Below are 57,671 nucleotides of genomic sequence, written 5' to 3' on the forward strand. Positions count from 1 at the left end.
TGGCGTTGGCGATGCGCGACGACCGCTCGGACCCTGGCATCGACCGCGCCTACGAGATGCTGATCGCCACGCGGCCGACGGCGATCAACCTGAAATGGGCGCTCGACACCATGAGCACGATGCTCCGCAGGCTGGCGCCATCGGAGCGGCGGGACGCGGCCTATGCGCGTGCGGTCGACATCGCTGGCGAGGACGTCACCATCAATCAGGGCATCGCGGCGCATGGTCTCGCGCTGATCGAGGCCGCAGCCGCGCGCAAGAAGCCGGGTGAAGTCGTCAACGTGCTGACCCATTGCAACGCGGGTTGGCTGGCGACGGTCGATTGGGGCACGGCGACGGCGCCGATCTATCTGGCCCACGATCGCGGCATCCCGATCCATGTCTGGGTCGACGAGACGCGGCCCCGCAACCAGGGCGCCTCGCTCACCGCCTGGGAGCTTGGCCATCACGGCGTGTCGCACACCGTGATCCCGGACAACACCGGCGGCCATCTGATGCAGCATGGCATGGTGGATCTCGCGATCGTCGGCACCGACCGCGTCGCCGCCAATGGCGATGTCTGCAACAAGATCGGCACCTATCTGAAGGCGCTGGCGGCGCATGACAACGGCGTGCCGTTCTACGTTGCGCTGCCGTCGCCGACGATCGACTTTGCCGTCGCCGACGGACGGCAGATCCCGATCGAGCAGCGCAGCGCGCAGGAAGTGACGGAGATGACCGGCCGCACCGCCGACGGCCGCATCGAGACCGTGCGCATCGTGCCGCCGGGATCACCGGTCGCGAATTACGGATTTGACGTCACGCCGGCGCGGCTGGTGAGCGGACTGATCACCGAACGCGGCGTGCTGCAGGCCGATGGCGCGGCGTTGTCGGCCGCGTTTCCCGAGCGGGCAAAACAGACCAACTATTAGCCGCTGTCGCCAAGCCCGCGGCACGACAGTCATCGCAAGGAAAGCCCGGTCGCGGCTTCCAGCTCGGCAATCGCCTGCGACGCGCTGACGACCTTGATCGTCGTCATGCCCATCTCGCGCGCCGGCTTCAGGTTGACGCCGAGATCGTCGAGATAGACGCAGTCCGCCGGACTGACGCCGAGGGCTTCGGTCATCATCTGGTAGATGCGCGGATCGGGCTTGCGCAGGCCGATCTTGGCGGACTCGATGACATGATCGAACAGCGCCATCACCTCGGCGACGTAGAACGAGCGGCCGCCCTGGCTGCCGATCGCATTGGCCGGCAGGTTGTTGGTGATGCAGCCGGTCTTGCACTCCGTCTTGATCCGACGCAGCGCCTCGACCATGTCGGGGCGGAGATCGCCGGCCAGCAACGGCAGCACCTCGCGGCCGCGGACCTCGGCGCCGCCGAGCGCCAGCGATTCCTCGGCGAACAGCCGGTCGAACGTGTCCAGGTCGATCTCGGCGCGCTCGAACTTGGCCCAGGCGTTTTCAAGGTGGTTCGCGGCATTGGTGTTGCGAATGATATCGACGGGATAGCCGCGCTCCTTCTCGAACCGCGCGAACGCCTCGAACGGCGAGGTCGTCATCACGCCACCGAAATCAAAGATCACCGCCTCGACCATCTCTTGTCTTGTCCTTCGTTCGCTTCCCCAGATGGATCGCTAACACGGCACGCCGCATTTTGCGATTCGCTTGGCGACGGGGCTTGCAGCCGCTATTGCTGCAGCGATGAAGCTGCTCCTCACGATCTCCATCGCCGCATGGCTGGCCGCTTCGCCGGCGCTCGCGATCGTCGGCAATGCGCCCGCCTCGAACGACGGTATCGGGCGCTCCGTGGTCACGATCGTCGGCTCGCGTGGCAATTTCTGCAGCGGCGCGTTGATCGCCCCGAAGCTTGTCCTGACCGCCGGACATTGCGTGCAGCCGGGCGTCGATTACCGCATCGTGGAATACGATCGCGACCGCAAGCCGCTGCTCAAGACGGTGCGGCGCGTCGCCGTCCATCCGAGTTTCAGCATGCAATCGATCCTTGCTCATCGCGCCACAGCCGATGTCGCACTGCTGGAGTTGGAGGCGCCGGCGAGAGAGCGCGCACCAGCCACGCTGGGCGTGCCGCAGCCGCCGTTGGCGGCCGGCAATGCGTTCACTGTGGTGGGGATCGGCGTGGCCATTCCCGGCGACGGCAGGAGCGGCGGCGTCGTGCGCGCGGCTCCTCTGGTCGCGACCGGCAAGCCTGGCACATTGCAGATACGGCTCGTCGATCCGGCGACGCAAGGAGCCAAGCCCGGCCTCGGCGGCTGTACCGGCGATTCCGGCGGCCCTGCTTTCGAGACACAGGCGCAGGGCGAGTTGCTGATCGGTGTGATCTCGTGGTCGACCGGACCCAACCTGACGGATGGTTGCGGCGGCATGACGGGCGTTACGCCGCTCACGCTGTATCGCGACTGGATCGTGCAGACCGCGCGGCAATGGGGCATGCCGCTCGGCGGAAATTGACATCGTTCGAAGCTGGGTTGCGGCTCGCCGTCGCGGGTTGACCATCGTCGTGATCAGGTTCAGCCTGTCAGACGAGGAAACAACACCAAAAGCAAAAACCCAGGGATCCCCATGAACGTCATCGCGCCCATCCGGGAGGCTGCGTCCTCTCACGCGACCGAACATTTCGACGTACTGATCGTCGGCGCCGGCATCTCCGGCATCGGCAGCGCCTATCAGTTGACCAAGCAGATGCCGGACACGCGCTTCGTGATCCTGGAAAGCCAGGACAGTTTCGGCGGCACCTGGCGGACGCATCGCTATCCCGGTATCCGCTCCGACAGTGACCTGCATACGTTCGGCTACAGCTTCAAGCCGTGGGTCGGACCGCCGATCGCGACCGCGGAAGAAATTCTCAAATACATGGGCGATGTGATCGAGGAGAACGATCTCGGCCGCCACATCCGCTATGGCCATCGCATCGTTTCGGCAAGCTGGTCGAGCGCGACCAATCTCTGGACGGTTCACGCCGTGAAGGGCCGGGATCAAGAGCCCGTCACCATCACCGCAAACTTTCTCTGGATGTGCCAGGGCTACTATCGGCATTCCAAGGGCTATACGCCCGAGTGGCCGGACATGGCGACATTCAAGGGCCGTATCGTGCATCCGCAGGTGTGGCCGGAGGATCTCGACCTCACCGGCAAGCAGGTCGTCGTCATCGGTTCGGGCGCGACCGCGGCGACGATCCTGCCGTCGATTGCCGGAAAATGCGCGCATGTCACGATGCTGCAGCGTTCGCCGACCTATTTCCGCATTGGCCGTAACGCAATCGAGCTGGCCGAGGAGCTGCGCCGGCTGCAGGTGAAGGAAGAATGGATTCACGAGATCGTCAGGCGCAAGATCCTGTTCGAGCAGGACTGGTTCACAAAACGCTGCCTGAGCGAGCCCGAGCAGGTGAAGAAGGAGTTGATCGGCCAGATCAGCGCCATCATCGGACCGGACTACGCCGCCAAGCACTTCACGCCGAGCTATCGTCCGTGGCGTCAGCGCATCGCCTTCGTGCCGGATGCCGATCTGTTCGAGGGCATCAAGAGCGGCAAGGCGTCCGTCGTCACCGATGAGATCGAACGCTTCACGGAAGGCGGGATCAAGCTGAAGTCCGGCGATGAGCTCAAGGCCGGCATCATCATCACCGCGACAGGCTTCGATCTCTGCGTGCTCGGCGACATCGCGTTCACCGTCGACGGCAAGCCGCTGGATTTCGGCGATACCGTGACCTATCGCGGCATGATGTTCACGGGCGTGCCGAACCTCGCCTGGGTGTTCGGCTATTTCCGGGCCAGCTGGACGTTGCGGACGGATCTGGTCGCGGAGTTCGTCTGCCGCCTGCTCGCGCATATGAAGGCGAAGGGCGTGCAGAAGGTGACGCCGGCCTTGCGGCCCGAAGATCACAACATGCCGCTCTTGCCCTGGATCGACCCGGAGAACTTCAATCCGGGCTACATGATGCGCAACATGCATCTGCTGCCCAAGCGGGGCGATAAGCCGGAATGGCAGCACAGCCAGGACTACTGGAGCGAGAAGGACCAGATCCCGGCGATCGATCTGGATGATCCGGCGTTTATGTATGGGTAAGCGCTGACTGCTTGAGCCCGGGCTCCTCCTCCACTGACGGTGTCATCCCCGCGAAAGCGGGGATCCATAGCCATAGGCAGGTGTGTAGGGCGGAATGACAATTTCCGTCCTGCTCCCCCAAGACAGATCACGGAGGATGGGCGCCAACCCGGCACGACAGCGGAGGATCAACTCTCCCGCCGTGTCACGCCGGTAGCAATGGCAGCCGCTGCCGTGCGGTTCTCGACGCCGAGCTTGGCGTAGATCTGCTCCAGATGCTTGTCGACGGTCCGGGGGCTCAATCCGAGAATCTGCGCGATGTCGCGGTTGGTCTTGCCCTTCGACAGCCAGGACAGCACCTCGCCTTCGCGAGTGGTGAGGCCGAACTCGCTGGAAAACTGCTTGGGCAGTTCGCCTGTGGCCTCCTTTGCGAGCCGCAGCAGGAACTCGTTCGGGCCGGCGCCGCCCATGTAGTACAGGCGCAGCTCGGGATGATCGGGAATGGTGGCCGCAGCCTTGGTGCCGGCTTTGCCGTTCTGTGCCTGGTCCAGCCAGTGCCGCAGGGCGTCCGGCAGCACGAGTTCCTCGGTCGCCCCAAAACTGTCCGACAGCAGCTTCTGCGCTTGCGGGGTGGCCCACATCAGTCGGCCCTCGCGGTTGACCGCGAGCAGGAAGCGGCCGGAGACGTCCAGCGCGGCGCGCGCGCTTTGCGTCATCCGCGCGTTGGCGAGGTGCACGCGGATGCGCGCCAGCATCTCCGAGACCGCGATCGGCTTGGTGACGTAGTCGACGCCGCCAGCTTCCAGCCCCTGCACGATGTGCTCGGTGTCGGCGAGGCCGGTCATGAAGATCACGGGGACATTGGACAGTCCCGCCTCGCGCTTCAGCTTGCGGCAGGTCTCGAAACCGTCCATGCCGGGCATGACGGCGTCGAGCAGGATGATGTCAGGCGTGATCTGATCGACGATGCGCATCGCGGCCGCGCCGTCGAGCGCGACCATCACGGTCATGCCGGCGCCATCGAGTGCGTCGGTGAGCAGCCGGAGCGTCTCCGGCGAGTCGTCGACGACCAGCGCCACATCGCGCTTTTTGCTGTCAATGTTCATAGGCGTGCAAGGTCTTTAGAGTGGCCATGTACTGATCGAGGTCGAACCGGTCGATCAGCGTCCGCATCTGGGCGACGAATTCGGCATGCTCGGGATGGGCGCTGCCGATCTCGTCGAGCTTCAACTGGATGGCCCTGATGTAGCCGATCTGCCCGAGGCTCATCAGCTCCTCGACATATTTCAGCGGCGGGCGCGAGCCGCCTTCGGGGCGCCAGCGTGGTTGGACGACGGCATGCTCGCTCTGATAGCTCCATTCGACCTTGAGTAACTGGCGGATGGCCTCCAGCAGCCGGGGAATGTCGATCGGCTTCATCAGATAGCTGTCATGGAATGGCTGCGCCAATGGTCGGCCGTGCGCTTCGAGCGCGCTCGCTGACGTCATCAGGATGCGCGCCTGATGGTGGCCGCTGCTGCGCAGCGTCTCGGCGACGGTCCAGCCGTCCATGCCCGGCATCGAGATGTCCAGGATGAACAGATCCGGCTGGCAGTGCTGCGCCAGCGCCAGGCACGCCGGGCCGTCCGGTGCGCTCAAGAGGATAAAGCCCAGCGGCGTCAGCACCTCACGCAGAAGGTCGCGATGCACCGGATCATCGTCGGTGACGAGGATGGTCTTGCGCGGGCCGAGATAGCCGGCGACCGGCGCCTTGACCGGCGGGTGCCGCGTCGGGTTGGTCACCTCGGACAGCAGGATCTTGACCTTGAACGTGCTGCCGATTCCGACCTTGCTTTCGACCTTGATGTCGCCGCCCATCACGCCTGCCAGCAGCCGGCTGATCGTCAGGCCGAGGCCCGTGCCGGTCTGGGGCTGCGCTGCACCGAGCGCGCCACGCTCAAACGGCGCAAAGATTCGCTCGAGATCGTCGGGCTGGATGCCCGGGCCGGTATCGATCACCTCGAATTCGGCGACGGGGCTGCGATAGTGCACGACGAACTGGACGCTGCCTTTCTGGGTGAACTTGATCGCGTTGGACAACAGGTTGATCAGGATCTGGCGCAGCCGCTTCTCATCGGCATAGACGACGAGCGGCAACACGGCTGGGCGCTTGAACACGAAGTCGACGCCCTTTGCCGCCGCCTGCAGGCGGAACATGCCGACGAGCTGGTCGAGGAACTCGCTCAGGCGAACCTCGTCGCGTGACAGATACAGACGGCCGGCTTCGATCTTGGAGATATCGAGGATGCCGTCGATCAGCCCCGACAGGTGGTCGGCGCTACGGCGAACCACCCGTACTTGATCCTTCGGCTTCGGCGCCAGCGTCGTATCCTGCTCGAGCAGCTGCGCATAGCCGGAGATCGCGTTCAACGGCGAGCGCAGCTCGTGGCTCAGGCCGACGACGTAGCGGCTCTTGGCGAGGTTGGCGGACTCCGCGACCTCCTTGGCTCGCTGCAACTCGGCGTCGGTGCGCTTATGGGCCTCGATCTCCTGGATCAGGAGCTGCGTCTGCCGCCGCGTCTCGGCCTCGGCCGCGCGGCGACTCTGCTGCGCCAGCACGAACAGCCATGTCACCACGCCGATAATGATGGAGAGCGCGAAGAACACCTTCCACAGAACATCGGAAATGATGCCCCGATAGCCGGGCAACGCGGCGGAGGTCTCCAGATAGATCATGCCGAGCGTCAGTGCGACGAGCCCGGCCGAGGTCAGGAAGACGCCAACGTAATGTCCGAACTGAGAGTTGATCTTCGCCAGCACCGATTGCGGCAACATGCCGCTGAGCGCAGCCGACACTTGGGCCTGGGCCCGCGCATGCGGCTTGCAGAGATCGTGGCAGCGGGCGTCGAGCGAGCAGCACAGCGAGCAGATCGGTCCGGCATAGGCAGGGCAGGAGGCCGTATCCTCCGGCTCGAAATGATGCTCGCAGATGCAGCACTGGATCTGCTCGATGTTCTGCCAGCTGCGCTTCGGCTTGCGGGCGAGATAGTATTTGCCGTCGGTGAGATAGGCGATCGCCGGCGCCGTCACGAGCGCAACCCCGAGCGCGACGAAGGTCGACAGCGCCTTGCCGGTCGGTCCGAACAGCCCATAGAACGCGCTGATCGAGACGATGGTGGCGATGGTCATCGCGCCTACGCCCACCGGGTTGATGTCGTAGAGATGCGCGCGCTTGAACTCCATCTGCGGCGGACGCAGGCCCAGCGGCTTGTTGATCACGAGGTCGGCGACGAGCGCGCCGACCCAGGAGATTGCGATGTTGGAGTACAGCGCCAAGGTCTGCTCCAGCGCCTTGTAGACGCCGATCTCCATCAAGAGCAGCGCGACCACGACGTTGAACACCAGCCAGACCACCCGGCCAGGGTGGCTGTGCGTCAGTCGTGAGAAGAAGTTCGACCAGGCGATCGAGCCTGCATAGGCGTTGGTGACGTTGATCTTGATCTGCGACAGGATCACGAAGGTCCCGGTCAGAGCCAGCGCCAGATCCGGCCGCGCCAGCACATAGCGGAACGCCTCGAGATACATGTGCGCGGGCTCGGCCGCATGGTCGGCGGAGACTCCGTGGCTCAAGGCGAAGAAGGCGAGGAACGATCCGGCCATCAGCTTGAGCGCGCCGAGCACGATCCAGCCGGGACCCGCGGACAGCAGCGCAATCCACCAGGAGAGCTTCGATGTCCGGCGATCGCGCGGCAGGAAGCGCAGGAAGTCGACTTGTTCGCCGATCTGGGCGACCAGCGAGAACACCACGGCCGCCGCTGTCCCGAACAGGGCAAGGTCGAGATGCCCCATGGGATCGCCATGCTCGCCGGGAAACTGCTGCCAGTCGGCGAAGGAATGCGGGCTGGCATAGGCGATCGCGGCAAAGGGCAGGATGTGCAGCACCACCCAGAGCGGCTGCGTCCACAGTTGGAAGCGGCTGATCAGAGTGATGCCGTAGGTCACGAGCGGGATGATGACGACGGCGCTGATCAGATAGCCGATCGGGCGCGGGATGCCGAAACACATCTCCAGCGCGGAGGCGAGGATGACGGCCTCGATGGCGAAGAAGATGAAGGTGAAGGAGGCATAGATCAACGAGGTGATGGTCGAGCCGATATAGCCGAAGCCGGCGCCGCGGGTCAGCAGGTCGATGTCGATGCCGCATTTGGCCGCATAATAGGCGATCGGCAGGCCGCAGCAGAAGATGATGACGCTGGCAACCAGGATCGCGGCGGTGGCGTTGGTGACGCCATAGTTCAGCGTGATGGTGCCGCCGATCGCCTCCAGCGCCAGGAACGAGATCGCGCCGAGCGCGGTGTTGGCGACGCGGGCCGCGGACCAGCGCCGGGCGCTTTTGGCAGTGAAACGGAGTGCGTAGTCCTCCAACGTCTGGTTGGCGACCCACTGGTTGTATTGGCGCCTGACGCGGTCGATCCGCTGCCGCCCTGCCACTCTCAAAACTCCTCACGCGAAGCGCCTGCGCGCTTCGTCCTACCCCTCGCGAGATCTGCGGTGAGCCTACGTCGCGCTTTTGCGGTGCAGTATACGCAATCTTGCGTATCCGTGCAGTGCACGAAGCGCGCCATCCTTGGTCCGACCTAACGCGTGTCCTCGAACCAAGGAATGGGGTGCTCATGTCGGACGAAACGAAAAAAGGCCTGAAGTCGCCACTTCGGCGCCAATTGATGATGGGAATGGCCGCGATCCCGGCGCTCGCCATGCTGCCGCGCCCGTCGTTTGGTGCTGGTCCCGCAACCTCTGCTGTCAACACCACCGGCCTTGCAGTCACCGATAGCGAAGTGACCGTCGGCATTCTGCATTCGGTCACCGGCACCATGGCGATCTCGGAGACCGGCTCGGTGCAGGCCGAGAAGCTCGCGATCGAGCAGATCAACGCCTCGGGCGGCGTGCTCGGCCGCAAGATCAAGTTCATCCAGGAGGATGGCGCCTCGGACTGGCCGACCTTTGCGGAGAAGGCCAAGAAGCTGCTCGTCAACGACAAGTGCGCGGCCGTCATGGGCTGCTGGACGTCGGCCTCGCGCAAGGCGGTGCTGCCGGTGTTCGAGCAGTACAACGGCATGCTGTACTACCCGACCTTCTACGAAGGCTTGGAGCAGTCGAAAAACGTCATCTACACCGGCCAGGAAGCCACGCAGCAGATCATCGCCGGCCTCGACTGGGTCAACAAGACCAAGGGCGCGAAGACCTTCTATTTGCTCGGCTCGGACTACATCTGGCCGCGCACCTCGAACAAGATCGCCCGCAAGCACATCGAGGGCCATCTGCAGGGCGCCAAGGTCGTCGGCGAGGAGTACTTCCCGCTCGGCCACACCCAGTTCAACTCGGTCATCAACAAGATCAAGCTGACCAAGCCGGACGTGATCTACGCGATCATCGTCGGCGGCTCCAACGTCGCCTTCTACAAGCAGCTCAAGGCGGCCGGCATCGACATGTCGAAGCAGACGCTGCTGACCATCTCCGTGACCGAGGACGAGATCGACGGCATCGGTGGTGAGAACATCGCGGGCGCCTATGCCTGCATGAAGTACTTCCAGTCGCTCGACAACCCGAACAACAAGGCCTTCGTCTCCGCCTTCAAGAAGATGTGGGGCGAGAAGACCGTCATCGGCGACGTTACCCAGGCTGCGTATCTCGGCCCGTGGCTGTGGAAGTTGACCGTCGAGAAGGCCGGCAGCTTCGACATCGACAAGATCGCCGCCGCCTCGCCCGGCATCGAGTTCAAGGGCGCGCCGGAAGGCTACGTCCGGATCCACGAGAACCACCATCTCTGGTCCAAGACCCGCGTCGGCCGCGCCAAGGCGGACGGTCAGTACGAGCTGATCTACGAGACCGCCGATCTGGTCGAGCCCGATCCGTTCCCGAAGGGCTACCAGTAAGGGCGGGTCTGACGCCTCATCTTGATGGGCTGATGAGGCGATCGCGCCGCTGCACAGCAAGTGCGCTCCCTCCCCCCTTGTGGGGGAGGGTTGGGGAGGGGGGTACCCCACCCACAACTCGTCGTGTGGACCCCCCTCCCTAGCCCTCCCCCACAAGGGGGGAGGGAACGATCTCGCCCGGGGCAATGCCCCGGGCGCGAATGCGAATCGCAAGTCAGTGCGCACCGACACCACGCATCACAAGAGGACGGATCATGTTCGGCGACTATTCCATCGGCGACCTCGGGGCGATCTTCGCGATGCAGGGCTTCGCGGGCCTCATCCTGTTTTCGGTCTACGTGTTGATGGCGCTGGGGCTTGCCATCATCTTCGGCCAGATGGGCGTCATCAACATGGCCCATGGCGAGTTCATGATCCTCGGCGCCTACGTCACCTGGATGACGTCGAACGCCTTCCAGAGTTTCCTGCCGTCGCTGTTTCCAGGCTACTTCTTCGTCGCGATGGCACTGGCCTTCGTCGCCTCCGGATCGCTCGGCATGCTGGTCGAGTGGGCGATGATCAGTCGCCTCTACAAGCGTCCCCTCGACACGCTGCTCGCCACCTGGGGCCTCAGCCTGATCCTGCAGCAGGCCTATCGCTCGGTGTTCGGGGCCCGCGAGGTCGGTGTCGAATTGCCCGAATGGATGATGGGCTCCTGGCAGGCCACCGACGCGATCCAGATCCCGATCAACGGCATGTTCGTGATGTGCCTGACCATCCTGATCACCATCGTCGTCGCCTACGTTCTGTTCCTGTCGCGCTGGGGCAAGCAGGTCCGCGCGGTCGTGCAGAATCGCGTGATGGCCGGCGCCGTCGGCATCAACACCGAGAAGGTCGACCGCTACACCTTCGGTCTCGGCTGCGGCATCGCCGGCGTCGCCGGTTCGGCCTTCACCATGATCGGCTCGACCGGTCCGACCGCCGGCCAGCTCTACATCGTCGACACCTTCCTGGTCGTCGTGTTCGGCGGCGCCGCCAGCCTGATCGGCACCATCGCCTCGGCCTTCACCATCTCCCAGGCGCAGTCGACCATGGAGTTCTTCATGTCCGGCTCGATGGCCAAAGTCCTCACGCTGCTTGCGATCGTCGCCATCCTGATGCTGCGGCCGCAGGGCCTGTTCGCCCTCAAGGTCCGCAAATGAGCCAGCTTCGTCAGTCCAACAAGAAAGCACGGCCATGATCAACTCGCGCTTTTTCAACCGCTCGGAGCTCATCGGCTTCGTCTCCCTGCTGCTGCTGCTCGTCGTCATCCTGCCGCTGGCGCTCGACATCTTCCGCCTCAACCTCGTCGCGAAATACCTGACGTACTCCTTCGTCGCCATCGGCCTGGTGCTGTGCTGGGGCTATGGCGGCATTCTCAGCCTGGGGCAGGGCGTGTTCTTCGGCCTGGGCGGCTACTGCATGGCGATGTTCCTGAAGCTGGAGGCGTCCAGCGTCGAGAACACCAAGATCCAGTCGACGCCGGGAATTCCCGACTTCATGGACTGGAATCAGCTGACCGCGCTGCCGTTCTTCTGGAAGCCGTTCCAGAGTTTCCCGTTCGCACTGGCTGCGATCATCCTGGTGCCGGCGATCTTCGCCTTCATCATCGGCGCCGCGATGTTCAAGCGCCGTGTCGGCGGCGTCTACTTCGCGATCATCACCCAGGCGATCGCGGCGATCATGACCATCCTGATCGTCGGCCAGCAGGGCTACACCGGCGGCATCAACGGCATCACTGACCTGCGTACGCTGCACGGCTGGGACATCCGGACCGATCACGCCAAATACATCCTCTACTTCGTCGAGGTATTCTTTCTGTTCGCCGCCATCCTGGTCGCGCAGTTCATCCGCCTGACCAAGCTCGGCCGCATCCTGGTGGCGATGCGTGAACAGGAGGATCGCGTCCGCTTCTCCGGCTACAGCGTCGCCAACTTCAAGATCTTCGCCTTCTGCGCGGCCGCGGTGTTCGCCGCGGTCGGCGGCGCGCTGTTCACGCTCGAGGTCGGGTTCATGTCGCCGTCCTTCGTCGGCATCGTGCCGTCGATCGAGATGGTGATCTACACCGCCGTTGGCGGCCGGCTGTCGATCTTCGGGGCGGTCTATGGCTCGCTCCTCGTCAACTTCGCCAAGACCAGCCTGTCGGAGACCTTCCCGCAGCTCTGGCTGTTCGGCCTGGGTGCTCTCTTCATCGCCGTCGTGCTCGCCTTCCCGAACGGCCTCGCCGGCATCTGGGGCGACTACGTGCAGCCGCGCATCGACCGGCTGTTGGCATCGCGCAGCAAGAAAACCAATGGCGGCCTGGTCGCCGACGGCGCCCCCGCAGAGTGAGGACACAGCGATGCTCATCGGTCATCAGCCCAAGGAATTCCTGCTTGCGGTCGAAGCGCTGACGGTCTCGTTCGACGGCTTCAAGGCGGTCAACGATCTCTCCTTCTATGTCGAGGAGAACGAGATCCGCGTCATCATCGGCCCGAACGGCGCCGGCAAGACCACGGTGCTCGATCTGATCTGCGGCAAGACCAAAGCGACCTCCGGCTCGATCCAGTTCCGCGGCAAGGAGCTGACCAAGCTGCGCGAGAACGAGATCGTCAAGGCGGGCGTGGGACGCAAATTCCAGACGCCGTCGGTGTTCGAGGATCTCAGCGTGTTCGAGAATCTCGAGATCTCGTTCCCGCGCGGCCGCACCGTGTTCGGCTCGCTCGCCTTCAAGCGCGACGCCGCGGTCAAGGACCGCGTCGAGGAGGTCGCCGAGATGATCTTCCTGAAGGATCGTCTGAAGACCTCGGCGGCCGAGCTCAGCCACGGCCAGAAGCAGTGGCTCGAGATCGGCATGCTGCTGATCCAGAACCCGGACCTGCTGATGCTCGACGAGCCCGTCGCCGGCATGAGCGTCAGCGAGCGCGCCAAGACCGCCGAATTGCTCAACCGCATCATCAAGGACCGCTCGGTGCTGGTGATCGAGCACGACATGAAGTTCGTCGAGGACATCGCGCACAAGGTGACGGTGCTGCACCAGGGGCAAATCCTGTCGGAGGGCACGATGGAGCGGGTCAAGAACGATCCGAAGGTCGTCGAAGTCTATCTGGGGCATTGAGCGAATGTTCGGGACATCACTCCATCCACGCCCCCGCTGCGCCCCCCTCCCCCTTGCGGGGAGGGGTCGGGGGTGGGGGTCCACAACGGCGGTTTCGCTTCGGAGCACCCCCACCCCCTACCCCTCCCCGCAAGGGGGAGGGGAGCTGACTGCCGATGCCGCTCGATCGATCGTCTCACTCCATCTTGCATAGGAAGACATCCGATGCTCGCAATCTCCGATCTCCATGTCGCCTATGGCCAGAGCGAGGTGCTGCATGGCCTGAACGTCAAGGTCGCGCCCAACGAGATCGTCGCGATCATGGGTCGCAACGGCATGGGCAAGACCACCTTGATGAAGTCGCTGATGGGCATCCTGCCCGCCAAGAGCGGCTCGATCGCGATGGACGGCTCCGAGCTCTCCGGCATGAAGAGCTACGAGCGCGTCGCCAAGGGCCTCGCTTATGTGCCGCAGGGCCGCATGATCTTCTCGACCATGACGGTCAAGGAGAACATCGAGACCGGCCTCGTCGTGTCCGGCGAGTCCGAAGTGCCCGGCGACATCTATGAGCTGTTTCCGGTGCTGCTGGAGATGAAGGGCCGCCGCGGCGGCAATCTGTCCGGCGGCCAGCAGCAGCAGCTCGCGATCGCGCGCGCGCTCGCCACCAAGCCCAAGGTGCTGCTGCTCGATGAGCCGACCGAAGGCATTCAGCCGTCGATCATCAAGGAGATGGCGCGCACCCTGAAGCGCATCCGCGACGAGAAGGGGCTGTCGATCGTTGTCTCCGAGCAGGTGCTCAGCTTCGCTCTCGACATCGCCGACCGCGTGCTGGTGATCGAGAACGGCGAGATCGTCCGCGACGATCCGCGCGACTCCGTCGATGCCGCTCAGGTGTCCAAATATCTGTCCGTCTAACCACTCCGTCCAAGCAAAGGTAAAGGGGAGCTCTTGATGCCTGACACACTGATCAAGGTCGATCTGACCAAGTCGGCCTACGAGAACGACAAGGTGCACAATCGCTGGCACCCTGACATTCCGATGGTGGAGTGGGTCAATCCCGGCGATGACTTCATCATCGAGACCTATGACTGGACCGGCGGCTTCATCAAGAACAACGACTCGGCCGACGACGTGCGCGACATCGACCTGTCGATCGTGCACTTCCTCTCGGGCCCGATCGGCGTCAAGGGCGCCGAGCCCGGCGACCTGCTGGTGGTCGACCTGCTCGATGTCGGCCCACTCAAGGAGAGCCTGTGGGGCTTCAATGGCTTCTTCTCCAAGCAGAACGGCGGCGGCTTCCTGACCGACCATTTCCCGCTGGCGCAGAAGTCGATCTGGGACATCAAGGGCCTCTACACCTCGTCGCGCCACGTGCCGGGCGTGAACTTCGCCGGCCTGATCCATCCCGGCCTGATCGGCTGTCTGCCGGATCCGAAGCTGCTCGCGACCTGGAATGAGCGCGAGACCGCGCTGATCGCGACCAATCCGACCCGCGTGCCCGGCCTCGCAAACCCGCCGTTCGCGCCGACCGCCCATGCCGGCCAGGCCAAGGGCGACGTCAAGGCCAAGATCGGCGCCGAGGGCGCCCGCACCGTGCCGCCGCGCGAGCATGGCGGCAATTGCGACATCAAGGACCTGTCGCGCGGCTCGAAGATCTACTTCCCGGTCTACGTACCCGGCGGCGGTCTCTCGATGGGCGATCTGCACTTCAGCCAGGGCGACGGCGAGATCACCTTCTGCGGCGCCATCGAGATGGCGGGCTGGTTGCACATCAAGGTCGACGTCATCAAGGACGGCGTGGCCAAGTACGGCATCAAGAACCCGATCTTCAAGCCGTCGCCGATCACGCCGAACTATCGCGACTACCTGATCTTCGAGGGCATCTCGGTCGACGAGGCCGGCAAGCAGCACTATCTCGACGTTCACATCGCCTATCGGCAGGCCTGTCTCAACGCCATCGAGTATCTGAAGAAGTTCGGCTACTCCGGCGCCCAGGCCTATTCGATCCTCGGCACCGCGCCGGTGCAGGGCCACATCTCCGGCGTCGTCGACGTGCCCAATGCCTGCGCCACCCTGTGGCTGCCGACCGAGATCTTCGACTTCGATGTGATGCCGTCGGCGGCGGGGCCGATCAAGCACGTCAAGGGCGATATCCAGATGCCGATCTCGCCGGACAAGTAATTCTCCTCCCTGCGCGATGGGTGCGGGACGGCAGCGTTTTTCGCCGCCCCGCACCCGCCGCGCGGACCTTGGAGACGACGTTGCGCAGGAGACGAGACAATGCCGGTCTATGAATATCTCTGTGATGAGTGCGGGCCGTTCACGGACATGCGCCCGATGTCGGAATGTGATGATCCGCAGGCCTGCCCGCAATGCCGGGACATGGCGCCGCGCGTGATCCTCACCGCGCCCGCCTTTGCCTGCATGCCGGCGGAGCGGCGCACCGCGCATGCCACCAACGAGCGCAGCCGCCACGCGCCGCAGACGCTCGCGGAATACAAGGCGAAGCATGGGCCGGGCTGCGGCTGCTGCTCGCCGAAGAAGTCGCCGCGGCTGATGACCAAATCCAAAAGCGGCGCCAAGGGATTTCCGACGGCGCGGCCCTGGATGATCAGCCACTGAGCGCCAGGGGCGGCGCGAAGCGCCGTCCCCTAGCGGGACGCCGGGACCCGGCGTGGCCCTGGTGCGGGCGCCTGGCCGCCGAACTTGACGGTCATGGCGTTGGCACTGTCGCTGATATCGACCAGCGTCTTGCGGCTCTCGTCGATCACCTTGGCGGACTTGCGCTTGAAGCTGTCGACCAGCTCGCGCATCGATTTGATCTGATCGAACAACTGCCCCGGGTTGCCATCGGCGAAGCCGGGAATGGCGCCGTCGATCTTGGTCACCAGCGTATCGAAGCCCTTGAAGATGTCCTCGGCCTTGTCGATCGCGGAATCGAACGCCGCGGTCTTGGCCTGGAGCGAGGCGGTCTCCGTCTCGAAGGTCTGCAGCGCGTCCTTGATCGCCGGCGCATTGCTGACGACGTATTTGTCGATGTTGTGCACCGTCTCGACCATGGTCTCCTGGTCCTTGAGATCGGCCGTGAGCACCGGCATGCCGTCGCGGTCGAGCGGAACGGGAGGCGCGGTCGGCGCGCCGCCGACCAGGGAGATCGCGGCGATGCCGGTCAGTCCCTGGAACTCGATGCCGGCGGTGGTGTCCTTGCGGATCGGGGCGGACTTGTCGAGCGTGATCATGGCGACGATCTTGCGCGGGCTTTCGAGATTGATCGACAGGATCTGCCCGGCCTGCACGCCGTCGAAATTCACCGGGCCGCCCTTGCGCAGGCCCGCCGCCGAGCCGCCGTCGAACACGACGCGCATGGTGCTGCGCTGCTCGGCGATGCGGCGCTTCTGCTTGATCAGGACACCGCTGATCCCGGCCGCGACGATCGCGATCGTCAGGGTTCCGACAGTAAGATTGATCGCGCGCATTCCGGGTCCGTGGCTGCCTCTGCTCGATTTTAGCCGCTAATGCCGCTGGTTGAAAGCTCAGCGCGCCAGGCCCGGGCGGGAGGGGGCGGCAAGGCCGGCCAGCAGCACCGCGAGGATGCCGGTCAGAAACACGCCGTCGAAGGTCCCGGCGCCGCCGATCGAGGCCACGGGCGCCCCCAAGCTGCCGATCTTGTCGAGGTTCATCAGGTCGGCGCCGACCAGCGTGCCCATCGAGCCGCCGATATAGGCCAGCGGCGCGGCATATTCGCGCGACAGCAGGAAGGCGAGGATGGCAGTGACGACCACGGGCGCGAATACCGGAACGGCGATGCCGACACCCTGCACCGGCGTCGCCATCGCATGGATGATCACCGCGATCACCAGCACCGCGATGGTGGCGCGCAGCCAGAGCTGGTAGCGCAGCACGAGATAGGTCGACATGACAGTCGGGATCACGGCGCCGCCGACATTCACCGCCAGCAGGGTCCCCGGCCATTGATGCACCAGCGGCACGACATATTGTATGCCGAAGAAGTCGATGATCTCGCCGGAGCGTGCCACCTGTCCGGGCAGCATCGTGATGGGGATGTTGAAATAGCTGCCGACCAGCGATCCCAACAGCAGCAGCATCGCCGTGCCCGAGCTGACGCCGAGCTTCATGTAGGCGTAGCGCAGGACGCCGAGCTGGATCAGGATGAGCACGACGCCGAACGCCAGCACCAGGATGGCGAAGAAGGCTGGTGTGATCGGCAGGTAATGAAATTGGGAATGCATGTCGAAAGCGCTGCGCAGTTGAGCCGTGTCGTCCGGGCGGGATCATCCCATCAGGGCGGCACCGTGACAAATGGGCATTCGGCGCCTGGTTCCCAAGGTCGGCCACGCTTGCTCCACTCATCGATCGCCGATCAGCCTGGCGTGCAGCAGGTAGCGCTCGGGTCCCTGCGTGAGCGCGTCGAATGGCCAGCAGGTCGACAGTACCAGCTCGGCCTCGTCGGCCTGCGGATCGATGCCGAACTCGTCGAAGCGGACGACGCGGGCCGCATCGGCACGGTAGCGAAAGCTTCGTCCATCGCGCCTGACGATGTCGATCTCGTCGCCAACCTTGACGTCGCGCAGGAAGCGGAAATGCGTGTCGCGATGCGCGGAGTAGACGGCGATGCCGGTCTCGCCCGGCTCGGGTGTGCCCTCGACATGACCGGCGCCGAAGGCCAGCGCCTGGCCGCTGGAGCCGGCCAACGCGAGGGTGGAGACGCCCAGACGCTTCACCTCGATGCGCGCCACCGGGACGGTGTCGGCCCAGGACCACGGCTTGACCGGCTGGCCGGTCGCGATGGTCTGGCTGAAGGCGAGATCGAGCAGCACTTGGGCGACGATGGCCTTGGCATGGATGAATGCGCCGTGGCCGAACAGGGCAGCGCCGACAAGCGCGACCGCGATCGGGACGATGAAGCGAGCCATTCTCTCTCCTCTCGTCATTGCGAGGAGCGAAGCGACGAAGCAATCCAGAGTCGCGTCCTCGGCTCCTGGATTGCTTCGCTTCGCTCGCAATGACGATCCTCCTTAGTTGGCAGCCCGTCGCCGGATGGCGACGAGCCAGATCAGTTCGAGCATCAGCAGACCCAGGCCGAGCAGCATGCTGAGCTCGGCATCGGTCGCCGTCTTCGGCAGCGTGATCGTCCCGGGCCCGGCTGGCACCACGGGTCGCTTCAGTGCGGCGAGCTGCACGTTGCCATCTGCCTCGGCGCGGCGGTCCTTCTGCATTGCCGGCATCCGGCCGCGTTCGCCGAATACCTTCTCGAAGTCCCAGCCCGCCGGCAGGTTGATCGGCAGCTCGGCAAGTCGCAGCGGCTCGCCGTCAGGGCGGCGCGGGGTCTTGTCGACGGCGACCAGGCTGGTCAGGCGGGTCACCAGCTGATGCTCCATGGCCAGCTTGAGGATGGCGCCGTCGGCTTCCTCCGGCGTCATCTGCCGCATCGTCTTCGCCACCTCGGCGTCGCCGATCTTGCGCCGCGCCCACAGCTTGGACAGGCCCTTGCCTTCGGCGGCGCTGGACAGCGGCAGCGTGATCGTCCAGGGCTGGTCGCCGATGCGGCCCTTGAGCTGCAGCGAGCCGGCGAGGCGATCGATTTTGGCCGCGAGCACCAGCGGCTCGTTGCGATAGACGTCGGGCAGCACGGCGGGCGTCAGATCGGCCGAGGCTTCCGAGAACGTCGCGGTCAGCCCCGTCACGACCGGGTTCTCCAGCTTGGCGAACAGATCGCGCATGCGCTCCTCGACCTGCTCGACCGAGCCGATATGGGTGAAGGCGCCGCGGCCGAGCTCGGCGGCACGGCTCATCAGATAGGTGTTCGGCGCCGAGCCGATGCCGACCATGAAGATGCGCGAGCGGCCGCGCATCGCGGTGATGGTCTCGAACAGCTGCTGCTCGTTGCCGATGGCGCCGTCGGTCAGGAACACCACCTGGCGCACGCGATCACTGTCGCTGCCGTCGTCGGTGAGCGCCGCGCGCATCGCCGGCACCATCTCGGTGCCGCCGCGCGCCTCGAGCGCACCGACGAAGCTGGTGGCGCTGCCGACATGCTCGGCATCGGCCGGCACCGAGGACGGAAACAGCACCGTCATCGTGTCGTCGAAACGGATCACGTTGAAGCGGTCGCCCGGCTGCAGCCGTCCCAGCGCATAGAGCAGGCTGGCCTTGGCCTGGCGGATCGAGGTGCCGCCCATCGAGCCGGAATTGTCGATCACGAAGATGACGTCGCGCGGCTGCGGGCGCTGCGTGGTCGCGGCCACCGCGGGCGGCGTGACGAAGGCGAGCAGGTAGTCGGCATCGCCGACCTGCTCGTGAAACAGTCCGACCGACGGCATCGCGACGGACGCCGGCTTCCAGGTGAGCTCGAAATCGCGATCGGCCGGCACCACGCCTTCGGCCAATGTCACGACGCGCGTCTTCGCATCGGGGCTGTCGACCGTCACCTGATGATGGTGGCTCTTGACCTCGCCGAGCGCGAAGCCCGCCTGCAGCCGCACGGTGATGCGGGTCGGATTGACCGGAGCATCCTTGGCAGGATCGAGTACCTCCGGCGAGATGCGGTCGCGATCCGGCACCGGATCATTGCTCGCCGCGCCCCAGCCGTTGCTGTCCGGGCGGAGATCGACGCTCTGCACGATCGGCTTGGGATTGTAGCGCGGCGCGACCACCAGCGGCACCCGCAGCGCGAATTCGCCGGCGACCTGGGCCACGGGCTGCTGATATTCGATCTGCACCAGCACGGTCTCGCCGGGGCCGATATTGGCGACCGAGTTGGTGAAGATGTTCGGCCGCTCCTGCTCGGTCAGCGCCGCGGTCTTGCCGTCGCGCTTGGCCTGCTCATAGATCACCTTCGCCTGCTGGCGCGGCTTGATGTCGCCGACCACCACGCGGTCGCCGACGATCATCTTCAAACTGTCGACCGCGCTGTCCGGCGGCAGCGGATAGGCGTAGACGGCCTCCAGCCATTGCGAGCTGGTGTTGCGAAACAACTGCGTCACGCGCGCCCGCGCCGTCGGGCCCGACACCACGATGTCGACGTCGATGCCGAGCCTTGGCGCTTCCACGTAGCTGCCATCGCTTTTGAACAGCAGCGCGCCGGAGCGGGCGTCGCCCGGCCTGGTCAGCGGCGCCAGCGGGCCCTCGGCCGACCAGCCAGGGGTGATGCTGAGAAACAGCGCGGTGAAGCCGACCAGCGCCACGGCGGCGGCTTGCAGCAGCAGGAACAGCAGCATGGTCACGATCCAGGACCGGACCGGATGGCGGCTGCTGCGGATGTCATAGTCGATGGTGTCGCTCATGAGGGGCTCCGCAACGAACAGAATGGGGCAGGTTGAGAGTGAGCGGGCGCCGTGATCGCCGCGAGCGGAATGGTCGGTCTTGTTCGGCCGCCGCCCGCCCGGCTCGGTCCGGTGGTGCGCGAGAGGTCGGCTGATCTGTCCGGGTTTGTGCTGTTTTGTCCGTCTGCTAGAAGAGACCTGGGTCATGCGGCAGGGACCAGGATGTCGATATCGGACAACAGCGAGCTCACGGACGAGCAGAGCCGGCAGGTGGCGGAGACCATCCGCGAGGAGATCGCGCGTCGCCGGATGTCGCGGCAGGCGCTGGCGGAGCAGGCCAAGCTGAGCCTGTCGACCCTGGAGAAGGCGCTCGGCGGCCGCCGCCCGTTCACGCTCGCGACCATCGTCCGGCTCGAGCAGGCGCTCGGCATCTCCCTGCGCAAGGCGCCGAGCGCGCCGGTGGCGCCGCCGCCCCCGACCGGTGGCATCGCCCCGGACAGCCTCGGCTCCTATTCACGGCGCGCGGTGGAATGGATCGAGGGCACCTATGTGACCCTGCGGCCGTCGTTCGGCGACAAGGACGCGATCTACGCCTACCGCACCGACATCGTCTGGGACGATGCGGTTTCGTCGCTGGTGTTTCGCGAGGGCGCGCGGCTCGACGCGGCCTTTTCGCAGTTCGGCGAGGTCGCCGTGCCCAACCAGTCCGGCTTCGTCTACCTCGTCACCAACCGCCACGGCCAGCACCGCCTGATCACGGTATCGCGCCCGACCATTACCGGCGAGATGTACGGCATCATCACGACCCTGCTGGCGGGGCGCGGCTCGCTGCTGACGCCGATCGCGGCACCGATTGCGCTGCTGCCGCTGCGGAATGTCGTGGAGCCGAGTTTTGGGCGGCTCGGGGCGGATGATGCGAACTATGCGTTTTATCGCGAGCATCTGCGCAAGACGATCGAGGAGCCGTTCGCGCTGTTCGTGCAGGGCGTGCCGTAAGGTTTGTCTCGACCTGTAGGGTGGGCAAAGGCGCGCCTACACTGCTTGCGTCACAAGCTCCGCCGCATCGCGCGCCGTGCCCACCATTCGCTCCGAGCATGCCGAACGACGGTGGGCACGCAACCGCCTACGGGCGTCTGCTTTGCCCACCCTACGGCAGTTTGCATCGTTGCGCATACTATCAACCGACGTCATTGCGAGCGCAGCGAAGCAATCCAGAGTCCTCGCGCGGCCCTGGATTGCTTCGCTGCGCTCGCAATGACGTAGTTCGTGGGAACCATGGTGCATCTATAAACTCAGCGTCGTCCCGGCGAACGCCGGGCCCCATACCCCCAGGGAGCGGTTTGAGTCCGGCTGGTCATTGGCTTTTTGCCCAGCACGACCGGCGCGGAGTATGGGTCCCGGATCGGCGCCGTGCCGCGCGTTGCGCGTCGCGGCTTGTCCGGGACGACGGCAATGTGTGGGACGGATTCACGGGCTCAAACAGCGAAACGCTCAAGCAGCAGAGCGTCTGATCAGCAGAACGTCAATAAAGCAACCGAGCGAGTTGAACAGCAGACGGTGGACGACTGACACGTCGGCGCATTCCCGCGGCACATCATGCCCGAGGTCTGCAATTAGTCCGTCCCTCTTCAAGTGCAGAGGGCGCAGGGAATGCCGGGTGAAGGCCTCACCCATGGCCCGCCTGCGTAAAAAAATGCAGGCGGCAGGTACCACAGGTTCAGCCGACATTCCGGCATTCCCTGCGCGATGGGCTTACGGCTGCTTCGCGATCTCCCCGGTGCGCCGGCTTGTTGGCCACCGTCATCCACGCCGTGCATCTGCAGCGGTGCAGACTTGACCTCAGCTTCGGGAGGTCAGGACCACGCGACTTGACCGTCCGTGGGCTGCCGTTCGTCCGCGCATCCGAAGACACGCTGCGGCACCACCACGGCCATCGCCTCCCCACCTCGCGTGTCGTGACGATCGCGCGCAACGCCCCTCTGCGGTGAGGCGGGATGGGCGGGAGATCATCATGATTTCTGAAAAATGTCAATATGGTTTTTATAATCGGAAGCTACGCCAGGGCGGCGGTGAGCTCCCCTCCCCCTTGCGGGGAGGGGTCGGGGGTGGGGGTCCGCGCATTCCGCTCGAAATGATGAAAAAGAATAGCAGGAGCGCACCGGGAAGGCCGACATGGGGCGTGCCCTTCACTTCATTCGGAGTGCGGAGACCCCCACCCCCGGACCCCTCCCCGCAAGGGGGAGGGGAGCCGACCGCCACTGGGGGGAGAGCGGGGCTCAAGCGATGAGTGGCTGCCAAAGGCTTGTCATCGACGTGTCGGGCGTTGAGATGTGGTGCGCGAGGATTGCTGCGCTGCCTGGCGCGCCACGCCGCCGCTTCGCCTACCCCCCGACATCCGCACTGATGATATCCCCGAACAGGTCCCATTTGCCGCCCTTGAACTGCATCATCTTGAGCTGCTCGATCGGGGCGAAATCGTTCGGGCCGGTGTTGACCTTGATGCCGGGAATCAGCGTGTCCGGTGCAAAATCCTTCAGGCTGGCGGCCTGCTTCATGACGTTTTCGCGGGTGAGATTGTCGCCGCACTGCTTCAGGGTCTGCACTAGGGTCTGCGCCGCGGCGTAGCCATAGGCGAGGTTGGCGTCTGAGATGTTGGCGCCGGGCATGTACTTGTCGATGAAGGCCATGAACTTCTTCATGCCCTCGTCGTCCTTCCACTGCGGATCCGACGGGTCCTTGAGATAGCCGGCCGACAGCACGCCCTCGGAGGCTTCGAGGCCCGCCGGCTTCATCACGGCGCCGATCGAGATCGAGACGTCGGTCATGACATGCATCGGCTTCCATTCCAGCTCGGCGATCTTCTTGATCGCCTGCGCCGCAAATTTCGGCGTGGCGATGTTGACGAACACGTCGGCGCCGGTGCCCTTCAGCTTCACGATGTGGGCGTCGATCGACGGCTCGGAAGTCTCGTAGCTCTCCTCCGCGACGATCATCGTCTTCGCCTTGTCGCCCAGCACCTCCTTGATGCCGAGGACGTAGTCCTTGCCGAAATCGTCATTGGCGTAGAAGATCGCGATCTTCGCGTTCGGCTTCTCCTTGAGAATGTACTTCGCGAAGATCCGCGCCTCGACGCGGTAGCTGGGCTGGAAGCCCATCGTCCAAGGAAAGTCTTTCGGGTCGTTCCATTTGCTGGCGCCGGTGGCGAGGAACAGCTGCGGCACCTTCTTGGAATTGTGATATTTCTGAACGGCGGTCTGGGTCGGCGTGCCCAGCGCGTTGAAGACGAGGAACACCTCGTCGCTCTCGATCAGCTTGCGCACCTGCTCGACGGTCTTGGGCGGGCTGTAGGCGTCGTCATAGGAGATGAAGTTGATCTTGCGGCCGTTCACGCCGCCCTGATCATTGATCATCTTGAAATAGGCTTCCTCGGTCTTGCCGATGATGCCGTAGGCCGAGGCCGGGCCGCTATAGGCCTCGACATTGCCGATCTTGATCTCGGTGTCGGTAACGCCGGTGTCGTACTTCTTTTGCGCGAGCGCGCTGTGGCTCGCCACGATGGAGAACGCGGCGGCGGCCGCGAGAGACAGCAGAGTCCTGGTCGTCATCGGCAACATTCCCTGGGCTTCCTCTGGTTGGTCTTGTGGTTCTTCTTGGTCGGCAATGCGCGGCGTCGGCCGCGCATCGAGGATCACGACGCCTGCTGGACGAGATCGATCGCCGAAGCGGTCGCAAAGCTCTTGCGCAGGGTCGGCTTGTGGATCTTGCCGGTGGCGTTGCGCGGCAGCGCGTCGACGAAGCGGACGGTGCGCGGGCACTTGAAGCGGGCAAGGTTCGCTTGGCAGTGCGCGAAGATCTCGGCCTCGCTCAGGCTGTGGCCGGGCTTGATCGCGACGATGGCCATGCCGGTCTCGCCCCATTGCGGATCGGCGATGCCGATGACGGCGGCTTCGGCGACCGCGCTCAGCTGATGCAGCACGCTCTCGACCTCGGCCGGATAGACGTTCTCGCCGCCGGAGATGTACATGTCCTTCCAGCGGTCGACGATGTAGTAGAAGCCTTCGTCGTCGACGCGGGTGGCATCGCCGGTGTGCAGCCAGCCGTCGGTGAAGGAGGCGCGATTGGCGTCGGGCCTGTTCCAGTAGCCGGGCGTCACGTTGGGGCCGCGGACCCACAATTCGCCGAGCTCGCCGACGTCGGCATCGCTGCCGTCGGGGCGGACGATGCGCACCTCCGTATGCAGGACGGGCTTGCCGGCCGAGCCCGCCTTGCGCGCGGCATCTTCGCGGTCGAGCGCCAACACGGCCGGCGAGGTCTCGGTCATGCCGTAGCCCTGCTGCAGCGCGACGCCGCGCCTCTCCCAGGTCTCCAGCAGTGGCACCGGCATCGGCGCGCCGCCGACGCCGCCGATCACCAGCCGGCTGAAATCGGCGGTCGCGAACGCCGGATGCTGCGCCATGAACTGGTAGATCGCGGGCACGCCGAAGAACACGTTGATGCCCTGGGCCGGATCGCTGATGAGCTGCAGCGCCTGGCCGGGATCGAAGGCGCGCATGATCAGCACGGTGGCGCCGACATGCAGCACCGGGTTGGTGTAGCAGTTGAGTCCGCCGGTGTGGAACAGCGGCAGCACCGTCAGCAGCACCGAGGACGGCGTGATATAGGCGGGGCCGCCGAGATTGACGCAATTGTAGAACGTCATGCCGTGGGTGATCATCGCCCCCTTCGGCAGGCCGGTCGTGCCCGACGTGTACATGATGGTCGAGACGTCATCGAGCGTCACCGGCTCGCTCGCGGCGAGCGGCTTGGCCGACGCGATCGCCTGCTCGTAGCTGCCGCCGGGACCATAGCGCAGCGCCGTGGCGACGCCGCAGAGTCGCGCAACCGCGAGCGCGGTGTCGGCGAGGTCATCGTCGTGAATCATCACTTTCGGCGCGCAATCGCCGACGATGAACTGCAACTCGGGAACGGTCAGGCGGGTGTTAAGCGGCACGAAGATCGCGCCGACGCGGAAGCAGGCGAACTGCACTTCCAGCGTATCGGTGGCGTTCAGCGCCAGGACAGTGACGCGGTCGCCCTTGCTGACGCCGCACGCTTCGCGGAGATGGCCGGCGAGGCGGGCAACGCGGGCGTCGAACTCGGCATAGGTGAAACGCCGGTTGCTGCCGAGATCGACCATGGCGGTCTTGGCAGGGGTCCTCCGCGCATGATGCGCAATCCAGTCGTAATACCGTACTGGCACGCGTTCCCTCCTCGTGTCAGGCGGTCTGGTGCCGCCTTGATCGCGGTTGTGTCTGGCCTGCGCGTCCCGTCTCCCCGGAGGCCGGCGGGACGCGCGGCGTTTTTGACCGCGAGTGGGCCGGTGAGTGCAATGCACTGTCTTGCGTCAAGGCGCTGGTTGTCTGTCACGACTGCGCGGCGCGCTGCACGTGATGTCGGCCGTCAGCGCCTCGACGCAAGGCGATACCGCGGCTTCCGGTCATCCTGGCGACACAGCAACCAGAACCCGGCAGCGATGACGAAAAGCCCGTTCTACACCGCCGAGCACGAGGCCTTCCGCGACGTCGTCAGGCGGTTCGTCGACAAGGAGATCGCGCCGTTCGCGAACGCCTGGGACGAGGCGGGCGAATTCCCGCGCACGCTGTATGCGAAAGCGGCCGAGATCGGCCTGCTCGGCCTGGGCTTCCCGGAAGAGTTCGGTGGCGTGGCCGCGGACCAGTTCATGAAGATCGTGTCGTCGCAGGAGCTGGCGCGAGCGGGCATCGGCGGCGTCAGCGCCAGCCTGATGAGCCACTCGATCGGCGCGCCGCCGATCGCGCGCGCGTCAAGGCCGGAGGTCCGGGCGAAGGTGCTGCCGGAGATCCTTGGCGGGCGGAAGATCTCGGCGCTGGCGATCACCGAGCCGAGCGGCGGCTCGGATGTCGCCAATCTCCGCACCAAGGCGGTCCGCGACGGCGATCACTATGTGGTCAGCGGCGAGAAGACGTTCATCACCTCGGGGATGCGGGCCGACTACATCACCGTCGCGGTGCGAACCGGCGGGCCCGGACCGGTGGGTGTCAGCCTGCTGCTGATTCCCGGCGACACGCCGGGACTGACGCGGACCAGGCTGAACAAGATGGGCTGGTGGGCCTCGGATACGGCGACCCTGCACTTCGACAATTGCCGCGTGCCGGTCGAGAACCTGATCGGCGAGGAGGGGCAGGGCTTCAAGCTGATCATGCACAATTTCAACAGCGAGCGCATGGGCATGGCGGCGAGCTGCACCGCGTTCGCCCGCGTCTGCCTCGACGATGCGATCGCCTATGCCAGGGAGCGCCACACCTTCGGCAAGCCGCTGGCGCAGCACCAGGTGATCCGGCACAAGCTGGTCGACATGGCGCAGCGCGTCGCGGCCTCGCAGGCGATGCTGGAGATGCTGGCGTGGCGGCTCGAACAGGGCGATAATCCCGTGGCCGAGATCTGCATGATGAAGAACCAGGCGACGCAGACGATGGCGTACTGCGCCTCCGAAGCGGTGCAGATCTTCGGCGGCGCGGGGTTCATGCGCGGCGTGCGTGTGGAACGCATCTATCGCGAGGTCAAGGTCAACGCCATCGGCGGCGGCACCGAGGAGATCATGAAGGATCTGGCCAGCCGGCAGATGGGATTGTGAGCCACGCTTTTTCAGCTCGTCATGCCCGGGCTTGACCCGGGCATCCACGCTGGCACCACAACAGAACAACGACGTGGATGGCCGGGACAAGCCCGGCCATGACGTCAAAATAAACGCGACAGGAGCCCGAGGAAGAATGCTCTTCACCGCCGATCACGACGAACCGCGCCGCATCCTGCAGAAGTTCATCGCCGCCGAGATCAATCCCCATGTCGACGCATGGGAACAGGCCGGCATCTTTCCGGCGCATGAGCTGTTCAAGAAGCTCGGCGCCCTCGGCTATCTCGGCCTCAACAAGCCGGTCGAGTTCGGCGGCCAGGGGCTGGACTATTCCTACGCGCTGATGATGGCCGAGGAGCTCGGCGCCATCACCTGCGGTGGCGTGCCGATGGCGATCGGGGTGCAGACCGACATGGCGACGCCGGCGCTGGCCCGGTTCGGCTCCGATGAGCTGCGGCGCGAATTCCTGGCGCCCGCGATCTCCGGCGATGCGGTGGTCTGCCTCGGCGTGTCGGAAACCGGCGCGGGCTCGGACGTCGCCTCGATCAAGACCACGGCCCGCTCCGATGGCGACGACTACGTCATCAATGGCGGCAAGATGTGGACCACCAACGGCACGCAGGCGGACTGGATGTGCCTGCTCGCCAACACCAGCGACGGGCCGGTTCATCGCAACAAGTCGCTGATCATCGTGCCGATGAAGACCAAGGGCGTGCAGATCGCCCGCAAGCTCGACAAGCTCGGCATGCATTCGTCGGACACCGCGCAGATCTTCTTCGACAATGTCCGCGTGCCCAAGCGCAACCGCGTCGGCGAGGAGGGGCAGGGCTTCACCTACCAGATGCTGCAGTTCCAGGAGGAGCGGCTGTGGGGCGCGGCGGCCTGCCTGAAATCGCACGAATACATCATCGCCAAGACGATCGAGTACACGCGCGAGCGCAAGGTGTTCGGGCGCAGCGTGCTCGACAATCAGGTGGTGCATTTCAAGCTGGCGGAGATGCAGACCGAGGTCGAGCTGCTGCGTTCGCTGATCTACCGCGCGGCCGAGGCGCTGATCGCCGGCGAGGACGTCACCCGGCTCGCGACCATGGCCAAGCTCAAGGCCGGGCGGCTCGGCCGCGAACTGACCGATGCCTGCCTGCAATATTGGGGCGGCATGGGCTTCATGAACGAGACGCCGGTCAGCCGCGCCTATCGCGACGCCCGGCTGACCTCGATCGGCGGCGGCGCCGACGAGGTGATGCTGACGATCCTGTGCAAGATGATGGGGACATTGCCGGGGACCGGCAAAGCGGGGAATGCCTGATGATCACGCTGTATCATTGCGACGGCGCCCGCTCGTTCCGCCCGCTGTGGATGCTGGAGGAGCTCGGAGCTGACTACGAGTTGAAGATGTTGCCGTTCCCGCCGCGGGTGCTGGCGAAGGAATATCTCGCGATCAATCCGCTCGGGACCATTCCGTTCATGACCGATGGCGAGACGAAGATGACGGAGTCCTCGGGCATCTGTCACTATCTCGGCATCAAGCATGGCCCGACCCCGCTGATGGTCGGACCTGAGGAGAAGGATTACGGCGCGTTCCTGAACTGGATGTATTTCTCGGACGCGACGCTGACCTTCCCGCAGACGCTGGTATTGCGATACACGCAGCTGGAGCCTGAGGAGCGGCGCTCACCGCAGGTCGCGGCCGACTATGCCAAATGGTTTCTGGGCCGGCTGCGCGCGGTGGAGGCAGCCACTGGGAATGCTGAGTTTCTGTGCGGCCGCTTCACGGCGGCGGACATCGTCATCGGCTATGCGCTGCGACTGGCCGACACGCTGGGCCTCGCCAAGGATTTCGGGCCGAATGTGGCGGCTTATTGGGCGCGTCTGCAGCAGCGCGACGGCTACAAGCGGGCACGCGCGGCTGAGCAGCGTGCTGGTGAAGAGCAGGGCATCAAGCCGCGCGTCAGGCCGTGAGTTGCGCACGTCATTTTGAGGCTACGTCATTCCGGGGCGATGCGTCGCATCGAACCCGGAATCTCGAGATTCCCGGTTCGCGCTGACGCGCGCCGGGGAATGACGGACATCTCGAATCGGTGAGTTAACCGCGACAAAAATCGGCAGTCGTCGCCGATGACAGCGGCGCGAATTGCGCTATGGTTCTCCTCCAAAGAAGCGGCCGCAGAGTCGCGCCTCAGGAGGAAGACCATGGATGTTTCCCGCCGGGACTCCGGCCATCTCATGCTGATTACGCCCGAGCGCGTGTTCTACGCCGGGCTGCTCGGCCGACCGCGCCAGCGCTGCTCGGGCGCGCTGCACATTTACGTCGCGCTGACCGGCAGCCTGCGGCTGCTGCCCGAGGGCGGCGAGGCGCGGTGCGGCGAGCTGCTGGTGGTGCCGCCGAACAAGCAGCATACGATCGAGAGCGACTACCGCACCGTCATTGTCGTGACGATGGAGCCGGAGAGCGTGCCGATCGGCACGCTGGATCGCTTCGCGGCCAAGGTCACGCGCGAGGCCGAGGCCTTCGCCTGCCGCATCCGCGCCGCCTATGAGGAACTGGTGCAGCGGCCGCTGTCCGGCGACGTCACCAGCGCGGTGTTCGACCGTCTGTGCTTCGGCGAGGTGCTGCCGCAACGGACGCTCGATCCGCGCGTGGTCAAGGCGATCGGCCTGATCAGCCGCTTCTCGGGCGAGCCGGCCACCGCCGAGAGCTGCGCCGCCGCGGTGGGCCTGTCGACCTCGCGCTTCCTGCATCTGTTCAAGGAGGAGACCGACATCTCCTTCCGCTCGTTCCGTGCCTGGAAGCGCGCGCGGCATCTGCTCAACTACGCCAACCAGGATCTCAACCTGGCGCATCTCGCGCAGGACATCGGCTATCCCGACTCGACGCATTTCAGCCACTCGATCCGCCGCTTCTACGGCCTGAAGCCGCGCGCGATCTTCTCCGGCTCGCGCGATCTCGCGATCTATCGCAGCGGCGAGGCGGCGCTGACCTGATCGGCTTTCGCGCGCCGCGTCAGCGCGGCGCGCAGCGGGAATTTCGACAGCTCCAGCACGATCAGCGTGCTGATCGCGGCCGCCGCGGTCAGCGCGAGGTCGTCGGCGTGCAGCGGCCCGAACTTGAACAGCGCCGCGACCGGCGGCACCGTCAGGCTGGTCGCGAGCACGGCGATGACAACAGCGATCACCGACAGCAGCACGCGATTCGGCCGCAGCAGCGCCTCGCGCAGCGAGCTCGAGAACGAGCGGTTGACGAAGATCAGGCTGACGATCACCGACACCAGTGTGAAGAACACCAGCGCACGCAACTCGTCGTCGGGCATGCCGTTGCGGTGCGCCAGCAGCAGCACGCCGCCGGTGGTGATGACGGCGAGCAGGCCCTGCAGCGCGCCCCACAGCACCAGCGGGCGCGGCAGCAGCGGCTCCAAGGGATCGCGCGGCCGCCGCCGCATAACGTCCTCCTCCTCGGTCTCGGCCTCGAACACCAGCGAGCAGACGGGATCGATGATCATCTCCAGAAACGCGATGTGAATGGGCCCGAGCAGCAGCGGCAGGCCGGTGAGGAGCGGCAGCAGCGCGAGGCCTGCGATCGGAAAATGCACCGCGAGGATGAAGCTCATCGCCTTGCGCAGATTGTCGTAGATCCGCCGGCCCAGCCGGATCGCCTTGACGATCGAGCCGAAATCATCGTCGAGCAGCACGATCGCGGCCGCCTCGCGCGCGACGTCGGTGCCGCGGCCGCCCATCGCGATGCCGATATGCGCGGCCTTCAGTGATGGCGCGTCGTTGACGCCGTCGCCGGTCATGGCGACGATCTCGCCGTCGGCCTTGAGCGCGGAGACGATGCGCAGCTTCTGCTCAGGCATGATGCGCGCGAAGGCCGTCGGCGTGCGCGCGGCGCGCGCCAGCGCATCGTCGTCGAGATCGGCAAGCTCGGGGCCGGTGATGACGCGTTCGGGATCGAGCCCGGCCTGCCGCGCGATCGCCGCGGCCGTGGCCGGATAATCGCCGGTGATCATGAGCACACGGATGCCCGCGGAGCGGCATTCGGCGACGGCGTTGGGCACCTCGGCGCGCAGAGGATCGGCGAAGCCGACGAGGCCGCGGAAGCTGAAGGCGAAGCCCCGCTGGGTCTCCGGCAACGTATCGTCGCCCCAGCGCGCCTCGGCGACGCCGAGCACGCGCAAGCCGTCGACCGCGAGCGTCTCGACACGGGCCTGCAACCCCGCCAATTCGGTGTCGGTGAAGCCACACAGCCTGGCGATGGCTTCAGGCGCGCCCTTGGCCGCGACCATGCTGACGCCGTCACGCGACCAGACATTGGTCATCGCAAGCAGATCGGGACGCAGGCCATAGCGCCGCTGCAGGCTGGCGCCGGCGGTTGCGTCGGGGCCGAGGGCCTGCAGCGCCGTCTCCATCGGGTCGTGCGACTGCGGGTCGCAGGCCAGCACGGCGGTCGCGACGAGATCGCGGAAATCCGCGGTGACCGCATCGGGCGATGACGTCGTCGGTTGCAGCGTCACGCCGTCCGCCCGCACCAGCCGCGCCACCATCATCCGGTTCTGCGTCAGGGTGCCGGTCTTGTCGGTGCACAGCACAGTGGCGGCGCCGAGCGATTCGATCGCGGCGGCCCGCCGCGTCAGCACGCGCGCCTGCGAGATGCGCCAGGCGCCCATCGCCAGGAACACCGTCAGCACGACCGGGAATTCCTCGGGGAGCATCGACATGCCCAGCGCGATGCCGGCGAGCAATCCTTCGAGCCAGCCGCCGCGATACAGCGCGTAGAGCACGACGGTGATCGCCACCACCACGGCGCCGCCGATCGCGAACGCCATCACGAGACGCCGCGTCTGCTGGCGGAGGCGCGGCGTCTCGGTCTCCAGCGTGCTGACCGACTGCCCGATCCTGCCGATCGCCGTGCGCGGTCCGGTCGCCATCACCTCGGCAATGCCGCCGCCGCGCACGACGAGGCTGCCGGAGAACACGAAGGGCTGATCGTCGCCGCCGGCTGCGACAGGGGCGGCGCTGTCCGCATCACTTGCCGGCCGCTTGCGCACCGGCACGGATTCGCCCGAGAGCAGCGATTCATCCGTCAGCAGATCGTCGCATTGCCGCAGCACGGCGTCGGCCGCGACGCGATCTCCCTCCGCCAGCACGATCATATCGCCGCGCACCACGTCGCGGCCGGCGATGCGGCTGCGCTCGCCGTCGCGGATCACGAGCGCGCGCGGGCTGGAGAGATCGCGCAACGATTCCAGCACGCGCTCCGTGCGCGCCTCCTGCACGATGGTGATGAACACCGACGCCGAGGCGAACACGCCGAGCAGCATTGCTTCAGCCATATCGCCCAATGCGAGATAGATGCCGGCGCCCGCGAGCAGCAGGAGCAGCATCGGTTCCTTCAGCACGTCCGCGATCAGCCGGATGATCGAGCGCGCGCCCGCCTGCGGCAGCTCGTTGAAGCCCTCTGCCTGCAGCCGCCGCGCCGCCTCGGCGGCGCTCAGCCCGTTTGGAAACGTTGGCGCCGGTTGTGTGTCGGTGGGCATTGCACGCTCGATCTGGAGGGCAGACAGGAACCGCTTAGCGTCGATCACAGGCCGCAGGCTTGACGCAAAGCAATAACGGGAAAGCGCCGTTCCAACCAGCGAGTCAACGCAAGCAGATCGCGCCGCGACATCATCATATGGGCGCAGACCTGCACCGCGCTGCTTGCGTGAAAGCTTCTTCGAACGAGTGTCAGAACGACTGCCATGAGCGACAAAGCCGTCATCACCTGCGCGCTGAACGGCGTGCTCACCGATCCCAGGCAGCATCACGTGCCGGTCACGCCGGAGGAGATGGCGCGCGAGGCGCGCCGCGCCTATGACGCGGGTGCGGCGATCATGCACATCCATCTGCGTCAGCAGGCGCCGGGCAAGGGCCACCTGCCGTCCTGGGAGGTCAATGTCTCGCGCGAGATTCAGCAGGCGATCCGCGAAGCCTGTCCCGGCGTGATCATCAATCACACCTCGGGCGTCTCGGGCCCGAACTATCAGGGCGCGCTCGACTGCATCCGCGAGACCCGGCCGGAGATCGCCGCCTGCAACGCCGGCTCGCTGAACTATCTGAAGGTCAAGGCCGACAACAGCTGGGCCTGGCCGCCGATGATGTTCGACAACTCGGTCGAGAAGATCGGCGACTATCTCGCTGTCATGAAGGACGTGAACACGATCCCGGAGTTCGAGTGCTTCGACGTCGGCATCGTGCGCTGCGTCGGCATGTATCGGCAAACGGGCATGTATGCCGGACCTCTGGAGTACAACTTCGTGATGGGCGTGGCGTCGGGCATGCCCGCGGATCCGGAGCTGTTGCCGATCCTGCTCAAGCTGAAACTGCCGGAGGCGCATTGGCAGGTCACCGCGATTGGCCGCGCCGAGATCTGGCCGCTGCATCAGCGCTGCGCCGAGCTCGGCGGTCATCTGCGGACCGGGCTGGAAGACACGTTCTACCTCGCTGATGGCGCCAAGGTGACGTCCAACGGCCAGCTGATCGAGGCCATCGCGGCGTGCGCAAGACGTGCGGGCCGCGAGATCGCGAGCCCGGCCGAGGCACGGCAGATGTTCGGGACGGTGAACTGACGCAACATGCCTCCGTCATTGCGAGCGAAGCGAAGCAATCCAGTGCTGCGCGTGACGCCCCTGGATTGCTTCGTCGCCTTCGGCTCCTCGCAATAACGCGGATGGAGAGGGACTAAAGCCATGACCAACCTCGATGCCACCGGCGGCGTAGCCGGGCCGGGCCAGATCGGCCGGGTCGCGATCGGCGATCTCCTGAAGCGCGCGGCGCGACGGTTTCCGGATCGCGTCGCGATCACCGATGGTGGCCGACAGGTGACCTTCACCGAGCTGGAGCGCGATGCCAACCGGTTCGCGAACACTCTCGTCGCGAAGGGGCTCAAGCCGGGCGAGAAAATCTCGACGGTCTGCAACAACTCGATCGATTTCGTCAAAGCGCTGTTCGGCATCCATCGCGCCGGGCTGGTCTGGGTGCCGATCAACACCATGCTCGGACCCGCCGACATGGACTACATCCTCGGTCATGCCGAGGTGCGGTTCGCGCTCATCGATGACAATCTCCATGCGCAGCCGGAGCGCCGCGCGGCACTCGAGAAGCGCGGAGTCGAGCTGGTGGCTGTCGACCTCACCGGCACGGCCAAGGCCGCAGGACTGGCCAGCTTCAACGAGCTGATCCAGGGCCAATCCGAGATTGAGCCTGAGATCGAGATCAACGATCGCGATCTGGCGATGATCATCTACACCTCCGGCACGACGTCGCGGCCGAAGGGCGCGATGCATTGCCATCTCGCCGTGGTCATGGCCGTGATGAGCAACTGCATCGAGATGCAGCTGTCGCGCGACGACGGCATCACCGGGCAGTTCCCGCTGTTCCATTGCGCCGGCCATGTGCTGCTGCTCAGCTATCTCTCGGTCGGCGGCCGCATGGCGCTGATGCGCGGCTTCGATCCGGTGGCCTGCATGGAGGCGATCGTGCGCGATCGTCTCACCGTGTTCGTCGGCCTGCCGCTGATGTACCAGGCGATCCTCGATCACCCCCGGCGCGAGGAGTTCGATCTCTCGCACTTGCGCACCTGCCTCTACACGATGGCGCCGATGAGCCGGCCGCTGCTGGAGCGCGCCATCAAGGATCTGTGCCCGAACTTCGTGCTGACCAGCGGCCAGACCGAGATGTATCCGGCGACGACGATGTCGCGGCCGGAGGTGCAGCTCAACCGGTTCGGCAACTACTGGGGCGAGTCGCTGTTCGTGAACGAGACCGCCATCATGGACGATGCGGGAAATCTCCTGCCGCCCGGCGAGATCGGCGAGCTCGTGCATCGCGGGCCCAATGTGATGATGGGTTACTACAAGGATCCCAATTCGACCGCGGAAGCCCGCAAGTTCGGCTGGCACCACACCGGCGATCTCGCGGTCATCGACCAGGGCGAGGTGCTGTTCCTCGACCGCAAGAAGGACATGATCAAGTCCGGCGGCGAGAACGTCGCCTCCGTCAAGATCGAGGAGACCCTGCTGGCGCATCCGGCGGTGCAAAACGCTGCCGTCGTCGGGTTGCCGCATCCGCAATGGGGCGAAGCGGTCTCGGCTTTCGTCAAGCTGAAGCCGGGCGCGCAGGCGAGTGAAGCGGAGCTGCTGGAGCATTGCCGCAAGTCGCTCGGCGGCTTCCAGGTGCCGAAGCTGGTCCGCGTGCTCGACGAGATGCCGATGACCGCCACCGGCAAGCTGCGCAAGGTCGAGCTGCGCCAGGCCTATGGCGAGCATTTTGCGGCGAAGAGCGCGTGAGGCGTGCCACAAACTCCATCGTCATTCCGGGATGGCCCGCAGGGCCAGGCCCGGAATCCATACTCCCGATCGTGGTTATGGATTCCGGGCTCGCGCTTCCGCGCGCCCCGGAATGACGCGCAATAATGAGATCGTTGCTCATGGCCATCATCGAAAACACCATCTCTCCCACCGGCGCCGCCTTCCAGGCCAACCGCGACGGCATGCTCGGGCTGATCGCGCGGATGCGCGATCTCGAGGCGCGGACACGCAACGCCTCGGCCGCGGCCAAGGACCGCTTCCACCAGCGCGGCCAGCTGCTGCCGCGCGAGCGGGTCGCACTGGTGCTCGACCCCGGCGCGCCGTTCCTGGAACTGTCGACGCTCGCCGGCTACATGTTCGATACGCCCGATGCCACCAAGAGCGTGCCGGGCGGCGGCGTCATCGCCGGCATCGGCTTCGTTGCGGGCGTGCGCTGCATGGTGTCGGCGAACGATGCGGCCATCGATGCCGGCGCGCTGCAGCCTTACGGCCTGGACAAGACCCTGCGCGTGCAGGAGCTGGCGCTGGAAAACAAGCTGCCTTACGTGCAACTGGTCGAGAGCGCCGGCGCCAACCTGCTGCGCTACCGCGTCGAGGACTTCGTTCGCGGCGGTAACATTTTTCGCAACCTGGCGCGGCTATCGGCGGCCGGCCTGCCGGTCGTCACCGTCACGCACGGCTCGTCGACCGCTGGCGGCGCCTATCAGACCGGACTGTCCGACTACATCGTCATGGTGCGCGGCCGCACCCGCGCCTTCCTCGCCGGGCCGCCGCTGCTGAAGGCCGCGACCGGCGAGATCGCGACCGAGGAGGAGCTCGGCGGCGCCGAGATGCATACGGCGATCTCCGGGCTCGGCGACTATCTTGCCGAGGACGACCGCGATGCTTTGCGCATTGCGAGGGAGATCATGGGCAAGCTGAATTGGGATCGGCCGTCGCACGACGCGCCGGCGGCGAAGCCGCCGCGCTACGACCAGGAGGACCTGCTCGGCATCATGCCGCTCGATCACAAGCGGCCGGTCGACATGCGCCAGATCATCGCGCGGATCGTCGACGACAGCGACTTCGTCGAGATGTCGCCGAACTACGGCCCCGCGACGGTCTGCGGTCATGCCCGCATCGAGGGCCAGGCGATCGGCATCGTCACCAACAACGGGCCGCTCGATCCCGCCGGCGCCAACAAGGCGACGCATTTCATCCAGGCGTGCTGCCAGAGCCGCACGCCGATCCTCTATCTCAACAACACCACCGGCTACATGGTCGGCCGCGCCTATGAGGAGGCCGGCATGATCAAGCACGGCTCCAAGATGATCCAGGCGGTGACGTCGGCAACCGTTCCCCAGATCACGATCTATTGCGGCGCCTCGTTCGGTGCCGGCAACTACGGCATGTGCGGCCGCGGCTTCCATCCGCGCTTCTGCTTCTCCTGGCCGAACGCCAAGACGGCCGTGATGGGTGGCGAGCAGGCGGCCGAGACGATGGCGATCGTCACCGAGGCCGCAGCGGCGCGCCGCGGCAAGCCGGTGGAGCGCGAGAAGCTCGATGCCATGAAGGCGCAGATCATCGGCGTGTTCGACAGCCAGATGGACGTGTTCGCGACCTCGGCGCGGGTGCTCGACGACGGCGTCATCGATCCGCGCGACACCCGCGCGGTGCTGTCGGAGGTGCTGTCGATCTGCCGCGAGTCCGAGGCGCGCGAACCGCAACGCATGCAGTTCTCGGTGGCCAGGCCATGAGCGGAGAGAAGACGATGTCGCGCCGGCCTTTCCACAAGGTGCTGATCGCCAACCGCGGCGAGATCGCGCTGCGCGTGATGCGCACGGCGCGCCGGCTTGGTCATGGCGTGGTCGCCGTCTATTCCGACGCCGACGCTGGCGCGCCGCATGTCCGGCTCGCCGATCAGGCCGTCCGTCTCGGTGCGCCGCCGCCGGCGCAGTCCTATCTGAACATCCCGGCGATCATTGCCGCGGCGAAGGCGACGGGTGCGGACGCCGTTCATCCCGGCTACGGCTTCCTCGCCGAGAATGAGGATTTCGCGCGGGCCTGCAAGGAGGCGGGTCTCGTGTTCATCGGACCATCGCCCGAGGCGATCGAGGCGATGGGCAACAAGGCCGGCGCCAAGACGATCATGCAGTGCGCCGGCGTGCCCTGCGTGCCAGGCTATCAGGGCGAGGACCAGGGCGACGAGGCGATGCTGCGCGAGGCGAAGCGCATCGGCTTCCCCGTCATGATCAAGGCCGTCGCAGGCGGTGGCGGCCGCGGCATGCGACTGGTCAGCGAAGCCGGCGCGTTTGCTGACGCGCTGCGCAGCGCGCGCTCGGAAGCTGCAACGGCGTTCGGCGACGGCACGGTCATCCTCGAGAAGGCCATCGCCAATCCGCGCCACGTCGAGATCCAGGTGTTCGGTGACAGCCATGGCAACGCCGTGCATCTCGGCGAGCGCGACTGCTCGGTGCAGCGGCGCCATCAGAAGCTGATCGAGGAGGCGCCGTCGCCGGCGGTCGGCCCGGAACTACGCGCGCGCATGGGTGCGGTCGCGGTGCAGGCCGTGAAGGCGCTCACTTACGAAGGCGCCGGAACGCTGGAATTCCTGCTCGACGGCGACGGCCAGTTCTACTTCATGGAGATGAACACGCGGCTGCAGGTCGAGCATCCCGTGACCGAGGCGCTGACCGGGCTCGATCTCGTCGAGTGGCAGCTCCGCATCGCCGCCGGTGAGCCGCTGCCACTGCGTCAGGAGCAGATCAGCTTCACGGGCCACGCCATCGAGGTGCGGCTGTGCTCGGAGGATGCCGCTCAGGACTTCATGCCGCAATCCGGGCGCATGGCGCTGTGGCAGATGCCGGAGACGATCCGGGTCGAGCATGCGCTGGAGTACGGCGCGGAGATTCCACCCTATTACGATTCGATGATCGCCAAGCTGATCGGCCATGGCGCGTCGCGCGAGGAGGCGCGGGCGCGGCTCACCACCGGGCTGGAACAGGCGGTCGCGCTCGGCGTCACGACGAACCAATCCTTCCTGTTGTCCTGTCTGCGGCACCCGGCGTTCGCCGCCGGCAAGGCAACCACGGCATTCATCGCGGCGCATCGTGACGAGCTGCGTGCACCAGGCGTCGCGGCCGAAGATATGGCGCTGGCCGCTCTGCTGCTCTCCGTCAGTCACCCGCTGGCGCGTCCCGTTCGCCAGGGGCGATCGCTGGCCCCTGCCTTTGCGACGCCGCTTCGCTTTGCGCTCGGGGACGAGGTCCACGAATGCGAACTGCTGCGCGACCGTGACGGCAGCTACAGCGTCGTGCACGGCGGCGTCGCGCAGCGCTGCGAGATCGTGGCGCTGGACAGCGAGACGATCCGGATTCGCCGCGACGGCATCATCGACAGCGCCCGCTTCGTGCGCGACGGCGATCGCCTGTTCGTGCAGCATCGCGGCCGGGTGCTGGCGCTGCGCGACCTCACGCTGGCCGCATCGCAGTCGGCGGCCGCGTCCGGCGGCGACGGCAAGGTTCGCGCGGCGCTGAATGGCCGCGTGGTCGCGGTGTTGGTGAAGCCCGGTGATCAGGTCGCGGCCGGTCAGCCGATGCTGACGCTCGAAGCGATGAAGATGGAGCATGTCCACACCGCCGGCATCGCCGGCACGGTGATGGCAATCGAGGTGGCGGAGGGGGATCAGGTCACGACGGGCCGGATCGTGGTGGAGATCGCGGGGTGATTGCCGGGGGCGAGTCGCGCGCTGCCGGGCGCGGTTATTGGGCCCTGGCATAGAGACTTCCCGTGCGGTTGCCCCTGACCCCAACCCTTTCCCCGTGAAGAACGGGGAGAGGGAGCGCACCGGTGCTCGCGGCGATGCCTCGTCTTAAACTGACGATCCGGAACTGATCATTGAGGCAATCTCCGTCGGCACGCGCGGTGCAACCTCTCCCCGCCCTTTGCGGGGAGAGGTCGGATTGCGCAGCAATCCGGGTGAGGGGCATGGCACTGAGGTTGCCGGCGGGAGGTCTGTCGGAGTCGCATGTCGGCGCCACACACACGAGCCGCCCGCTGCTGTCGCCAAGCCTCAGGACTGCAGCTGCGCTTCACCCCGGCAATTGCCGCCGCAAGGTCGCGACCAGGCGCGAGGTCTGGAAGGGCTTCGACAGCAGTGGCGCGCTGGCGAATTCCTCGGGGCATTGGTCGACCGAATAGCCGGTGACGGCAACGAACGGAACGCCCTGCGCCCTGAGCGCGCGGGCGATCGGGGCCGAGGTCTCGTGTCCGAGATTGACGTCGAGCACGGCGAGGTCGCAGCGGTGCCGCTGCAGCAGGTGCAGCGCCTTTCCCACCGTCGGCGCGACGCCGACCACGGCAAACCCGGCCTCTTCCAGCTCGACCGACAGGTCGAAGCCGATCATGGGATCGTCCTCGACGATCAGGACATTGACCTTGTCAGCAACGGGCATGGAGGCTGCCGCGGCTGATGCGTTGCAAGGGGCAGTTGAGGTGCCAGCGGAGGCCGGACGCCGCGTATTCGATCTCGACCGTTGCATCCAGCCCGGCCCGGACCATGTCGGTGATGACGCGGCTGCCGAAGCCGCGCTGTTCCGGCGACGCGACCGCGGGGCCACCGCTCTCGCGCCAGCTCATGTCGAAGTCGTTGCCATCGCATCGCCAGTCGATCGCAACACGTCCGTCGTTGCCCGAGAGCGCGCCATGTCTCGCGGCATTGGTGATCAGCTCGTGGACGGCCAGGCCGATCGCCTGTGCCGCTTCCGGCGTCAATTCGATCTGCGGCCCGTCGATCGCGATGCGATTGCCGATGAGGTCGCGGAAGGCGCTGAGCTGGGCGTGAACGAGATCACGCAGCGGAATGAACCGCCAGTCGTTCTGGATCAGCAGATCCTGATTGCTCGCAATCGCCTGCAGGCGCTGCAGGAAGCGATCGAGATCGAGCGGCCGGCCGTGGCGCGTCATCTGCCGCGCAATCGCCTGCACCAGCGACAGCAGGTTCTTGCTGCGATGGTTGACCTCGGCGAGCAGGGTGCGCAACTGCTCGCGGGTCTGGCGCTTGTCGGTGATGTCGCGCACGATCTTGGAGGCGCCGATGATGCGGCCGGCGGGATCGCGGACTGGTGACACGGTCACCGAGACGTCGATCAGCGCGCCGTCCTTGCGCAGCCGCACGGTTTCGAAATTGTCGATCATCTCGCCGGAGACGACGGTGGCGAGGATGCGATCCTCCTCGGCCTGGCGCTCCCCGGGGATGATCGTGCGGATCGAGCGGTTGATCATCTCGCCTTCCGAGAAGCCGAAGATGCGCTCGGCGCTCTTGTTCCAGCTGGTGACGGTGCCGTCCAGCGTCTTGCTGACGACGCCATCCGATGAGGAGGTGACGATGGCGGCCAGCATCGCGGCGCTGCGCTGCGCCGTCTTGATCGTGGTGACGTCGCGCAGGATGCCTGAGACGCCGATGATCTGACCGAGTCCGTCGCGGATCGGCGAATAGGTGATGGCGACCTCGATCGGGCGGCCGTCTTTCGCCAGCCGGACCGTCTCGAAGCTCTCGATCGAAGCGCCGACGCTGACACGGGCGCGGATCGACAGGGCCTCCTGCTTCAGCTCGGGAGGAACGATATTCAGAATCGACTGTCCGATCATCTCGGCGGCGCGATAGCCCAGCATCCGTTCACATGCCGCATTCCAACTGCGGATGATCCCGTCCACGGTGGTGCCGAAGATGGCGTCGGCTGACGCATTCACGATCGCGGCGAGATAGGCCGCATCGTCGTCGGTCGCGCGGGGGGCGTTGGAGGCGCCGGGCATTCCGTGCACGTCGCGGGCTCCTTGCTAGCAGGCCGGCCAAGAAGGCGCTGCGCACCCGATTACCAACTTGTTTGTGTACGAATGCAAGAGCTATCTCATTCGCTGCTTGGTGTTGGCTTTTCCGGCAACGAGGACAAGGAGAGTCGCGGTCGGCATACCGACTGAGGGACGTGCGACGTGCTCCAGCTCACGGCGGCGAATACACGAAACGCTGACTTGACAATTTTGTTCCAGCGGATCGGTCCGAAAAAGAAGAAACAGCCCGCGCGTCGAAACAAGGCAGGGGCCGCGGCGCATCCCCGTACCGGGTGCAGCGCAATTTGCGCCTGGTCGCCAACCACGCCGGCCATGCCGGTTGCCCATTACTTCCTGAGGCTGAGAATATAGCCGGCGAGATCGTCCGCGTCGGCTGCACCGAGCGGGCTGTTGGCCATCGTGGCGTGCGGAAGCAGCAGGAACCTCACCAGCATGTCCCTGGTCAGGCCCTCCTTGGCGGCGATGGCGACGAACGGCCGGGCGCGCCGGAACCGGGGCGCCTCGGCGCCGACCACATGGCACTCGGCGCACCAGCGTTCCGCGACCTGGCGGCCATGGTCGAGATCCTCTGCCGCCGCTGGCGTCAGGAGCAGCAACAGCAGCATCGGCAGCGCGATGGTGCGGCGCATGGAGCTTTGCTCCTCAGAGCGGCTGGTCGTCATCGGTCGACGGCTGCTCCTGCAGCGAAACGATGTCGCCACCGCCGAACTCGTCCTCCGGAGGCGGATAGACCCACATGTGATCGCGCACCTCCCGGACGCCGTCCACGCTCTTGGCCGCCACGATCGCGGTGGCGCGTTCACTCTCGTGACGCACCGCGCCGCTCAGATGCGCGATCCCGTTGCGAACCACGACATTGAAGCGGCAGTGCTTGCAGGCGGCCTGGTCGAGCGCGTCAAGGATCGCAGCGCGGATGGCGTCGTCGTCGGACGTGGGCCCGGGAACCGTGGTGGCGAGATCGGCCAGGGTCTGGACGAAGTCGGTGTGCGTGATCATCCCGACCAGCCGGTCGCCACTGACGACGGGCAGGCGCTTGACGCTGCGCTTCTCCATGATCGCGGCGATCTCGCCGAGAGCGGCGTCCGGGCTGACCGTGACCGGAGGGCGGCTCATGATGTCGCCCACGGTGCGGCCATGGGCGTGGACGAAATCGGCGCTGACGCGGCCGCGGCCGACGAGGAGGTCGAGCCAGCGGCCGTGCCGCCGTTCCGTGCCGAGTTCGGCCCGACGCAGGAAGTCGCCGTCGGTGACCATGCCGACGAGCTGGCCGGAGGCGTCCACCACCGGCAGGCCGCCGATGTGGTTGCGCAGCATGATCCGCGCCGCCTCGGCCACCGGCGTTCCGGGGGTGACCGTGATCACCGATCTCGTCATGATTTGATGAGCGCGCATGTCGTCGTCTCGTACAATGGCTGCGGCTGCAATCGGTGGAGGATAGGCTCGGCGATGCTGCCTGCGCTTGACAAGGATCAACCCGAGGTCGCGACGGTCTAGACGATCCGCGAGGTCTTGTTGCCCCAATAGCGGTCGCGCAGCAGGCGCTTGTAGAGCTTGCCGGTCGGCAGCCGCGGCAGCTCCTTCTCGAAGTCGATCGAGCGCGGCACCTTCTGCCGTGCCAGCGATTGCCGGCAAAAGGCGATCAGCTCCTCCTCCAGCTCAGGACCGGGCGTGATGCCCGACATCGGCTGGATCACCGCCTTCACCTCCTCGCCGAGATCGGCATTGGGCACGCCGAACACGGCGGCATCAGCGACCTTGGGATGGGTGATCAACAGGTTCTCGCATTCCTGCGGATAGATGTTCACGCCGCCGGAGATGATCATGAAGGTGGCGCGGTCGGTGAGATAGAGATAGCCGTCGGCATCGACATAGCCGACGTCGCCGACCGTGCTCATGGTGCCGTCGGCCGAGCGCGCCTCCTTGGTGCGCTCGGGGTCGTTGAAGTACTCGAACGGCGAGCCGGTCTTGAACCACACCGTGCCGGCGATGCCGACAGGGCAGGGCTGCATGTTTTCGTCGAGGATGTGCAGGTCACCGAACAGCACTTTGCCGACGGTGCCGCGATGCGCGAGCCATTGCTCGCTGTCGCAGGCGGTGAAGCCGAGACCCTCGGTGGCGCCGTAATATTCGTGGATGATCGGCCCCCACCATCGGATCATGTCCTCCTTGACCTGTGCGGGGCAGGGGGCGGCGGCGTGAATGGCCACTTCCAGCGAGGACAGGTCGTAGCGGGTGCGGACATCCTCCGGCAGTTTCAGCATGCGCGAGAACATTGTCGGCACGAGCTGAGTATGGGTGATGCCCCACTGCTGGACGAGCTGGAGATAGCGCTCGGGATCGAAATTCTCCATGATGATGGCGGTGCCGCCTGAGCGGATGGTGAGGTTGACGGCGGCCTGCGGCGCGGAATGATAGAGCGGCGCAGGGGAGAGGTAGATCATGCCCTCGCGATAGCGCCACAGCTTCTCCAGGAAGTCGAAGATCGGGAGCTGCTGCACGGGCGGCTGTTCCGGCAGCGGCCGCAGGATGCCCTTGGGCCGGCCCGTCGTACCTGACGAGTACAGCATCGCCGTGCCGACGCTCTCGTCGGCAATCGGCGTCGACGGCAGGCCGGATGTCGCCTCCGCCAGGCCGACGATGCGGTCGCTTTCACCTGGGCCATCGGAGACGATGCACAGCTCGATGCCTGGCGCTTCCCTCAGCGCCTCCCGCGCGACGTCGAGCTTGGCGACCGAGGTGATCAGCAGGCGCGACTGGCTGTTGTTGAGGATGTAGGCGAGCTCGCCAGGCGTCAGGTAGGAATTCACGCAGGTGAAGTACAGGCCGGAGCGCTCGCCGGCGCCGCACGCCTCGAGATAGCGATTGTTGTTCTCCATGAAGATCGAATAATGATCCAGCCGCTTCAGGCCATGACGGCGGAACAGATGCGCAAGGCGATTGCTGCGCGCCTCCAGCTCGCGATAGGTCACGGCTTCGCCGGTGGAGGCCATGATGAAGGCGGGCTGCAAGGGGCGCAGCTTCGCGTGCTTGCCGGTGTACATGTCTGCTCCTCCCATGACCGTCCGGCGGAGGCTTCGGGTGCACGCGGCGTAAGGCAGGGCGGAGCGATGCGGACGACGTCCGCGTCACGCGCTGGGCTGTTTCCATCCGGGCACACCATCCTCACGGGGACGGCAGCTTGTTGATTGCCCGCTAGTCTAGCGGACGGGTTCCACGTGGATCAACCGCCGTCTCAGCCCTTTGGCTGAGGCGGGAAGGGATGGGCGCGGCCGGGGTTCTGGCCTAACGTGAGGGCGCATTCCGAACGAATGACTTCTCAGAAGCAAGAAACTCCGGGAGAGACGATATGAATTCGCGTTGGTTGGCCTTTGCGGCCGCAGGTGCGCTGCTGATCGCGGCGCCAGCCTCGGCCCAGGTCAAGATCGGCATCCTCAACGACCAGTCCGGCGTCTATGCCGATTACGGCGGCAAATATTCCGTCGAGGCGGCCAGGATGGCGATCGAGGATTTCGGCGGCGAAGTGCTCGGGCAGAAGGTCGAGATGGTGACGGCCGACCACCAGAACAAGCCTGATCTCGCCTCGTCCATCGCCCGGCGCTGGTACGACACCGAAGGTGTCGACATGATCACCGAGCTGACGACCTCCTCGGTCGCGCTGGCGATCCAGGATCTGTCGAAGGAGAAGAAGAAGATCGACATCGTCGTCGGCGCCGCGACCTCGCGCATCACTGGCGATGCCTGCACGCCCTACGGCTTCCACTGGGCCTATGACACCCGCGCGCTCGCGGTCGGCACCGGCGGCGCGCTGGTCGAATCCGGCGGCGACACCTGGTTCTTCATGACCGCCGACTACGCGTTCGGCTATGCGCTGGAAAAGGACACCAGCGACATCGTGACGTCCAAGGGCGGCAAGGTGCTGGGCTCGGTGCGCATCCCGCTGAACTCCTCGGACTTCTCGTCCTTCCTGCTGCAGGCGCAGAGCTCGAAGGCCAAGATCATCGGGCTAGCCAATGCCGGCCTCGACACCACCAACTCGATCAAGCAGGCGGCCGAGTTCGGCATCGTCAAGGGCGGCCAGAAGCTCGCCGGCCTGCTGATGACCTTGTCCGAGGTGCACGGCCTCGGGCTGGAGGCGGCGCAGGGGCTGGTGCTCACCGAGGGCTTCTACTGGGATCATGACGACAAGGCCCGCGCGTTCAGCGAGCGCTTCATGAAGCGCACGGGGCGCATGCCGAGCATGATCCATGCCGGCACCTATTCGGCGACGCTGTCCTATCTGAAGGCGGTGAAGGCCGCGGGCACCAAGGACTCCGACGCCGTGGCGGCGAAGCTCAAGGAACTGCCGGTCGACGATGCCTTCGCGCAGGGCAAGGTGCTCGCCAACGGCCGCATGGTCCACGACATGTATCTGTTCGAGGTCAAGAAGCCGTCGGAATCGAAGAAGCCCTGGGACTACTACAAGCTGCTCGCCACGGTGCCCGGCGACAAGGCGTTCTTCACGCCCAAGGAGAGCGGCTGCCCGCTGACGAAGTAATCTCATCAAAAAACAGGTGTCGTCCCGGTCTTGAGCCGGGACGACGGCGGAGGGTTGAGCGATCAGCCGTGCAGCAATCGCCACAGGATGGCGATCAGGGTGCCGACGAGCAGGGTGGAGGCTGCCAGCGCCTGGATGCCGAAGCCGGGGCCGCGCTTCTCGGCGGCCTTGGCGTAGGACACCATGTACATCGCGCGGCCGGCGATCCAGACAATGCCGATCGACGCCGCAATCGCATCGCTGACATAGATTGCGAACAGCCACAGCGCCGGCAGGAAGATCGGCAGCCATTCCAGCGTATTGACCTGCACCCGATAGGTGCGCTCGAAATCGAGATTTCCCGTCACCGCCGGCGCCTTCACACCGAAGCGGGCCCGCGCCTGCGCGACGCGGACCGCCATGTAGAAATACAGCATGAGCGCGAGCACGGTGACGATTGCGGTGAAGTGATACATGCGTGGTCCCCCCTCTTGTAAGCGCCTTTAATATCCGGTCAGCTCGAGATAGCCCACCCCGCTATGGCTGCCCTTGAAGCTGATCGGCCCCTCCCAATAGGGCACGCGCGTGCCCATCCAGGCGTTCGGATTGAGCGGCGTGCTGTCGATGGCGATGCCGAGCGCTGATATCTCGACGCGCCAGCCGACCGGGAGCTTGCGCTCGCCGATGCCGACGATGTCCATAGGTCGCATCGCGATGTCGCCGGGGCCGAGCGGGCGCGACGCGCCGTCGGCCGTGATCCAGGTGCCGGACGTGTAGTCGCCGTTGCCCTGGCGCATCCGGTACAGCATCAGCTTTTCGCCGCCAGAAAAATGCAGCGCGAACCAGTCCCAGCCGCTCTGGTCGGAGGCCAGCGGCTGGCTGCTCCATTCGCGGTCGAGCCAGGCCATCCCGGTGACCTCGACAGGCTTGTCGTCGAAGCTGAGGCGGCCGCGCGCGCGATAGAACGGCTGGCTGTAGTAGTACGAGGCCTGGCCGCGCTCCGACTTGCGGCTGTAGCCGCCGATGCCCTGCAGAACGACGGGACGGTCCGCCTCCAGATGCAGCGCGTAGGAGAAATCGGCCGCGCTCGCGCTCATGTCGAGCGGCGCCAGCGACGGGTCGTCGGTCGCCGCCGTGCCGCGCAACTGCCAGTCGTCGATCCAAGCCTGGAACGGCTTGGCGTCAACGCCGGCCTGCCCGACGCCGCCGCGCGCAAACTTCTCAGTCGAGCGATGGCTGTCGGCGCGCGTCACCGCGGCGTGCGCCATCCAGAGCTGCTGGTTATCGAATCCTTGCGCTTGCGGTCCGGGCCGCGAGGCCGAGCGGAACAGCGTCCACTGCAGGCCATAGGCCTTGCCGTTGGCGTCGCTGAGATTGGCCGTGATGTACCACCACTCGATGCGGAAATCGTCGTGCGGCCCGTGGTCGGCCGGGAAGCTGAAGCTCTTGCCAGGCGTCACCGGCGCAAAGCCCTCGGCGCTGTCGGCGAGGCCGGCAAAGCCCTGCGCGCGCGCGAGGCGCGGCAGCACCAGCAGGGAGAGCCCGCCGATCAGGCCGCGCCGCGTGATCATGGCTCTAGCGCTCAATGGTGAAGGTCCTCACGAGATGCGCCGGCTGCATCCGCGCCAGCCGCAGCACCGGCAGCAGCGAGGCGATCAGGGCCGCGACGAGGGTGACGATCAAGAGGCGGACCAGTTGCAGCGGAAACACGTCGAACGGCAGCCGCCAGCCGAAGGCTTTGACGTTGACGATCGCGATCAGGCACCACGCCACCACCAGCCCGAGCGGCAGCGCCAGCAGCGCAGTGAGGCCGGCGAGCGACAATGTCTTCAGCAGCTCGACCTCGGCGAGCCGGCGCCGCGTCAGCCCGATCGCCCAGAGCGGCGCGAGCTGCGGCAGCCGCGAATTGGCGAGCGTCAGCAGGCTCGTCAGCAGCGCGATGGCGGCGACGCCGAGCGTGAAGGTGTTGAGCGCGCCGGTCACCGCAAAGGTGCGGTTGAAGATCTGCTTGGACTCCTGCTTCACCGTGGCCTGGTCGACGACGTTGCGGCCGTCGAGGCCGAACTTGTCCGTCAGCGCGCTGATCAATCCGGGCACGTCGGCGGGCGCTGCGCGCACGGCCATGCGCGTGATCGGCGTCGCCGGGAAACGGCGCGTCAGCGCGGCGACGTTGACGGTGACCTGGCCCTTCGGGTTGCCGTAGTCGGCATAGATGCCGGCCACGCTGATGCGCCAGTCGCCGGTCGGCGCGGAAATGTCGATGCTGTCGCCGAGCGAGAGATTGAGCCGTCGCGACAGCTGCTCGCTGACGAAGCCGCAATCGCCGCGCACCAGCTGCTTCCAGGCCTCGGGGCCGGCCTGCAGCAACGGCCAATGTGCGCGATAAGTGTCGTGGTCGGGCAGGCCGAGAACGTCGATCGGCGCGCCGGCGAGTTGCGTCTCCGCGCGCCCGCCCGGCAGCACTGCCTGCACCTCGGGACGTGTGCGCAGCCAGCCTTGAATCTCGCGCGCCTGCGCTTCGTCGGCCGCGCTGATGTAGACATCGGCGGCGAGCCGTCCGTCGAGCCAGACCAGGAAGGTGCGGCTGAACGTTTCGACCATCGTCGCCACGCCGACGTTGACGGCGAGCGCCATCAGCAGCGCCATCAGTGCCAGCGACAGCCCTGAGATCTGCTGCCGGCTGTCGGCCCAGAACCATTGAGCGAGCGCTGCGCGCGCGCCGCGCTCGCCGAGCCGCAGCACCAGCTCCAGGATCGCCGGCAGCAGCAGCGCGGCGCCGAGCATCATTGCGGCGAGCACGCCGAAGCCGGCGAGCAGCGATTGGCCGAGCCACAGCAGCAGGCCGGCCGTGACGAAGAAGGCGAGCGCGACGGCGCTCTGCAAGCGCAGCCAGCGCCGCTGCGCTTCCTGCCACGCGTAAGGCTGCGCCGCCGACAGGATCGGCAGCCGCATCGACTTGATCAGGCTCGTGGTCGCCGCCGCCAGCGCGCCGGCGACGCTGATGACGAGGCCGGCGAGCCACCATGCCGGCTGCAGGCTCAGCTCGCCCGGCACCTGCGCGCCATAGAGCCCGCGCAGCGACGCCGCCACGTTCGGCAACAGCGATGCTGCGATGATGTAGCCGCAGACGAGTCCCACGAGACCTGCAACGAGCGCGAAGGCGATGAGCTCGCCGATCAGCACCGCGTTGAGCTGGCGAGCGGACACGCCGCAGGCGCGCAACGTGCGCAATACCGGCAATCGTTGCTCGAAGGCAAGGCCGATCGCGGAGTTGACGATGAACAGCCCGACGACGAAGGACAGCAGGCCGAAGGCGGTGAGATTGAGATGGAAGCTGTCGGTCAGCCGCTCCAGGTCGGTCTCGGCCTCGGGCTGGACCAGTTGCAGCCGGCCGCCGGCGAAGCTCTGCAACGGCGGGCGTTGGCCGATCGTCTTGCCGACCAGTAGCCGCGAGATCTGGCCGGGCTTGTCGAGCAGCCGCTGCGCGTCGCTGATGTCGACAACGAGCACGCCGGGGGCGAGCTGCTGTTGCGCCATCAGCGGCGGCATCACGGCGTCATTGCTGAGCCGCGGCGCCGCGCCGTCCTTCAGTCCGAGTTCGGCCAGCGTTTCCGGCGAGATCAGCGTGCGGTGCGGCGGCGTCAGGAACGCCTCGAGCTCGCTGCGTCCGACCATCGGCGCATCGCCGACCTCGCGGGGAATGCTGAACGGCTCGATGCCGAGCAGCCGGATCGAACGGCCGTCGATCTGCACCCGCCCTTCGACCACCGGCGACACCGCCCAGCCGGCGCGGCGCAGCTCGGCGAATACGCTTTGCGGCAGCATCTTGCCGTCGGTCGCGACCAGCATCGGTGTGCGTGCGCCGCCGAAGATCGCGGCCGCGCGGTCATAGGAGTTGCGCGCCTGCTGGTTCAGCGCCTGCACGCCGCTCCACAGCGCGGTGGCCGAGATCAGCCCGATCAGCAGGGTGGCGAGCTGCATCGGATGCCGGCGCCAATGGCTGAGCAGCACCGCGAGAATCCACAGCGCGCGCCTCATGCGACGCGGCCTGCATGCAGATGAACGTGGCGGTCGAGCATCGCGGCGAGGCGGGCGCTGTGAGTCACCATCAGGAAGCCGCAGCCGGTGCGCGCGACGAGATCGCGCGTCAGCGCCATCACCTCGTCGGCGGTGTCCTCGTCGAGATTGCCGGTGGGCTCGTCCGCCAGCAGCAGCGCCGGCTTGATCGCCAGCGCGCGGCCGATCGCGACGCGCTGCTGTTGTCCGCCGGACAATTGTTCGGGATAGCGCTTCAGCAGCGGCTTCAATCCGAGCCGCTCCACGAGTTCGGTGTGCCACGCCGCATCGTGCCGCCCCGCGAGCCGTGCCTGAAAGGCGAGATTGTCGGCCACCGAGAGGCTCGGCACCAGGTTGAACTGCTGGAACACAAGCCCCAGCCGCTCGCGCCTCAGCGCAGCGCGGCCGGCATCGTCGAGCGCGCTGACCGGCGTGTTCTCCAGCAGGATGTCGCCGCGATCGGCGGCATCGAGGCCCGCGATCAGGTGCAGCAATGTGCTCTTGCCGGAGCCGGATTCACCGGTCAGCGCGACACGCTCGCCGCTGAAGACGTCGAGATCGACGCCGCGGAGAACGTTCACGGTCTCGCCGGCGGAGGGATAGGTCTTGAACAGGTTTCTGACGCTCAACACGGGATCAACTGCCTTGCTGCACGACGGCATATAGCAAGGCCGCAGCGCGATATCACGGGTGTCTTGGTCGTGCCGCGTCCTTCGCCGGTATTGCTGTCATGCAGCCGCAGACGTCGGTTGCGTACGATGCGCGGGCGTGGCTAGCATGAGGAAAACCCGCATTGACGGGGATCAAGAGAAACGACGGGGAACGACCATGGCCGCGCCAGCGACGACTGCGTCGACATCGATCAAAACGCCGAAGGGCGCCTGGAGGATCACGCTTCTCCTGTTTCTCTTCATGCTCGTGAACTTCGCCGACAAGATCGTGGTCGGGCTCGCGGGCGTCCCGATCATGACCGATCTCAAGCTCTCGCCGGAACAATTCGGCCTGCTCGGCTCCTCCTTCTTCTTCCTGTTCTCGATCTCGGCCATCGCCGTGGGCTTCGTGGTCAACCGCATCGAGACGCGTTGGGTCCTGCTCGCGCTGGCCGTGATCTGGTCGATTGCCCAGTTTCCGATGGTCGGCGACGTCGGCTTCACGACGCTTCTGATCTGCCGCGTCATTCTCGGCGCCGGCGAGGGCCCGGCCGCGTCGGTGGCCCTTCACGCGATGTACAAATGGTTCCCCGACGAAAGGCGCGGCCTGCCGACCGCGCTGCTGTCGCAGGGCGCGGCCTTCGGCGTCATCGTGGCGGTGCCGGCGCTGAACGCCATCATCGTCAGCTTCGGCTGGCACTATGCCTTCGGCGCCCTCGGCCTGGTCGGATTGCTGTGGGGCGCCGCCTGGATCGCGCTCGGCCGCGAGGGGCCCCTGGCCGATACCGACACGACGGCGACCAAGGAGACGCCGGTGCCCTATACGCAGCTGTTGCTGTCGCGCACCTTCATCGGCTGCGTCGCCGCCAGCTTCAGCGCCTATTGGGCGCTGTCGCTCGGCCTCACCTGGTTCACGCCGTTTCTGATCAAGGGGCTCGGCCTCAGTCAGCAGCAGGCCGGCCTCGTCTCGGTGCTGCCCTGGATCTTCGGCGCGGTGGTGGTGCTGGCGACCGGGCTGCTGTCACAGGTGCTGATGGCGCGCGGACTCTCGACTCGTCTGGCCCGCGGCGTGCTCGGCTCGGTGCCGCTGGTGGCCGGAGGTCTCGTCATGGCCATGCTGCCGTATGGCGGCAGTCCCGCGATGCAGATCGCGTTGATCGTGATCGGCTCGGGCCTGTCCGGTGCGATCTACGTCGTCTGCCCGCTGATGATCGGCGAGTTCACGCCCGTCCGCCAGCGCGGCGCTGTCATGGCGATCTATGGCGCCGGCTACACGCTCGCCGGCATCGTCGCGCCGATCGTCATGGGCAAGGTGGTGCAGAACGCCGCAACGGCGCTCGACGGCTATGTGCAGGGCTTCGTCATCAACGCTGTGGTGCTGGTGGTCTCAGGCCTGGTCGGCCTGGCGCTGCTGTGGCCGGAGAGCGAACGCGCGCGCCTGGCGGCGTACCGGGCGGCGATGCCGAAATTCGCGTGAGCTATTATAGTGAGCGCTCGCGCCCGCCATCTGCAAGTCTGAGCCGCACGTGACGCTGCAGCCATGACCATCCGCTGTCGTCCCGGACAAGCGCGCGGCACGCGCGCGCAGATCCGGGACCCATAACCCCAGGGAGATGTTTGAGGCAGGCTGGTCGATCAATCTCGCCTGGCCACGTAAGCCGCGGAGTATGGGTCCCGGGTCGGCGTCCGCCAACGCTTGCGCGTTGCCGGACTTGCCCGGGACGACACGTCAGGTGGGGCGCAGTCCCTGGTACGCCTCAGCTATGCGTGTCGGCTACGAGTGTCGACGGCCCGGTCGGGAGCACCGCCCGTCATTGCAGATTGGAACGCGCTCCCCTGACCAGCCGTCCCGGACGCGCGCCGGTGGCCTGGCCCTGGCGGCGTGTCACCACGCCTGAGACGATCGTCGCGTCGTAGCCGTCCACGTCCTGCATCAGCCGGCGGCCGCCGACCGGCAGGTCGTAGTGCACCTTGGGCGGATGCAGATGCAACCGGTCGTAGTCGATGACGTTGACGTCGGCCTTGTAGCCCGGTGCGATCAGGCCGCGATCCTCGAGGCCGACCGACAACGCGGTCTTGCGCGCCTGCGCGGCGACCACGAACGGGATCGACAGCTTCTCGCCACGCTTGCGGTCGCGCGTCCAGTGCGTCAGCAGGTAGGTCGGAAAATTGGCGTCGCAGATGATGCCGCAATGCGCTCCGCCGTCGCTCAAGCCTGGCACGCTTCTGGGATCGCGCAGCATCTCGTAGGTGGCGTCGAGATTGCCGTCGGAATAATTCAGGAACGGCACGTAGAGCATGCCGCGGCCGCCATCCGTCAGCATCGCGTCATAGGCCAGTTCCTCCGGCCGGCAGCCCTTCGCGCGCGCTTGCGAACCGAGCGACCGCTCCGGCGGCTGTTCGTAGTCCGGCGGATCGCCGAGCAGGTACATCTTGTCGTAGTTGGGCTTGAAGAACAGCGGATCGTCGGTGGCGGTGGCCTGCTCGCTCAGGATCGCCGCGCGGAGCTGCGGATCGCGCATCCGCGCGACGCGCTCGTCGAGTGGCAGGTGCGCGATCGCCTGGTAGCTCGGATGCGTCTGCAGCGGGTTGCGTGACAGCTCCAGCCCGAGCAGCAACCCCACGGGCCGCGCGGCGATCTGCGCCGTCACCGACAGGCCGCGCGCGGCGGCGGCATTGATTTCGGCCAGGGTCTGCCGCCAGCGCTGCGGCGCGCGGTCGTTCTGGGTGACCGAGAACGAGATCGGGCACTTCGTGGCGTCGGCGATGCGCAGCATCATCGGCAGGTCTTCGTGGATGGTCGAGATGTCCAGCACGAATTGCAGCACGTTGCGGCCGGCGCCGTGCATCGCCTGCGCGATCGTGGTCAGCTCGTCCTCGCCGGCCTTGAGCGTCGGCGTGTAGTCGCCGGTCGACGTCCGATGGTTGAGCGTGCGCGAAGTCGAGAAGCCGAGCGCGCCGGCCTTCACCGCGTCGCGCGCCAGCGCGGCCATGGCGCGGTTGTCATCAGCCGTGGCGGGATCACGCCGCGCGCCGCGCTCGCCCATCACATAGACGCGCAGCGCCGCATGCGGCAGCTGCGCGCCGATGTCGAGGTCGAATGACCGCCTGGACAGCCATTCCATGTAGTCCGGAAAACTTTCCCACTCCCAGGGAATGCCGGCTTCGAGCACCGGCTCGGGAATGTCCTCGACGCCCTCCATCAACTGGATCAGGCGCTGGTGATCGGCCGGCCGGCACGGCGCGAAACCGACGCCGCAATTGCCCATGATCGCGGTCGTGACGCCGTTCTGCGAGGACGGCGAGATGTCGTGGCTCCAGGTGACCTGGCCGTCGTAATGGGTGTGGACGTCGACGAAGCCGGGCGTGACCAGCTTGCCGCGCGCATCGATCTCCTCGCGGCCGGATGCCGCGATCTTGCCGACCGCGGCGATGCGGCCGCCGGCGACCGCCACATCGGCCTCGTAGAGCTCGCCGCCCGAACCATCGGCAATGGTTCCGCCGCGGATCACGAGATCTGGCTGCGTCATGGCGTGTCTTCCCCGGATGTTTGTTGTTGGTGAGATCATCGGCGGACGCGCGGCGATGTCAACATGCGAGGAAGCTGGGTGTGTCTCGGGGCCTATGCGCTGCCGATATGAGTCAACCGCTCAGCACGAGCCGCTTCAGGACTTCTCAGTCAGGGACTCGATCTCTATCCCCGCACACCGGTGCGCTCCCCTCCCCCTTGCGGGGAGGGGTTGGGGGTGGGGGTCTCCGGGCGACGCTCGAAGTGATGAGAGGCGGGATCGAATGACGACTCAGAACGAATCAGCTTGGAGATGTGAGGTGCGCATCTCCTAATTCAGCGCCCGTGGACCCCCACCCCCGCCCCCTCCCCGCAAGGGGGAGGGGAGTGGACCGTTTGCGGGGTGAGAGCTTCGTGCATCGCTCAGATGCGCTTAGTCCGCAGCGTCACGCCGCCTTCTTCTTCGGCTCGGTGAAGAACGCCAGCACGATGGTCAGCAGCATGAAGACGACTGACGTGCCGAACACCCAGCGCGGGGCGTTCATGTCCATGATCCAGCCGAACAGCAGCGGGCTGACGACGCCGGCGAAGTTGAAGCCGGTGGAGACGATGCCGAAGGCGCGGCCGGCGGCGCCGGGAGGCGCGGCGTTGCGCACCATCATGTCGCGCGACGGCGCGATCACGCCCGCCATGAAGCCGGCGGTCAGCATGATCGCCACCAGCAGCACGGCAGGCAGGCTGACGAAGGTGATGATCAGCACCAGCACCGCATTGATCGCATAGGCGACCGCCGCGACCAGGTTGTGGTGGCGAATGCGGTCGGCGAGCTGGCCGCCGGCGAGCACGCCCACGGCGCTGGCGCCGAGGAACGCGGTCAGCGCGATGTTGGCGGTCGAAAACGAGATGCCATAGCCGTTCATGAAGGCGACCACGCCGAAGCTGGAGATGCCGGCGTTGGACAGGCTGAGCAGCATGAAGAACACGGTGAGCAGCATCAGCATCGGCGTCAGCAGGTTCGGCTGCTTGGCCTTGGTCCCGTCGGCCTTGGTGGCATGCGGGTGCGGCGGCACCTCCGGGACATTGCCGACGAGCAGCAGCAGCGCGGCGAGCGGGCCGACGAGGCCAGCCGCCATCAGGGCGCCGGAGCCGCCGACGGTGGTGACCAATGCTGCCATGACGGCGGGCGCAACTGCGCCGCCGAGATAGCCGGCAAAGGTATGCACGCCGAACGCGCGGCCCATCCGGCTCTCTTCCATATGGGCGGAGAGCAGCGCGTAATCCGAGGGGTGATAGACCGCGTTGGCGAGGCCGAGCAGCACGGCCGCGACGACGAGGCTGGTATAGGTCAGGTAGACGCCGAGCATCGCCAGCGACAGGCCGCCGAGCGTGAGGCCCAGCAGCAGGATGCGGCGGGCGCCGGCGCGGTCGACGAGATAGCCGACGGGAGCCTGGGTGAGCGCCGACACCACCGCGAACACCGTGAGCGGAAAGCCGAGTTCGACATAGCCGACGCCGAGCTTCTCCTTGAGGTACGGGAACAGCATCGGCAGCACCAGCATGTGCAAATGGCTGACCCAATGCGCCAGCGAGATCAGCGCCAGCGTGCGCAGCGAGGAGGCGGCGCGGATCGGAGCAGAGGTATGTTGCGATGCGGCGAGAACGTCAGCCATGGCGGATCCGTGCGACTCCGGGCGAAAACGATGGGCTGGAGGGGCGCGTTGCCGGTCAAAGCCATGGGCTCCCGCGGAGGGCGCGCGACACAACGCCACACTATCGGATTGCGGTTCATTGTCCATGAACGGCCGCGCATGGCACCTGCGCGCGCCGGCGGCGCCGCGTTGGCCCACGGAGGCCGGCCGGAGTACGCCTGCTACGGGACCACCGGCCCGCCGGCCTTCTTCCACGCATCCAGCCCGCCCTCGATATGCGCGGAATTGGCCAGCCCCGCCGCTTGCGCCGTCTGCACCGCCATCGCCGAGCGTTCGCCATAGGCGCAGAAGAATACGATGCGGCGGCCGGTGGCGGCGGCAACCTCGCGCAGCATGCCGCCCGGCTTGAGATTGTCGGCAATCCCGGGATAGGGCGCGTGCAGCGCGCCGGACAGCGTGCCGTGCTTCGCGCGCTCCGACGCCTCGCGCAGGTCGACCAGCAGCACGTCCGGCCGTCCCAGGCATTCGATCGCCTCGCGCGCCGACAGCGACAATCCCTGTCTGGCGAGTTCCTCCTGGTGCAGGCCGACGCGCATGTTGGCGGGGACCGCGACGTCCATCATCTTCGGATTCGGCAGCTTCAGATTGGCCATCAGCGTCACGTAGTCGTCGATCGACGTCACCTGCAGGCGCGGATTGTAGCGGCGCTCCTCGCCGATGGTGGAGACGGTGTCGCCTTTGTAGTCGTGGGCGGGATAGACCAGCGTGTCGTCGGGCAGCCGCAGCAGCTTGTTGAAGATCGAGTCGTATTGCTGGCGCGCGTCGCCGTTCTGGAAGTCGGTGCGGCCGGTGCCGCGGATCAAGAGCGTGTCGCCGGTGAAGACGCGGTCGCCCATCAGGAAGCTGTAGGAATCGTCGGTGTGCCCCGGCGTGTACATCACGTCGAGGCTGATGCCTTCGATGGCGATCCGGTCGCCCTCGCTGACGCGCATCGCCACCACGTCGGCCTTGGTCTGCTCGCCCATGATCGTGACGCAATGGGTGCGGTCGCGCAGCGCACCGAGCCCGGTGACGTGATCGGCATGCAGATGGGTGTCGACGGCCTTGACGAGGCGCAGGTCCAGCTCGCGCAGCAACTGGCAATAGCGGTCGACCTTCTCGATCACGGGATCGATGATGACAGCCTCGCCGCCGCTGCGGCTGGCGAGAATGTAGCTGTAGGTGCCGGAGACGCTGTCGAACAATTGGCGGAAGATCATCGGCGTGTCCTCCCGATTCGGATCGCCGCCGGTTTAGACCACGATGGGCTCGCGGTCATCCATGCGCCGCAGAACGCCGCGCTGCATCGCGCCATGCCGTTCAGGATTGCGATGCGTATCCGGGATTGCCGTCGACGCCTGACAGCGTGACCTTGTTGGTTCCCACCAGCACCAGCTGGCCGTCGCGCAGATGGTTGGCGACGAGATCCCACACCGGCTTGCCGTCCTGCGCGTTCATCGAGGCCCAGCCGGCGACCTTGTAGCTCTTGTGCGCCTCCAGGCGGTGGCCATTGGCGAGCGTGAGATCGGAGATACGGCGGCCGATCGCCTCCGACGGCGAGCAGCGGTACGACAGGCCCCCGACGCGCACCATGTCGCCGCCCTGCTGCAGATAGGGATCGGCGTTGAAGAGATTGTCGCAGACGTCCTCGAGCACGTCCTTGATCTGCGCACCCGTCATCCGCTGCACATAGGTCTCGGGATAGGTGATCGCGGTCTGGGCCAGCACGTCCTCCATCATGACGGATTGGCCGGCCAGCACCGTCGGCCCCCATCGGAACCCCGGCGACAGCGCGATCTCGGCATCGAGGCCGCGCCGCAGCGCCGCGCAGATCAGGTCGTCGGTTGCGCCTTCGAAATTGCCGCGCCGGTACAGCAGCCGGTCGGAGGTCGCGAGCTTTTCGCTCCAGGCGGCGACCTGCGGCTGTTGCATCTGATCGATCAGCGCCTGCATCGCCGGGTCGGGCTTGAGCAGTTCCGAATACACCGGCAGCAGCCGGTAGCGGGCATCGGCGACGTGCCCCTTGGCGATGTCGAGATCCAGCACCGCGAGGAATTTGCCGTTGGAGCCGGCATTGGTGACGAGCGTCGCGCCCTTG

Annotated in this window: 44 protein-coding genes (2 of these 44 cut by a window edge); 21 read left to right on the plus strand and 23 right to left on the minus strand. The window is 66.2% G+C overall.

The features are described from left to right. Positions 1-911 carry the 3' portion of an S-methyl-5-thioribose-1-phosphate isomerase gene (mtnA, locus tag ACQR1Y_RS10045; protein ID WP_434876096.1) on the plus strand. The gene continues 196 nt to the left of window position 1, outside the view, so 911 of the gene's 1,107 nt are visible here — the last part of the coding sequence; the start codon falls outside the window, past its left edge; the stop codon is at positions 909-911. 29 nt (positions 912-940) lie between these two features. On the opposite strand, the gene ACQR1Y_RS10050 is transcribed toward mtnA, so the two are convergent. Further along, a complete protein-coding gene (locus ACQR1Y_RS10050) occupies positions 941-1,576 on the minus strand; it encodes an HAD-IA family hydrolase (RefSeq protein ID WP_434876095.1) in 636 nt (211 codons plus the stop codon). A 106-nt stretch (positions 1,577-1,682) separates the two neighbouring features. Between ACQR1Y_RS10050 and ACQR1Y_RS10055 the strand changes: the two genes are divergently transcribed. Both ACQR1Y_RS10055 and ACQR1Y_RS10060 read left to right on the plus strand, forming a co-directional pair. Next, a complete protein-coding gene (locus ACQR1Y_RS10055) occupies positions 1,683-2,450 on the plus strand; it encodes a S1 family peptidase (protein WP_434876094.1) in 768 nt (255 codons plus the stop codon). Positions 2,451-2,561: 111 nt separating this feature from the next. Next, positions 2,562-4,064, plus strand: a complete 1,503-nt coding sequence (locus ACQR1Y_RS10060; protein WP_434876093.1) for a flavin-containing monooxygenase — start codon at positions 2,562-2,564, stop codon at positions 4,062-4,064. Between the two features lie 167 nt (positions 4,065-4,231). Here ACQR1Y_RS10060 and ACQR1Y_RS10065 read toward each other — a convergent pair whose 3' ends face one another. Next, positions 4,232-5,149 carry a response regulator gene (locus ACQR1Y_RS10065; protein WP_434860130.1) on the minus strand — a complete coding sequence of 306 codons (918 nt, stop codon included), beginning with the start codon at positions 5,147-5,149 and terminating at the stop codon, positions 4,232-4,234. Continuing rightward, positions 5,139-8,513: a hybrid sensor histidine kinase/response regulator gene (locus ACQR1Y_RS10070; RefSeq protein WP_434876092.1), complete on the minus strand. Its 3,375-nt coding sequence runs from the start codon at positions 8,511-8,513 to the stop codon at positions 5,139-5,141. The genes ACQR1Y_RS10065 and ACQR1Y_RS10070 overlap by 11 nt, the downstream gene beginning before the upstream one ends. A 182-nt stretch (positions 8,514-8,695) precedes the next feature. On the opposite strand from ACQR1Y_RS10070, the gene urtA reads away from it, so the two are divergent. The 7 genes from urtA to ACQR1Y_RS10105 all read left to right on the plus strand — a co-directional run bounded on the left by urtA (position 8,696) and on the right by ACQR1Y_RS10105 (position 15,674). Then, positions 8,696-9,958 (plus strand): urea ABC transporter substrate-binding protein, encoded by a 1,263-nt coding sequence (urtA, locus tag ACQR1Y_RS10075; RefSeq protein WP_434860132.1) that lies wholly within the window; start codon positions 8,696-8,698, stop codon positions 9,956-9,958. A gap of 254 nt (positions 9,959-10,212) precedes the next feature. Then, entirely contained in the window at positions 10,213-11,139 is a 927-nt protein-coding gene (gene urtB / locus ACQR1Y_RS10080; RefSeq protein ID WP_434860133.1) for an urea ABC transporter permease subunit UrtB, read from the plus strand. 34 nt (positions 11,140-11,173) lie between these two features. Continuing rightward, positions 11,174-12,307 carry an urea ABC transporter permease subunit UrtC gene (urtC, locus tag ACQR1Y_RS10085; protein ID WP_434876091.1) on the plus strand — a complete coding sequence of 378 codons (1,134 nt, stop codon included), beginning with the start codon at positions 11,174-11,176 and terminating at the stop codon, positions 12,305-12,307. A 10-nt stretch (positions 12,308-12,317) separates the two neighbouring features. Beyond that, a complete protein-coding gene (gene urtD / locus ACQR1Y_RS10090; protein WP_434876090.1) occupies positions 12,318-13,073 on the plus strand; it encodes an urea ABC transporter ATP-binding protein UrtD in 756 nt (251 codons plus the stop codon). 204 nt (positions 13,074-13,277) lie between these two features. Beyond that, the gene (gene urtE / locus ACQR1Y_RS10095; RefSeq protein WP_172110383.1) at positions 13,278-13,967 is read left to right on the plus strand and encodes an urea ABC transporter ATP-binding subunit UrtE; all 690 of its coding nucleotides are present in this window, start codon (positions 13,278-13,280) and stop codon (positions 13,965-13,967) included. Positions 13,968-14,003: 36 nt separating this feature from the next. Next, entirely contained in the window at positions 14,004-15,233 is a 1,230-nt protein-coding gene (gene fmdA / locus ACQR1Y_RS10100) for a formamidase (RefSeq protein ID WP_434876089.1), read from the plus strand. A 99-nt stretch (positions 15,234-15,332) separates the two neighbouring features. After that, positions 15,333-15,674 carry an FmdB family zinc ribbon protein gene (locus tag ACQR1Y_RS10105; protein WP_434876088.1) on the plus strand — a complete coding sequence of 114 codons (342 nt, stop codon included), beginning with the start codon at positions 15,333-15,335 and terminating at the stop codon, positions 15,672-15,674. A gap of 29 nt (positions 15,675-15,703) precedes the next feature. On the opposite strand, the gene ACQR1Y_RS10110 is transcribed toward ACQR1Y_RS10105, so the two are convergent. The 4 genes from ACQR1Y_RS10110 to ACQR1Y_RS10125 form a co-directional block, all read right to left on the minus strand. Further along, a complete protein-coding gene (locus tag ACQR1Y_RS10110) occupies positions 15,704-16,528 on the minus strand; it encodes an MlaD family protein (protein WP_434876087.1) in 825 nt (274 codons plus the stop codon). A gap of 57 nt (positions 16,529-16,585) precedes the next feature. Continuing rightward, on the minus strand, positions 16,586-17,302 hold the full coding sequence (locus tag ACQR1Y_RS10115) for a DUF1614 domain-containing protein (RefSeq protein ID WP_434876086.1): 717 nt from the start codon (positions 17,300-17,302) through the stop codon (positions 16,586-16,588). A gap of 117 nt (positions 17,303-17,419) precedes the next feature. After that, a complete protein-coding gene (locus ACQR1Y_RS10120; RefSeq protein ID WP_434876085.1) occupies positions 17,420-17,986 on the minus strand; it encodes a class GN sortase in 567 nt (188 codons plus the stop codon). Between the two features lie 102 nt (positions 17,987-18,088). After that, the gene (locus ACQR1Y_RS10125; RefSeq protein WP_434876084.1) at positions 18,089-20,356 is read right to left on the minus strand and encodes a marine proteobacterial sortase target protein; all 2,268 of its coding nucleotides are present in this window, start codon (positions 20,354-20,356) and stop codon (positions 18,089-18,091) included. Positions 20,357-20,557: 201 nt separating this feature from the next. Between ACQR1Y_RS10125 and ACQR1Y_RS10130 the strand changes: the two genes are divergently transcribed. Beyond that, on the plus strand, positions 20,558-21,331 hold the full coding sequence (locus ACQR1Y_RS10130; RefSeq protein ID WP_434862469.1) for a helix-turn-helix domain-containing protein: 774 nt from the start codon (positions 20,558-20,560) through the stop codon (positions 21,329-21,331). 1,385 nt (positions 21,332-22,716) lie between these two features. Here the strand turns inward: ACQR1Y_RS10130 and ACQR1Y_RS10135 are convergent. Then, positions 22,717-23,949, minus strand: coding sequence for an ABC transporter substrate-binding protein (locus tag ACQR1Y_RS10135; RefSeq protein WP_434876083.1), 1,233 nt, complete (start codon positions 23,947-23,949; stop codon positions 22,717-22,719). Positions 23,950-24,023: 74 nt separating this feature from the next. Then, positions 24,024-25,574: an acyl-CoA synthetase gene (locus ACQR1Y_RS10140; protein ID WP_434876082.1), complete on the minus strand. Its 1,551-nt coding sequence runs from the start codon at positions 25,572-25,574 to the stop codon at positions 24,024-24,026. 273 nt (positions 25,575-25,847) lie between these two features. On the opposite strand from ACQR1Y_RS10140, the gene ACQR1Y_RS10145 reads away from it, so the two are divergent. From ACQR1Y_RS10145 to ACQR1Y_RS10160, 4 genes are all read left to right on the plus strand, one after another. After that, a complete protein-coding gene (locus ACQR1Y_RS10145; protein ID WP_434876081.1) occupies positions 25,848-26,987 on the plus strand; it encodes an acyl-CoA dehydrogenase family protein in 1,140 nt (379 codons plus the stop codon). A gap of 136 nt (positions 26,988-27,123) precedes the next feature. Then, a complete protein-coding gene (locus tag ACQR1Y_RS10150) occupies positions 27,124-28,293 on the plus strand; it encodes an acyl-CoA dehydrogenase family protein (protein WP_434876080.1) in 1,170 nt (389 codons plus the stop codon). Beyond that, positions 28,293-28,946, plus strand: a complete 654-nt coding sequence (locus ACQR1Y_RS10155; protein WP_434876079.1) for a glutathione S-transferase family protein — start codon at positions 28,293-28,295, stop codon at positions 28,944-28,946. The genes ACQR1Y_RS10150 and ACQR1Y_RS10155 overlap by 1 nt, the downstream gene beginning before the upstream one ends. 231 nt (positions 28,947-29,177) lie before the next feature. Further along, positions 29,178-29,969: a helix-turn-helix domain-containing protein gene (locus ACQR1Y_RS10160; protein WP_434876078.1), complete on the plus strand. Its 792-nt coding sequence runs from the start codon at positions 29,178-29,180 to the stop codon at positions 29,967-29,969. Here ACQR1Y_RS10160 and ACQR1Y_RS10165 read toward each other — a convergent pair. Beyond that, positions 29,939-32,518 (minus strand): cation-translocating P-type ATPase, encoded by a 2,580-nt coding sequence (locus ACQR1Y_RS10165; protein ID WP_434876077.1) that lies wholly within the window; start codon positions 32,516-32,518, stop codon positions 29,939-29,941. The genes ACQR1Y_RS10160 and ACQR1Y_RS10165 overlap by 31 nt on opposite strands. Before the next feature lie 204 nt (positions 32,519-32,722). Between ACQR1Y_RS10165 and ACQR1Y_RS10170 the strand changes: the two genes are divergently transcribed. From ACQR1Y_RS10170 to ACQR1Y_RS10185, 4 genes are all read left to right on the plus strand, one after another. Continuing rightward, the gene (locus ACQR1Y_RS10170) at positions 32,723-33,589 is read left to right on the plus strand and encodes a 3-keto-5-aminohexanoate cleavage protein (protein ID WP_434876076.1); all 867 of its coding nucleotides are present in this window, start codon (positions 32,723-32,725) and stop codon (positions 33,587-33,589) included. 120 nt (positions 33,590-33,709) lie between these two features. Further along, positions 33,710-35,308: an AMP-binding protein gene (locus ACQR1Y_RS10175; protein ID WP_434876075.1), complete on the plus strand. Its 1,599-nt coding sequence runs from the start codon at positions 33,710-33,712 to the stop codon at positions 35,306-35,308. Between the two features lie 140 nt (positions 35,309-35,448). Continuing rightward, positions 35,449-37,065, plus strand: coding sequence for an acyl-CoA carboxylase subunit beta (locus ACQR1Y_RS10180; protein ID WP_434876074.1), 1,617 nt, complete (start codon positions 35,449-35,451; stop codon positions 37,063-37,065). Positions 37,066-37,079: 14 nt separating this feature from the next. Beyond that, positions 37,080-39,035, plus strand: a complete 1,956-nt coding sequence (locus ACQR1Y_RS10185; protein WP_434876073.1) for an acetyl/propionyl/methylcrotonyl-CoA carboxylase subunit alpha — start codon at positions 37,080-37,082, stop codon at positions 39,033-39,035. A gap of 364 nt (positions 39,036-39,399) precedes the next feature. On the opposite strand, the gene ACQR1Y_RS10190 is transcribed toward ACQR1Y_RS10185, so the two are convergent. From ACQR1Y_RS10190 to ACQR1Y_RS10210, 5 genes are all read right to left on the minus strand, one after another. After that, positions 39,400-39,762 carry a response regulator gene (locus tag ACQR1Y_RS10190; protein WP_434876072.1) on the minus strand — a complete coding sequence of 121 codons (363 nt, stop codon included), beginning with the start codon at positions 39,760-39,762 and terminating at the stop codon, positions 39,400-39,402. After that, the gene (locus tag ACQR1Y_RS10195) at positions 39,749-41,131 is read right to left on the minus strand and encodes a sensor histidine kinase (RefSeq protein ID WP_434876071.1); all 1,383 of its coding nucleotides are present in this window, start codon (positions 41,129-41,131) and stop codon (positions 39,749-39,751) included. The genes ACQR1Y_RS10190 and ACQR1Y_RS10195 overlap by 14 nt, the downstream gene beginning before the upstream one ends. 353 nt (positions 41,132-41,484) lie before the next feature. Further along, a complete protein-coding gene (locus ACQR1Y_RS10200) occupies positions 41,485-41,787 on the minus strand; it encodes a cytochrome c (protein ID WP_434876070.1) in 303 nt (100 codons plus the stop codon). Between the two features lie 13 nt (positions 41,788-41,800). Then, positions 41,801-42,550, minus strand: a complete 750-nt coding sequence (locus ACQR1Y_RS10205; protein ID WP_434876069.1) for a CBS domain-containing protein — start codon at positions 42,548-42,550, stop codon at positions 41,801-41,803. A 98-nt stretch (positions 42,551-42,648) separates the two neighbouring features. Next, positions 42,649-44,199 (minus strand): AMP-binding protein, encoded by a 1,551-nt coding sequence (locus ACQR1Y_RS10210; RefSeq protein ID WP_434876068.1) that lies wholly within the window; start codon positions 44,197-44,199, stop codon positions 42,649-42,651. Between the two features lie 305 nt (positions 44,200-44,504). On the opposite strand from ACQR1Y_RS10210, the gene ACQR1Y_RS10215 reads away from it, so the two are divergent. Next, on the plus strand, positions 44,505-45,692 hold the full coding sequence (locus ACQR1Y_RS10215) for an ABC transporter substrate-binding protein (protein ID WP_434876067.1): 1,188 nt from the start codon (positions 44,505-44,507) through the stop codon (positions 45,690-45,692). Between the two features lie 62 nt (positions 45,693-45,754). Here ACQR1Y_RS10215 and ACQR1Y_RS10220 read toward each other — a convergent pair whose 3' ends face one another. From ACQR1Y_RS10220 to ACQR1Y_RS10235, 4 genes are read right to left on the minus strand one after another with little or no spacing between them, the layout of a single operon-like run. Next, positions 45,755-46,147, minus strand: a complete 393-nt coding sequence (locus ACQR1Y_RS10220) for an MAPEG family protein (protein ID WP_434876066.1) — start codon at positions 46,145-46,147, stop codon at positions 45,755-45,757. Between the two features lie 27 nt (positions 46,148-46,174). After that, positions 46,175-47,257, minus strand: a complete 1,083-nt coding sequence (locus ACQR1Y_RS10225; RefSeq protein ID WP_434876065.1) for a lipocalin-like domain-containing protein — start codon at positions 47,255-47,257, stop codon at positions 46,175-46,177. After that, positions 47,247-49,709 carry an FtsX-like permease family protein gene (locus ACQR1Y_RS10230; RefSeq protein WP_434876064.1) on the minus strand — a complete coding sequence of 821 codons (2,463 nt, stop codon included), beginning with the start codon at positions 49,707-49,709 and terminating at the stop codon, positions 47,247-47,249. The genes ACQR1Y_RS10225 and ACQR1Y_RS10230 overlap by 11 nt, the downstream gene beginning before the upstream one ends. Continuing rightward, the gene (locus tag ACQR1Y_RS10235; protein ID WP_434876063.1) at positions 49,706-50,359 is read right to left on the minus strand and encodes an ABC transporter ATP-binding protein; all 654 of its coding nucleotides are present in this window, start codon (positions 50,357-50,359) and stop codon (positions 49,706-49,708) included. Before ACQR1Y_RS10235 ends, ACQR1Y_RS10230 begins: the two co-directional genes overlap by 4 nt. A gap of 196 nt (positions 50,360-50,555) precedes the next feature. Between ACQR1Y_RS10235 and ACQR1Y_RS10240 the strand changes: the two genes are divergently transcribed. Further along, on the plus strand, positions 50,556-51,854 hold the full coding sequence (locus ACQR1Y_RS10240) for an MFS transporter (protein WP_434876062.1): 1,299 nt from the start codon (positions 50,556-50,558) through the stop codon (positions 51,852-51,854). A 334-nt stretch (positions 51,855-52,188) separates the two neighbouring features. Here ACQR1Y_RS10240 and ACQR1Y_RS10245 read toward each other — a convergent pair whose 3' ends face one another. From ACQR1Y_RS10245 to soxB, 4 genes are all read right to left on the minus strand, one after another. Then, positions 52,189-53,907, minus strand: a complete 1,719-nt coding sequence (locus ACQR1Y_RS10245) for an N-acyl-D-amino-acid deacylase family protein (protein WP_434876061.1) — start codon at positions 53,905-53,907, stop codon at positions 52,189-52,191. A gap of 424 nt (positions 53,908-54,331) precedes the next feature. Continuing rightward, entirely contained in the window at positions 54,332-55,555 is a 1,224-nt protein-coding gene (locus ACQR1Y_RS10250) for an MFS transporter (RefSeq protein WP_434876060.1), read from the minus strand. A gap of 200 nt (positions 55,556-55,755) precedes the next feature. After that, the gene (locus tag ACQR1Y_RS10255; RefSeq protein ID WP_434876059.1) at positions 55,756-56,793 is read right to left on the minus strand and encodes an MBL fold metallo-hydrolase; all 1,038 of its coding nucleotides are present in this window, start codon (positions 56,791-56,793) and stop codon (positions 55,756-55,758) included. 100 nt (positions 56,794-56,893) lie between these two features. Further along, on the minus strand, positions 56,894-57,671 hold the 3' portion of the coding sequence (soxB, locus tag ACQR1Y_RS10260) for a thiosulfohydrolase SoxB (RefSeq protein WP_434876058.1). It continues 971 nt past the right edge of the window; 778 of the gene's 1,749 nt are visible here — the last part of the coding sequence; the start codon falls outside the window, past its right edge; it ends in the stop codon at positions 56,894-56,896.

It is taken from the genome of Bradyrhizobium sp. HKCCYLRH3099, assembly GCF_051167855.1.
Taxonomy (GTDB): Bacteria; Pseudomonadota; Alphaproteobacteria; order Rhizobiales; family Xanthobacteraceae; genus Bradyrhizobium.

Bases quoted from the DNA above. Each gene is read 5' to 3' on its own strand.
- ACQR1Y_RS10165 (WP_434876077.1), bottom strand. From the start codon at position 32,518: ATGCCCACCGACACACAACCGGCGCCAACGTTTCCAAACGGGCTGAGC.
- ACQR1Y_RS10150 (WP_434876080.1), top strand. From the start codon at position 27,124: ATGCTCTTCACCGCCGATCACGACGAACCGCGCCGCATCCTGCAGAAG.
- ACQR1Y_RS10180 (WP_434876074.1), top strand. From the start codon at position 35,449: ATGGCCATCATCGAAAACACCATCTCTCCCACCGGCGCCGCCTTCCAG.
- ACQR1Y_RS10115 (WP_434876086.1), bottom strand. From the start codon at position 17,302: ATGCATTCCCAATTTCATTACCTGCCGATCACACCAGCCTTCTTCGCC.
- ACQR1Y_RS10185 (WP_434876073.1), top strand. From the start codon at position 37,080: ATGTCGCGCCGGCCTTTCCACAAGGTGCTGATCGCCAACCGCGGCGAG.
- urtA (WP_434860132.1), top strand. From the start codon at position 8,696: ATGTCGGACGAAACGAAAAAAGGCCTGAAGTCGCCACTTCGGCGCCAA.
- ACQR1Y_RS10145 (WP_434876081.1), top strand. From the start codon at position 25,848: ATGACGAAAAGCCCGTTCTACACCGCCGAGCACGAGGCCTTCCGCGAC.
- ACQR1Y_RS10210 (WP_434876068.1), bottom strand. From the start codon at position 44,199: ATGTACACCGGCAAGCACGCGAAGCTGCGCCCCTTGCAGCCCGCCTTC.
- ACQR1Y_RS10240 (WP_434876062.1), top strand. From the start codon at position 50,556: ATGGCCGCGCCAGCGACGACTGCGTCGACATCGATCAAAACGCCGAAG.
- ACQR1Y_RS10220 (WP_434876066.1), bottom strand. From the start codon at position 46,147: ATGTATCACTTCACCGCAATCGTCACCGTGCTCGCGCTCATGCTGTAT.
- ACQR1Y_RS10170 (WP_434876076.1), top strand. From the start codon at position 32,723: ATGAGCGACAAAGCCGTCATCACCTGCGCGCTGAACGGCGTGCTCACC.
- ACQR1Y_RS10130 (WP_434862469.1), top strand. From the start codon at position 20,558: ATGTCGATATCGGACAACAGCGAGCTCACGGACGAGCAGAGCCGGCAG.
- ACQR1Y_RS10175 (WP_434876075.1), top strand. From the start codon at position 33,710: ATGACCAACCTCGATGCCACCGGCGGCGTAGCCGGGCCGGGCCAGATC.
- ACQR1Y_RS10110 (WP_434876087.1), bottom strand. From the start codon at position 16,528: ATGCGCGCGATCAATCTTACTGTCGGAACCCTGACGATCGCGATCGTC.
- ACQR1Y_RS10215 (WP_434876067.1), top strand. From the start codon at position 44,505: ATGAATTCGCGTTGGTTGGCCTTTGCGGCCGCAGGTGCGCTGCTGATC.
- ACQR1Y_RS10065 (WP_434860130.1), bottom strand. From the start codon at position 5,149: ATGAACATTGACAGCAAAAAGCGCGATGTGGCGCTGGTCGTCGACGAC.
- ACQR1Y_RS10050 (WP_434876095.1), bottom strand. From the start codon at position 1,576: ATGGTCGAGGCGGTGATCTTTGATTTCGGTGGCGTGATGACGACCTCG.
- ACQR1Y_RS10190 (WP_434876072.1), bottom strand. From the start codon at position 39,762: ATGCCCGTTGCTGACAAGGTCAATGTCCTGATCGTCGAGGACGATCCC.
- urtE (WP_172110383.1), top strand. From the start codon at position 13,278: ATGCTCGCAATCTCCGATCTCCATGTCGCCTATGGCCAGAGCGAGGTG.
- ACQR1Y_RS10255 (WP_434876059.1), bottom strand. From the start codon at position 56,793: ATGATCTTCCGCCAATTGTTCGACAGCGTCTCCGGCACCTACAGCTAC.
- ACQR1Y_RS10160 (WP_434876078.1), top strand. From the start codon at position 29,178: ATGGATGTTTCCCGCCGGGACTCCGGCCATCTCATGCTGATTACGCCC.
- ACQR1Y_RS10155 (WP_434876079.1), top strand. From the start codon at position 28,293: ATGATCACGCTGTATCATTGCGACGGCGCCCGCTCGTTCCGCCCGCTG.
- urtB (WP_434860133.1), top strand. From the start codon at position 10,213: ATGTTCGGCGACTATTCCATCGGCGACCTCGGGGCGATCTTCGCGATG.
- ACQR1Y_RS10230 (WP_434876064.1), bottom strand. From the start codon at position 49,709: ATGAGGCGCGCGCTGTGGATTCTCGCGGTGCTGCTCAGCCATTGGCGC.
- ACQR1Y_RS10245 (WP_434876061.1), bottom strand. From the start codon at position 53,907: ATGACGCAGCCAGATCTCGTGATCCGCGGCGGAACCATTGCCGATGGT.
- fmdA (WP_434876089.1), top strand. From the start codon at position 14,004: ATGCCTGACACACTGATCAAGGTCGATCTGACCAAGTCGGCCTACGAG.
- ACQR1Y_RS10060 (WP_434876093.1), top strand. From the start codon at position 2,562: ATGAACGTCATCGCGCCCATCCGGGAGGCTGCGTCCTCTCACGCGACC.
- urtD (WP_434876090.1), top strand. From the start codon at position 12,318: ATGCTCATCGGTCATCAGCCCAAGGAATTCCTGCTTGCGGTCGAAGCG.
- ACQR1Y_RS10105 (WP_434876088.1), top strand. From the start codon at position 15,333: ATGCCGGTCTATGAATATCTCTGTGATGAGTGCGGGCCGTTCACGGAC.
- ACQR1Y_RS10120 (WP_434876085.1), bottom strand. From the start codon at position 17,986: ATGGCTCGCTTCATCGTCCCGATCGCGGTCGCGCTTGTCGGCGCTGCC.
- ACQR1Y_RS10055 (WP_434876094.1), top strand. From the start codon at position 1,683: ATGAAGCTGCTCCTCACGATCTCCATCGCCGCATGGCTGGCCGCTTCG.
- ACQR1Y_RS10125 (WP_434876084.1), bottom strand. From the start codon at position 20,356: ATGAGCGACACCATCGACTATGACATCCGCAGCAGCCGCCATCCGGTC.
- ACQR1Y_RS10205 (WP_434876069.1), bottom strand. From the start codon at position 42,550: ATGCGCGCTCATCAAATCATGACGAGATCGGTGATCACGGTCACCCCC.
- ACQR1Y_RS10250 (WP_434876060.1), bottom strand. From the start codon at position 55,555: ATGGCTGACGTTCTCGCCGCATCGCAACATACCTCTGCTCCGATCCGC.
- ACQR1Y_RS10200 (WP_434876070.1), bottom strand. From the start codon at position 41,787: ATGCGCCGCACCATCGCGCTGCCGATGCTGCTGTTGCTGCTCCTGACG.
- ACQR1Y_RS10135 (WP_434876083.1), bottom strand. From the start codon at position 23,949: ATGTTGCCGATGACGACCAGGACTCTGCTGTCTCTCGCGGCCGCCGCC.
- urtC (WP_434876091.1), top strand. From the start codon at position 11,174: ATGATCAACTCGCGCTTTTTCAACCGCTCGGAGCTCATCGGCTTCGTC.